At 53.4% G+C, this 57671-nt stretch carries 43 protein-coding genes and 1 pseudogene (1 of these 44 running past the window's edge); 17 read left to right on the top strand and 27 right to left on the bottom strand.

Annotation, left to right across the window (positions count from 1 at the left end):
• From silS to QMN93_RS20685, 3 genes are all read left to right on the top strand, one after another.
• Window positions 1–108 carry the 3' portion of a copper/silver sensor histidine kinase SilS gene (silS, locus tag QMN93_RS20695; RefSeq protein WP_000555738.1) on the top strand. The gene continues 1368 nt to the left of window position 1, outside the view, so only the last 108 of its 1476 coding nucleotides appear in the window; its start codon lies off the left edge, out of view; its stop codon occupies window positions 106–108.
• A gap of 249 nt (window positions 109–357) precedes the next feature.
• The gene (silE, locus tag QMN93_RS20690) at window positions 358–789 is read left to right on the top strand and encodes a silver-binding protein SilE (RefSeq protein ID WP_000790483.1); all 432 of its coding nucleotides are present in this window, start codon (window positions 358–360) and stop codon (window positions 787–789) included.
• Window positions 790–932: 143 nt separating this feature from the next.
• Window positions 933–1283 carry a DUF305 domain-containing protein gene (locus QMN93_RS20685; RefSeq protein ID WP_000694954.1) on the top strand — a complete coding sequence of 117 codons (351 nt, stop codon included), beginning with the start codon at window positions 933–935 and terminating at the stop codon, window positions 1281–1283.
• A 166-nt stretch (window positions 1284–1449) separates the two neighbouring features.
• On the opposite strand, the gene QMN93_RS20680 is transcribed toward QMN93_RS20685, so the two are convergent.
• From QMN93_RS20680 to QMN93_RS20645, 8 genes and pseudogenes are all read right to left on the bottom strand, one after another.
• Window positions 1450–3276, bottom strand: coding sequence for an AAA family ATPase (locus QMN93_RS20680; RefSeq protein WP_193140169.1), 1827 nt, complete (start codon window positions 3274–3276; stop codon window positions 1450–1452).
• A 562-nt stretch (window positions 3277–3838) separates the two neighbouring features.
• Window positions 3839–4138, bottom strand: a complete 300-nt coding sequence (locus tag QMN93_RS20675) for a helix-turn-helix domain-containing protein (protein ID WP_001097217.1) — start codon at window positions 4136–4138, stop codon at window positions 3839–3841.
• A gap of 362 nt (window positions 4139–4500) precedes the next feature.
• Window positions 4501–5426 (bottom strand): annotated as a pseudogene (locus QMN93_RS20670) (hypothetical protein).
• Between the two features lie 11 nt (window positions 5427–5437).
• The gene (locus QMN93_RS20665; protein ID WP_193140173.1) at window positions 5438–6994 is read right to left on the bottom strand and encodes a TnsD family Tn7-like transposition protein; all 1557 of its coding nucleotides are present in this window, start codon (window positions 6992–6994) and stop codon (window positions 5438–5440) included.
• A gap of 41 nt (window positions 6995–7035) precedes the next feature.
• Window positions 7036–8484 carry an ATP-binding protein gene (locus QMN93_RS20660; RefSeq protein ID WP_001049182.1) on the bottom strand — a complete coding sequence of 483 codons (1449 nt, stop codon included), beginning with the start codon at window positions 8482–8484 and terminating at the stop codon, window positions 7036–7038.
• A complete protein-coding gene (locus QMN93_RS20655) occupies window positions 8484–10607 on the bottom strand; it encodes a transposase (RefSeq protein ID WP_000351431.1) in 2124 nt (707 codons plus the stop codon). Before QMN93_RS20655 ends, QMN93_RS20660 begins: the two co-directional genes overlap by 1 nt.
• The gene (locus QMN93_RS20650) at window positions 10594–11436 is read right to left on the bottom strand and encodes a TnsA endonuclease N-terminal domain-containing protein (RefSeq protein ID WP_020833813.1); all 843 of its coding nucleotides are present in this window, start codon (window positions 11434–11436) and stop codon (window positions 10594–10596) included. Before QMN93_RS20650 ends, QMN93_RS20655 begins: the two co-directional genes overlap by 14 nt.
• 142 nt (window positions 11437–11578) lie before the next feature.
• Entirely contained in the window at window positions 11579–12781 is a 1203-nt protein-coding gene (locus tag QMN93_RS20645) for an NAD(P)/FAD-dependent oxidoreductase (RefSeq protein ID WP_064673677.1), read from the bottom strand.
• Window positions 12782–13009: 228 nt separating this feature from the next.
• Between QMN93_RS20645 and pitA the strand changes: the two genes are divergently transcribed.
• Both pitA and QMN93_RS20635 read left to right on the top strand, forming a co-directional pair.
• Window positions 13010–14509, top strand: a complete 1500-nt coding sequence (gene pitA / locus QMN93_RS20640; protein WP_023309552.1) for an inorganic phosphate transporter PitA — start codon at window positions 13010–13012, stop codon at window positions 14507–14509.
• A 186-nt stretch (window positions 14510–14695) separates the two neighbouring features.
• Window positions 14696–15103: a hypothetical protein gene (locus QMN93_RS20635; RefSeq protein ID WP_167818752.1), complete on the top strand. Its 408-nt coding sequence runs from the start codon at window positions 14696–14698 to the stop codon at window positions 15101–15103.
• Window positions 15104–15146: 43 nt separating this feature from the next.
• Here QMN93_RS20635 and uspB read toward each other — a convergent pair whose 3' ends face one another.
• A complete protein-coding gene (gene uspB / locus QMN93_RS20630) occupies window positions 15147–15482 on the bottom strand; it encodes a universal stress protein UspB (RefSeq protein WP_003861224.1) in 336 nt (111 codons plus the stop codon).
• Between the two features lie 282 nt (window positions 15483–15764).
• Between uspB and uspA the strand changes: the two genes are divergently transcribed.
• Complete coding sequence (uspA, locus tag QMN93_RS20625; RefSeq protein WP_003861223.1) at window positions 15765–16202, top strand: universal stress protein UspA; 438 nt, start codon at window positions 15765–15767, stop codon at window positions 16200–16202.
• Window positions 16203–16298: 96 nt separating this feature from the next.
• Here the strand turns inward: uspA and rsmJ are convergent, their stop codons facing one another.
• Window positions 16299–17051 (bottom strand): 16S rRNA (guanine(1516)-N(2))-methyltransferase RsmJ, encoded by a 753-nt coding sequence (rsmJ, locus tag QMN93_RS20620; RefSeq protein WP_033146861.1) that lies wholly within the window; start codon window positions 17049–17051, stop codon window positions 16299–16301.
• Window positions 17052–17058: 7 nt separating this feature from the next.
• Complete coding sequence (gene prlC, locus QMN93_RS20615) at window positions 17059–19101, bottom strand: oligopeptidase A (protein WP_064673676.1); 2043 nt, start codon at window positions 19099–19101, stop codon at window positions 17059–17061.
• Between the two features lie 214 nt (window positions 19102–19315).
• Here prlC and QMN93_RS20610 point away from each other — a divergent pair, with 214 nt between their 5' ends.
• The 3 genes from QMN93_RS20610 (at window position 19316) to QMN93_RS20600 (ending at window position 23414) form a co-directional block, all read left to right on the top strand.
• Window positions 19316–20158, top strand: coding sequence for a 23S rRNA (adenine(2030)-N(6))-methyltransferase RlmJ (locus tag QMN93_RS20610; RefSeq protein ID WP_032640380.1), 843 nt, complete (start codon window positions 19316–19318; stop codon window positions 20156–20158).
• Between the two features lie 71 nt (window positions 20159–20229).
• Complete coding sequence (gorA, locus tag QMN93_RS20605) at window positions 20230–21582, top strand: glutathione-disulfide reductase (protein ID WP_033146863.1); 1353 nt, start codon at window positions 20230–20232, stop codon at window positions 21580–21582.
• Between the two features lie 182 nt (window positions 21583–21764).
• Entirely contained in the window at window positions 21765–23414 is a 1650-nt protein-coding gene (locus tag QMN93_RS20600) for an alpha,alpha-trehalase (protein WP_045355923.1), read from the top strand.
• A 127-nt stretch (window positions 23415–23541) separates the two neighbouring features.
• On the opposite strand, the gene QMN93_RS20595 is transcribed toward QMN93_RS20600, so the two are convergent.
• Complete coding sequence (locus QMN93_RS20595) at window positions 23542–25131, bottom strand: STY4199 family HEPN domain-containing protein (RefSeq protein ID WP_032662140.1); 1590 nt, start codon at window positions 25129–25131, stop codon at window positions 23542–23544.
• A 148-nt stretch (window positions 25132–25279) separates the two neighbouring features.
• Between QMN93_RS20595 and QMN93_RS20590 the strand changes: the two genes are divergently transcribed.
• Entirely contained in the window at window positions 25280–25819 is a 540-nt protein-coding gene (locus QMN93_RS20590) for a GNAT family N-acetyltransferase (protein WP_069303398.1), read from the top strand.
• A gap of 267 nt (window positions 25820–26086) precedes the next feature.
• On the opposite strand, the gene QMN93_RS20585 is transcribed toward QMN93_RS20590, so the two are convergent.
• Window positions 26087–26845: an SDR family NAD(P)-dependent oxidoreductase gene (locus QMN93_RS20585; protein ID WP_069303399.1), complete on the bottom strand. Its 759-nt coding sequence runs from the start codon at window positions 26843–26845 to the stop codon at window positions 26087–26089.
• Between the two features lie 119 nt (window positions 26846–26964).
• Between QMN93_RS20585 and QMN93_RS20580 the strand changes: the two genes are divergently transcribed.
• The 3 genes from QMN93_RS20580 (at window position 26965) to QMN93_RS20570 (ending at window position 30525) form a co-directional block, all read left to right on the top strand.
• Window positions 26965–27864 (top strand): LysR family transcriptional regulator, encoded by a 900-nt coding sequence (locus tag QMN93_RS20580; RefSeq protein ID WP_033146867.1) that lies wholly within the window; start codon window positions 26965–26967, stop codon window positions 27862–27864.
• A 52-nt stretch (window positions 27865–27916) separates the two neighbouring features.
• Window positions 27917–28942 carry an inner membrane protein YhjD gene (gene yhjD, locus QMN93_RS20575; RefSeq protein ID WP_038417846.1) on the top strand — a complete coding sequence of 342 codons (1026 nt, stop codon included), beginning with the start codon at window positions 27917–27919 and terminating at the stop codon, window positions 28940–28942.
• A 260-nt stretch (window positions 28943–29202) separates the two neighbouring features.
• Window positions 29203–30525: an MFS transporter gene (locus QMN93_RS20570; RefSeq protein ID WP_023309582.1), complete on the top strand. Its 1323-nt coding sequence runs from the start codon at window positions 29203–29205 to the stop codon at window positions 30523–30525.
• A gap of 60 nt (window positions 30526–30585) precedes the next feature.
• On the opposite strand, the gene QMN93_RS20565 is transcribed toward QMN93_RS20570, so the two are convergent.
• Window positions 30586–32628 (bottom strand): AsmA family protein, encoded by a 2043-nt coding sequence (locus QMN93_RS20565; protein WP_193140175.1) that lies wholly within the window; start codon window positions 32626–32628, stop codon window positions 30586–30588.
• Between the two features lie 65 nt (window positions 32629–32693).
• On the bottom strand, window positions 32694–33467 hold the full coding sequence (pdeH, locus tag QMN93_RS20560) for a cyclic-guanylate-specific phosphodiesterase (protein WP_023309584.1): 774 nt from the start codon (window positions 33465–33467) through the stop codon (window positions 32694–32696).
• A 229-nt stretch (window positions 33468–33696) separates the two neighbouring features.
• Here pdeH and QMN93_RS20555 point away from each other — a divergent pair, with 229 nt between their 5' ends.
• On the top strand, window positions 33697–34626 hold the full coding sequence (locus QMN93_RS20555) for a sugar kinase (RefSeq protein ID WP_069303402.1): 930 nt from the start codon (window positions 33697–33699) through the stop codon (window positions 34624–34626).
• 345 nt (window positions 34627–34971) lie between these two features.
• On the opposite strand, the gene QMN93_RS20550 is transcribed toward QMN93_RS20555, so the two are convergent.
• The 9 genes from QMN93_RS20550 to bcsR form a co-directional block, all read right to left on the bottom strand.
• Window positions 34972–36465, bottom strand: a complete 1494-nt coding sequence (locus QMN93_RS20550) for a pitrilysin family protein (RefSeq protein WP_033146870.1) — start codon at window positions 36463–36465, stop codon at window positions 34972–34974.
• A 227-nt stretch (window positions 36466–36692) separates the two neighbouring features.
• Entirely contained in the window at window positions 36693–37979 is a 1287-nt protein-coding gene (locus QMN93_RS20545; RefSeq protein ID WP_023309587.1) for a dicarboxylate/amino acid:cation symporter, read from the bottom strand.
• A 159-nt stretch (window positions 37980–38138) separates the two neighbouring features.
• Window positions 38139–40145: a biofilm formation regulator HmsP gene (hmsP, locus tag QMN93_RS20540; protein WP_064673669.1), complete on the bottom strand. Its 2007-nt coding sequence runs from the start codon at window positions 40143–40145 to the stop codon at window positions 38139–38141.
• Between the two features lie 119 nt (window positions 40146–40264).
• Window positions 40265–43747, bottom strand: coding sequence for a cellulose synthase complex outer membrane protein BcsC (gene bcsC / locus QMN93_RS20535; protein ID WP_039263029.1), 3483 nt, complete (start codon window positions 43745–43747; stop codon window positions 40265–40267).
• Entirely contained in the window at window positions 43729–44835 is a 1107-nt protein-coding gene (gene bcsZ, locus QMN93_RS20530) for a cellulose synthase complex periplasmic endoglucanase BcsZ (RefSeq protein WP_064673668.1), read from the bottom strand. Before bcsZ ends, bcsC begins: the two co-directional genes overlap by 19 nt.
• Window positions 44836–44841: 6 nt before the next feature.
• Window positions 44842–47262 carry a cellulose biosynthesis cyclic di-GMP-binding regulatory protein BcsB gene (bcsB, locus tag QMN93_RS20525; protein WP_064673667.1) on the bottom strand — a complete coding sequence of 807 codons (2421 nt, stop codon included), beginning with the start codon at window positions 47260–47262 and terminating at the stop codon, window positions 44842–44844.
• Window positions 47263–47272: 10 nt separating this feature from the next.
• Window positions 47273–49888: a UDP-forming cellulose synthase catalytic subunit gene (bcsA, locus tag QMN93_RS20520; protein WP_193140177.1), complete on the bottom strand. Its 2616-nt coding sequence runs from the start codon at window positions 49886–49888 to the stop codon at window positions 47273–47275.
• Window positions 49885–50637 carry a cellulose biosynthesis protein BcsQ gene (gene bcsQ / locus QMN93_RS20515; RefSeq protein WP_023333774.1) on the bottom strand — a complete coding sequence of 251 codons (753 nt, stop codon included), beginning with the start codon at window positions 50635–50637 and terminating at the stop codon, window positions 49885–49887. Before bcsQ ends, bcsA begins: the two co-directional genes overlap by 4 nt.
• Before the next feature lie 11 nt (window positions 50638–50648).
• Complete coding sequence (gene bcsR, locus QMN93_RS20510) at window positions 50649–50837, bottom strand: cellulose biosynthesis protein BcsR (RefSeq protein WP_008503237.1); 189 nt, start codon at window positions 50835–50837, stop codon at window positions 50649–50651.
• A 175-nt stretch (window positions 50838–51012) separates the two neighbouring features.
• Here bcsR and bcsE point away from each other — a divergent pair, with 175 nt between their 5' ends.
• From bcsE to bcsG, 3 genes are read left to right on the top strand one after another with little or no spacing between them, the layout of a single operon-like run.
• Window positions 51013–52575 (top strand): cellulose biosynthesis c-di-GMP-binding protein BcsE, encoded by a 1563-nt coding sequence (gene bcsE, locus QMN93_RS20505; protein WP_182382800.1) that lies wholly within the window; start codon window positions 51013–51015, stop codon window positions 52573–52575.
• Entirely contained in the window at window positions 52569–52766 is a 198-nt protein-coding gene (gene bcsF, locus QMN93_RS20500; RefSeq protein ID WP_024908822.1) for a cellulose biosynthesis protein BcsF, read from the top strand. The genes bcsE and bcsF overlap by 7 nt, the downstream gene beginning before the upstream one ends.
• Window positions 52759–54438 (top strand): cellulose biosynthesis protein BcsG, encoded by a 1680-nt coding sequence (bcsG, locus tag QMN93_RS20495; RefSeq protein WP_323619957.1) that lies wholly within the window; start codon window positions 52759–52761, stop codon window positions 54436–54438. Before bcsF ends, bcsG begins: the two co-directional genes overlap by 8 nt.
• 48 nt (window positions 54439–54486) lie before the next feature.
• Here the strand turns inward: bcsG and QMN93_RS20490 are convergent, their stop codons facing one another.
• From QMN93_RS20490 to murB, 3 genes are read right to left on the bottom strand one after another with little or no spacing between them, the layout of a single operon-like run.
• Window positions 54487–55479, bottom strand: a complete 993-nt coding sequence (locus QMN93_RS20490; protein WP_193140179.1) for a glycosyl hydrolase family 8 — start codon at window positions 55477–55479, stop codon at window positions 54487–54489.
• Window positions 55480–55495: 16 nt separating this feature from the next.
• Window positions 55496–56458, bottom strand: a complete 963-nt coding sequence (birA, locus tag QMN93_RS20485; protein ID WP_033146880.1) for a bifunctional biotin--[acetyl-CoA-carboxylase] ligase/biotin operon repressor BirA — start codon at window positions 56456–56458, stop codon at window positions 55496–55498.
• Entirely contained in the window at window positions 56455–57483 is a 1029-nt protein-coding gene (gene murB / locus QMN93_RS20480) for a UDP-N-acetylmuramate dehydrogenase (RefSeq protein ID WP_193140181.1), read from the bottom strand. Before murB ends, birA begins: the two co-directional genes overlap by 4 nt.
• Window positions 57484–57671: the final 188 nt, after the last annotated feature.

Genomic DNA, 57671 nt, shown 5'->3' with positions numbered 1-57671 from the left:
GTGGAAGCACATCACGGAAGAGTGCATGTGGAATCGGATATACGCTCGACACGTTTTATTTTATCCGTACCCAGACTGGAGAAAATGATTCCGGATCCCCAACACTGAGAATAAAGATTTAAATGACAAAGATGTCATTAGCCTGTCATGCAGCAAACAGAAGCCATTTGATATAATTAGTGCAACTTATCAGGAAGGCTGGATTGCTTCATCAATACCCGGCGTCAGAGTACGCCAGGAATGAATATCCAGCCATCTCCCGGAGAAATAATAACTGCCGAACCTGTTTAAGTTATGAAACTGAAAACACCGGTTGTACTTCCCCGGACATCACTAATTCAGAAATGGAGAGTTATCATGAAAAATATCGTATTAGCATCTTTGCTGGGCTTTGGTTTAATTTCATCGGCCTGGGCCACTGAAACCGTGAATATCCATGATCGCGTCAACAATGCACAGGCTCCTGCTCACCAGATGCAGTCTGCTGCGGCTCCTGTCGGGATCCAGGGGACTGCTCCTCGTATGACCGGTATGGACCAGCATGAACAGGCCATTATTGCTCATGAAACCATGACGAACGGCTCGGCGGATGCGCACCAGAAAATGGTGGAAAGTCATCAGAAGATGATGGGAAATAACACGGTATCCACGACCGTCCCGTCAACGTCTTACGCGGCGATGAATGAGCATGAAAGAGCAGCGGTTGCCCATGAATTCATGAATAACGGGCAATCCGGCCCACATCAGGCCATGGCCGAAGCGCACCGCCGCATGATCAATGCAGGCTGAATGCGACGGTAGTATCCGTGCTGTTACCTTTTCCCTGATAGATTTTCCTGAAACAACGTTGCTACATTTTTGCCCCCCGTCAGGGGGCTTTTTTGTCTGACTCAGCTACACTTAACCGGTACCTGTCTGAAAGGAATTATTATATGAAAATCAAAAACACCCTTTTTGTAATATTAATGTTATCCCTGCCAGCCATTTCTGCTGAACATTCGGAAATGAAAATGTCAGATATGCACTCATCGGCATCATCACAGGAATATATGGCTGGCATGAAAAATATGCATGAAAAAATGATGGCCGCCGTTAATGAATCCAATCCCGATAAGGCCTTTGCAAAAGGTATGATCGCACACCATGAAGGGGCAATCGCAATGGCTGAGACCGAGCTCAAATACGGAAAAGATCCCGAAATGAGAAAGCTTGCGCAGGACATCATTAAAGCTCAGAAAGGTGAAATCGAGCAGATGAATAAATGGCTTGGCAGTCAAAAATAAAGATTGCAAAAAAGCCATAATAAGCGTAATTTTAATTCACTCCCGGGCACGGGAGCCTGTTAAACGTTAAATAATTAAAACCCGATTAATTTCGGGTTTTTTATATACTATACTCCGGTCCTTTGCTGTGGACCGGAATATATGCAGCTGCGATAATTTTTACACATTATCTCGTCATGGCAACAATATCGCTCAGGATCTCAACCAGCTCAATCCTTTCCTGCATTCCGTCATGATAGGTTGATCTTGAGATGATTCTTTCCGCTGTCATCCGGGGCCAGAATTTATCAAGCACATTATCGGGTTTCATTCCCACCGCCCGGCCAATTATTTTTTTAGCATCACAGGTGTCCGTAAACGTGACGGCTACACCGGTCATTTCTTCAATCAGATCCGGGCAGAGATAGTTCTCTATTTCACGTTTGCGCGTGGCGAAGAATACCTTACCGGCATCCTCCACTTCTTTTTTACGTTTCTGAATGGACAGAACCTGTGCAGGGTCTCCCCCAATATCGGAGTCCAGAAATACGCACCAGGGAAGCCCCAGATCGTTGGCCAGATTCAATGTCACCCAGTGTTTGACGCTGCCACACCCTCCTATGAGGACTGGCACTATTTTCACGTCCTCCAGAGAGGCTGGCAACATACCTGACTGTTTTAATGAACTGGCCGCATGCCTCAGGAAAGTGACATCCGACTTTCCCTCTACCAGAACTATCCCCTGCGCCCTTTCCATACCGGTCTCTGGCAGCACCCCCAGGCTTTCAGTGGCTTCCTTCAGCACAGCGTCATCCGGCATTTTTACTACGGGTTCACCCGCCTCATTTCGGGTGACATAACGTACGCCTTCGACAGGGATCAATCCGGCCAGCGCCGGGACATGGGTGGTGACGATAATCTGACGGTGCGGCTGGCCTGCCAGTGCCAGTAACGCTTTCATCAGCATCATCTGATAGTTCGGATGCTGTGACGTTTCAGGCTCCTCTATGGCATAAATCACATTTCTGGGCGTCCCCGCGACATGCTTCTCGGCCTCAGCCCGGAAAAAATTCAACAGGATAAGCCTCCTTATCCCGCTGCCGCGCTTATTGATGGGGATGCCATTTTCCCCGTCCAGGGTGAAACTGAAGGTCCACTTGGGTTTCTCCTTAAATCGTGGAGTCAGTTCACTGGCGAGTTCGGGGGCCATTTCACGTAATTTATCCAGCGTTCTCTGTGCGACATCCAGTACGCTGTCCTGGATCTCATTTTCCAGCGCTGTAATTTTGTCCTGCAGCGCAGCCTGAGCGTCTTTTACGGCCTGCTGTAAGGGGTTTTTAGCTTCTGAATCCCCGTCGCTGCTTTCCCTGTCGGCTTTGAAAATCGCATACGTGGGCAGCAAATCGAGGATCTTACCCCATAATGATTTTGTGTCGGTTCCAAACTCTTTATCGACATCCAGCAACATTTCAGAACAGGTATAGGGAGCGGCGGCTTCCCTGATGGCCTGACGCCATAACGATGCAGTGCGTTTATCCGCCACATTTTTTTCAGCTTCTTTTCCCACCGCCCTGAGCTCGGAAATTTTCATTGCCAGTAAGTTTCTCAGGGGCTCCTCTTCGGGATGGATGCAGCGGATGCAGGTCTGCTCCGGTTTTCCTGAGGTCGTTGCTTTAAACGTTTTGACGATTTCAAAATTGCCGTCTTCATTCAGCAGATGTTCTGAGGCGAGCGTGGTCTGCACCCTGTCGTCGATTATGATAAAATCGGGCAGGTCATCAAATTCACAGGCTATTTCAAAACGGCCGTCCCCTTCTCTTAGGCTGAAACAGTTCATGTCATTCTTGTCAGCCTTCATTCCTTCTGTTTCAAAAAAAATAGCCAGCGCTTCCAGAATCGTTGACTTCCCAAAGTCATTACGACCGACAATACCCGTCATGCTTTCATCAATAATGATTTCAGTAGAGTTTCTGTAGCCTCTGAAGTTTTTCAGTTTTAATTTTCTGAGCCGCATATGAAGTCCTGTGTGTAAGACAGCGTTTTGCTGCAACCTGAATACAAAATATATTTTCAAATGCCTGCCAACATGCAGGGATAACCGTTATTCAGAATATCTTAACGACATTTCTGGATTATGATCTGGTCGCGCTTTCTGAACTTTACTGCTCCTCAAAACACCGGAAGCCAACTTGTGGTTCGATACATGGCTAAGTTAAAACTCCAGAATGATGGGTAATAATTTCAATGCTCATTATATTTTTTGGAACTGACTCATGGCTTTTATGACTTAAATGATAATAATACACATTCTTTGATATTAATTATGTCGTACGGACATTGATAAATTTAAAGGTAGATAGATTTTCATTTACGGATTGTTTCCTAAATTCATCGATAATGTGATCGACATAAAATTTTCATTTAAGAGTGAAGAGATAATTTATGGTTGTCCGAAACAGCTCAAACTGGTGTATTTAACATAACAGAAGAAACGAAAGGCTTCATAGCAACCTGATACTTCAGGCCGCTAAGGGGTTAATATTGCTGCAGACAATTAGACCGGGAAGCGCATGGCGTCACCATTTCTCCCGCCTGGCTGGAAGTGAAGAATCATTGTGCAAAGCTCCGTATTCGGGCTTTGCATCTGACAATGGTTCCCTGGATGAAAGTACGATCTCCACTCCAAGGACGCTGAACACTCTAAACAAACGCTCAAAACCCACACTTGCAGGGTTGGCCTCCAGTCGGGCATAAGTTTGCTGTGTTACACCCAAACGTTCAGAAACATCTCTTTGCGTCAGTCCATTGGCTTTGCGAAAGCCGATTAAAACAGGACGCAACTGATTCAAGGTCTTCAAAGCGTATTGAGTGTTCATAAGTGATCTTCCGTATCGACGGGTTAACAAGCACAACGAATGGATTTACAGCAGATAAGCTGTAATACTCATTAACAGACTATAGGCTGTAATACGCCTCTTGCCAAGATTCGGCATCTTTCAAAAACAAGGCCGTGTTGAGTAAGCAGTACTGGTATCTAGCACCCCTGACCACTTTGCTTGAGAGTGACCCAGTGACATTTATCGTGATCGTAGGTCTTTTAGACGTTGTTGCTAACCGGCATCATACTCAGGTGGTAACCCCCAGGGATACTCGGGAAGTGATAATTTATTCCCGCCCTAATCAAAATATATAACCCTATCTTATTAGCTTTCTTAGTAGTTTATAAATGAAGTAAAAATTAGCGAAGAAGCTTTACATTAAAAAGTGAGCAAAAATTTTTACCATTGAACCGGCAAAATTTGCAATCTGCGGCTTTTAGCCTGAGAAAATCCACATTAACAGAATAATCATCAAGTCCAACAGAGGCATAACTTACGTCCTCGAATAAATCGGTAATAAATGAGTTGAAATTACAAAAATTAACCTCACTCAATATCCTGAACACCGCAGAAATATAACTACTATGCATTATCCTGACTTCAATAACCTTTAATAAACTAGAATGCGATTTACTTTTAAAGAGGTCAAAGAGAAAGTAAACCAGCTCATTTTTATTGTCAGAAATCCATTTTAAAATTTTATCCCTGGCACTGGCAATAAATACACTGGAGTTTTGAAAGGATTTGAAATGTCAACCACAAGGGAACAATAACCATGAGGATTTATTCCACTTATAATTAAGTCACTAAGTCCTTTCACTGCATCCAAATAGTTGTCAAAACAAACCTCATATAAACAGGTACTATGAGCTGCACATTTAGATTCAAACAACCATCTATGACGAAGATAACCAATGCCTTTAGAGTGTATATCTTCAATAATACATTTATGGCAGTAACGAATCTTTGAGATGTTTACCAATGGATATGAATTAGTTATGTGTAAATTATTTCGACAGGCATCTTCAACAGCGTTGAAATACCCGTAAACACCAGAAGATAACGACACTATATTGGAAGTTAGTATATAACCATTTCTTGTGGCAAGAATGTCATATATATCCTGCAAACTATGCAATTTGTACATATCAATCAGTTCGAGCCGAGGAAAGGCATCGTACCTTAGTTCACCATGCTTAGATATTATGTTCCTGCAATTGGATAAGTTATACATTATCTGTGAACGCAGAAGAAAACTGTGCCACAATTCATTTTCGTAAACCATATCACTCCCTCTTATTTAATTAGATTCTTTTTCCTGAGAAGTGTCATTGTCATTGGTAGTTTATCTCTGTATTTCAAAAGCCAGTTATGCCCCCCCAGTAAAGCATCCAGGCTTGTAAGTGACATCGGGTATTGCCCCTGAGATAAAACAACATTTATTAATGATGATGAGATTATATCTCTCTCGCTCCAGTCTACTCTTTTATTTCTATAACATCGTACTGCTTTAGGAAGACAGGAATTAAGCCAGCCATTTTCATGTTTATTTAGCCAAAAGAAACTAGCATAACAACTTTCCTTGACTAACTTTCGCGTTACAGAAATGGATTGATTATGTATAAATCTTAATATTTTCTGCTTATGACGCCGTCTTAAAGAATCTTTTTTACATTTTTTACGCCATGAGCATAAACCGTAACAAGATGAAATTACAGAGGATACAGTTCCTTCCGATAATGAGTTTTTCTCAGCTATGGATGCCAGACTAAACCCCCTTACAGCCATAGACTTGATAAGCAATTCAGTGAATATATTAATTTTTGTGTTTCGCTTAAACGCCCTCAGGTATTTTTTATAAATAAGTGTTTTAATGTAACATCTGCTGCGATTAAATTCTCTCCCAAGGCTGCTAACACTAGTATTATTTTCAGCCATATGAAAGCTGTATTCCTTATGACTTTTAAAGATTTCTTTCTTTTTATTAGGACGACTTCCTGCATACGTTGGCCAGCAAGTATTTAACAAACAATAACAAAGCAAAAGGTGCTTTGTGGGATGCTGACAACATTTATCTTTGAGTATAGGCTCCCAGTAGTGATAATCAGTAAGGGATGTCGGTAGAAGCTCCGATGAACCCTCCCCAAATAACTGGCACTTAGCATAAACATGTGCGTAAAATACATTTTTCTTCAGATTCCCGTCCAATGATAATAAATTTAACTTTTTAAGTACATCCATGTAATTTGGGTGACAAATTTCTTTTCTTCTGATTATATTTATGGACTCATAACAAAATTTAGCAAAATCGAAGTCTGTCTCATTGCTGAGTTGTTCTGTATACGAAACAGGAGGCATCAGTCCAATACGTATGTGCGGTGCAGAAGGGACATTGATGCTTTCAAGCACTACCTGGTGCCGATGGCAGGTTGTAACCCCATGAAGTTGATGCGCCAGATGCCAATAAGTAACACCATAATGAAAAGTATCTTCACGAGCGCAAACCGGGCAAAACTTCAATAGTGTCCGCTGTCCTAGTGAAAAATTACTAAGGCGGCACAATCGATTAAGCCTGGCAGGGGTCGTGTTGAAATCCATAATTTCATTACGACTGATTGGTAGTGCCCAGGCAAACAGAGGGAGTAAAGTCTGTTCATGCCAGAGCTGGTCTGCACTTTCGGATGTATGAAGAGAAATAGCCTTTAATCCTGAATTGAGAATTGGATGGACGCTCATATCAGGTTTGTGGAAAATGATCGTTAACAGAGAAGATGGGGACATACCGTACACGGTAGCTGTCCGACAAAACCGACTGAACAAGGATTCATCAGGTAAAACAGACAACATTCTCATTTACCCCACCTCTCTTTGACCGTTACGAACTGATGACCTCATTACAATTTATTAAGTGGATCTGTATTTATAAGCCCGCAACGCTGAAGAGCATCGTAGGTATTTTTCTTTTCAGCTGTTCTGGTGATAACAAGATCATGGTCAAGAGACAGTATTTTCTCGTCGAAATTGCGCATAACCTCGTCTATTTTTCTTACGAATTCCTTGTGCTGTGGCCTGTCTATATCTCCAGGGATCAAAGCTTTTAAGGGCTTCTCTGACATGAACTTAGCCGAAGCATCACTTTCATTAGATGCAGAGAGCCATTTGGCTTCCTCGTCTTCAGTCGCTGCCCCCGGGAGTAAAGTATCCTTATATTCCTCCGTATGGCTTACGAGTACCGGTACAGAGGCCGACAAGACTGCACCAGTTATGATTTCATTACCGCTACCGATAACCTTTAATTGTGCCCCCCGATAAATCATCTGAGCCAATCCAATGTTGCCTTTAGATAAAATGAATAATTTTTCGTTTAACTCATCATTTAATGGTGTTTCAACATTTGTCCATTGTAATGGCCATAAATAATGAATAAACGATTGCCAGTCTTGTGAGTCGTATCTGACATTTGAAATTTTCATATAACCACCAGACTCTGCCCGCCTGGCAATTCTCATTTTCTTTGTCAGAGTCTCGTCAAAAGGATGATTTCCACAAAAAACCATAGATACCCCCATCGAATCTACAATTTCATGTAAAAAATCAATCAACTTACTCTCACCTCCAGTTCTTGAAAATTTTAGCCTCTGCATTTCATCAATAACAAGGATACCTAAAAATGATGATTTTATTCTTTGCGCAATCTGGCGAGCCAGAGCACCATTTCTAATCTCTGGTGTAGTTCGTTCAATACCAATTGCATCATCTAATTTTTGTAAAATCTCTTCACAAAGGTCTCTCACACTTGAGTTGTATGGACAATTAATCTTTACCCATACGATTTGCTTACTGAAGCCGGGAAAAACTCCTTTATAGCTGCTGTGTTCTATAATCTGAGGGAAATGATCCATGACTTGCTCGATCATGGTAGTTTTTCCAGAACCACTCATTCCAACTATCGTAATGGTTTCAGCCTGGGATTTAAAATATCCACTTTCGGGTTCAATATCAGGACGCTCAGTCCCATAGTAATGAAGATATTGAATAGTTCCGCTTTTTAAAGGATTACGGGCTGCATAGCTTTCCCTAAGTGCCCGTAAAATCATTTTATAAGCCTGGATAAGATTGGTTTGAGGGCAACGGAATTTCTTTATACGTTCGACATACTGCTCTCTAACATTCGCCGGGGCAGTCCAGCGGATTTTTTCGTCAATTTCGGGAAAATAACTCATTTCCAGAAGTACTTCATCTTCCGTAAGCGCTTCAGGAAGTGCTTCAATTAAGGGGTTGCCACGATACTCAGGTAACTCCTGTTCTTTATATATCGCTGAAACGCTCCGTATAAGGTTCATTATTCTGCGTCCTCAGTCTTCTTCTTACCTTTTAACCATCTTTGTTTCTCCTCCCGGCCAGGCAAAAGCAGAACCTTACTGGATGACGGAAGTAGGGGTTCAGGTCTTCCATTAGCAACATCAGTTCGCCCTAATGAATCAAGTTCATTTTTCCTGTTCTTTTTAATATCTTTACCATGTACCCGTCGAGATTCGTATATTTCATTTAATCTTTCGTTACCTTTCTTGTTAAAATCATCTTTATTATTGATATTGCTGAGTGAATCCAGAGTAAATAAATTAATTTCTTTTTGAGTATCTACCCAATCAGCCATTACATCTGTATCAAGATGAGCTTTACCTTTAAATATATCTCTTTTCTTAAGCAGGTAATGCTTTTTGAAAATGCTATTTTTGTCAAATCTTACATATATATAATCTACGCAATTGTCATCTATTCTTGCTTCACAAGTGGTTCTTCCAAATACTCTGGCACCTGATGCAATGTCTGGATCACATTCATAAAAAAGATTATTGTACTGAATCCCACCGGCGGTAATGTTAGCGTTCACAGGGATCAACAATCGTGCGATCACTTCGTCGGCCCCAACGGCTCTTGCGCTGAATCTCCCGTGCTTTAAGCTTATCATCCAACTATTTTTTGGTGATATTACGAGATCATTTTCAATCAGTAAGGGATTGATATAAGCCAGTTCTTCATATGTTCTCTGATTATGTGCAAGTATCTCCCGAATCAGTAAAGACGTGACCTCCTGAATCGTTAAACAAGCCCTGGATTGCGGTGTTGGCTCTCCTTTAACAATCTTACCCCTTCGTGTTGTTCCAATAAGCCTATGAATAACTTCATCATTTAGAATACCGAAACAGCGTTCAACAATGCTTTTTCTGTCGCCTCTACCGACTGGCGCAAACTCAAGTTTTGTCAGGGGGGTCATCTTTTCCTGAGGTTTAAGACCAATCATCTCCCCGTTGTCACACATCAATGTTAATGGAATATGAGAACAAGGCCAATCATCATTAGTAATAGAGATTCCAAATAATCTACAATATTCTTTTTTTGGCATAAAGCAATTTGCTAACGCTTGTCGGGCAGCTCGCCATGAAGCATGGTATAAAGAAACATGAAGGCCAACAATCATTCTTGTTGCGCGATCCACCACTGTATAAATAGTTGGGCGCCCAATGACTTTTCGTCTGTTTAAACTCGAAATAAGATGTACATCAGCGACAGTTGAGTCTATTTCGAAAACATCACCCGGTAAAACAGTTGTATTAGCCGCACTACCTAAAAGCGCCCGCATTTTGAGGTCTATTTCTTTTTTCGTGTTCTTCTTCTTTATCGAGAAATCTTTAGTGAAGAGTTTTTTATTCCAGTATGAAAATTGTTTTAAAGAAGGAACATATGGAGCTCTATTTTCTAAGTTCGCTGTTTTAATTTCATCCCTAAAATACAAATCAATATGTCTCTCTAATGTTTTCTTTATCGTATCTCCGTTAACTTTATAATGATACATAATGAGAGATTTTCTAATATTATTTATATCTCTTTCATTAAGAATGAAAACACGTGAACGTTCATTAGGTAATGCTCTGTTTTTCTTGGAATTCCCAAGTTTAATTTCATGTTTGATTCTACTTTTCCCAGCGGCACCACAGTTCGAGAATGCGGGTAGTAATGCATAAACATCCTGCCCATGTCGCCAGTACAACGCCAGAAGCGTTCTGATAGTATATTGTGATATTTTTTTATTTCTGGAGTAGTCCATTAAAAGGTGAGACTTTTTATGTAATGCATAGTCGAACAGAAACATTCTGTCATCTACAAGATCTTTAATGATATTGTAATTTTCATCTCGCCTTCCCCTGTCTTCATCTGTTATTTCTTTCTCATCTACTAACATATATGAAGGGTATATATAATCTTTACAAGTTATGCTATTTGATTCAATATAATATTTAAACAATGAAAATGAGAAAGGAATTGGCTTACCCGTTCTTTCTGATTTTATTTTAAACAAAATTAACAAATCAACCTTTTTGTCAAAATCCAAAACACGATAAAGCCCCTCTGCAAGCAAATCAGTGCCTTGAGAGAGCCAGACTGAATTTCTAATAATATCCATTTGCGTTCAGTCCTATATAGTGGCCATTGGATATTATCTTTATCAGACCGGTTTCGAGTATTGGATATGATAAATCAATTTTTATCATTTTTAATCCAATCATTGCCTGCAATAACATCATCGCTTCTTGTGCATCTACCCCAATGATTGATGAAATCATTGCACGTAGTCCCACTATGGGATAAACATCTGGTTTAAGCTTCCATAGGATTTTATCAAGAGGATATTTATCATAAAATACAGAACCATCTCTTAATACAGAAGTAACCCAACAAATATTTTTACCGACGACGTTATTGAGTTCCGAGCCAACATAAATTTGAAACTCAACATCAATCAACTGCCAAAACATCCTCTCTATTTCAAGTTTTTGGGCTTCGCGTTCAGGTATGCTCTCGTTTTGTTTTACTGCTACAGCTTTGTATCGAAGTCCGCCTTCAGGAGTTCTCAAGGTCAGTAAAAAATCGGTTGTCATAACATTCAGAACTTCGACAGGTACTCCTCTTACTCCCCTCACCATAGGATGTTGAAAATGTAGATGATTTGCTATTTGTTGGGTAAGCCGGAGAGGAAAGAGTGGGAATTGTTCCCGGATATCAATCACCGAGTCATTAAACTCAGCCAGATAGAAAAAGTTACTTTCGACAGAAGAAAGGAGATGATGGTTTCGAAACGTCTTAAGGCCAAAGACTATCGAACGGTTTCCACGGGATTTAACGTCCTGAGCTCTAAGCCAGGGCTGATAACTTTGGCCATAGCCCACTCCTATGCCGTCACCTAGCGCATTTTCATAATCCAAATAGGATTTGAGACGCCTACCCCTACCCATGATCGTACCCAAAAAACGACATTGATACGTACCTATATGTGCATTTTATAGTCTCCAACCCTATAACCACACATTCAGTAAGTATACAACATTAGCGTCGTTTTTTGAGAATGGTTACAACTTTAGTGCTTTGTGTACAACTTTATTGTCTTCGGACATCTGCCAGCGCCTGAGCGCACGCCCAGGCACTTGCCCATGCCCACTGGAAGTTGTACCCGCCGAGCCAGCCGGTCACATCCATCACTTCGCCAATAAAATAGAGCCCCGGCACGTTGCGCGCTTCCATGGTGCGGGACGAGAGCTCATTCGTATCGACGCCACCCAGCGTGACCTCTGCGGTGCGGTAGCCTTCGGTGCCGTTTGGCTGCACGCGCCAGTTTGTCAGGGTCTCGACCAGCGTTTCCTGCTCGCGGCTGTTAAGCTGCTTGAGCGACACGTCCGGGATCTGCCCCAGCGCCTGCAAACATTCCACCAGACGTTTTGGCAGCTGCATTGCCAGGGTGTTTTTCAGGCTTTGATTCGGGTGCGCGGTACGCTGCTCGTTAAGGAACGCGTCGAGATCGCAATCGGGAAGCAGGTTAACCGTGACAAACTCCCCCGGCTGCCAGTAGCTGGAGATTTGCAGTACCGCCGGGCCGGAGAGGCCGCGATGGGTAAAGAGCAGATTTTCGCGGAACACCGTCCCGTCTTCGGCGGTAATGACGGAGGGAACGGACACGCCAGACAGCGTCTGAAGCTGTTCCAGAAGCGGTTTATGCAGCGTAAATGGCACCAGCCCGGCGCGCGTAGGCAAGACTTTCAGGCCAAACTGTTCGGCAATCTTATAGCCGAACGGGGAGGCGCCCAGCCCCGGCATAGACAGGCCACCGCTGGCGATCACCAGGCTATCTGCATTGACGGTTTCACCGTTCAGCTGCAGCGTATAGCCCTGGTCGTCGCGCGCGACCTCCAGCACTTCCGTGCGCAGGCGCATGACGACGCCGCCCTTCTCGCACTCGGCCACCAGCATATCGACAATCTGCTGCGCGGAGTCGTCGCAGAACAGCTGCCCCAGCGTCTTTTCATGCCACGCGATACCGTGCTTACCCACAAGGTCGATAAAATCCCATTGGGTGTAGCGCGCCAGCGCAGATTTACAAAAATGACGGTTTTGGCTCAAATAGGCCGCGGGTTCAACATACAGATTAGTAAAGTTGCAGCGCCCGCCGCCGGACATCAGGATCTTACGGCCGGGCTTTTTACCGTTATCCAGCAGCAGCACGCGACGACCCGCCTGTCCGGCCATTGCCGCACAAAACATACCCGCCGCACCGGCGCCAATTACCACGGCATCAAACCTTTCCACGTCAAAACCCTCTTTGTTAACTGCCGCGGATTGTAAAGTTTCCTCTGTGGTCACACCAGCGTAAAAAGATATTACAAAGCCATTTCATTGAAATTTAAAGAATATCCTTTCTAGTGCTTTTCTCAAATCAGGTGGTATGTCAAAAAAAGTCTATATTTCACTTTGCCCGCCGCGCATTTGTCCTGGATAATGCGCCGCGTTCATGTCCTCAAAATGGCGTAACGTCCTATGCTACATTTGTTTGCCGGCCTGGATTTACATACCGGGCTTTTATTATTGCTTGCTCTGGTTTTTGTACTGTTTTACGAAGCGATCAACGGCTTCCACGACACTGCAAACGCAGTAGCGACGGTTATCTACACTCGCGCAATGCGATCGCAGCTTGCGGTTGTTATGGCGGCGGTATTTAACTTTTTTGGTGTTCTCCTGGGCGGGCTGAGCGTTGCGTATGCCATCGTGCATATGCTGCCAACGGATCTGCTGCTTAACGTTAGTTCTGGCCATGGCCTCGCTATGGTGTTCTCAATGCTGCTTGCTGCAATTATCTGGAACCTCGGTACCTGGTATTTTGGCCTGCCTGCATCCAGTTCTCACACCCTCATCGGCGCGATTATCGGTATCGGGTTAACCAACGCCCTGATGACCGGGACATCGGTTGTTGATGCGCTGAACCTGCCTAAAGTATTGGGCATTTTCGGCTCCCTGATCATCTCCCCTATCGTGGGTCTGGTAGTCGCGGGGGGATTGATTTTCATCCTGCGTCGCTACTGGAGTAACACGAAAAAACGTGCGCGTATCCACCTGACGCCAGCAGAGCGTGAGAAGAAAGACGGCAAGAAAAAGCCGCCGTTCTGGACGCGTATCGCCCTGATCATTTCTGCTATCGGCGTGGCCTTCTCTCACGGCGCGAACGACGGGCAGAAAGGCATTGGTCTGGTGATGCTGGTTCTGATCGGCGTCGCACCGGCAGGCTTCGTGGTGAACATGAACGCCTCGGGTTATGAAATCACCCGTACCCGCGATGCGGTCAACAACGTTGAAACCTATTTCCAGCAGCATCCTGACCTGCTGAAAAAAGCGACCGGCGTTGATCAATTGATCCCTTCTCCGGAAGCCGGTGCAACCACCGCGCCTGGCGAGTTCCACTGCCATCCGGCAAACGCGATTAACGCGCTGGAACGTGCGAAAGGCATGCTGGGCGATATCGAAAGCTACGACAAACTGGCTGTAGAACAGCGTGGTCAGCTTCGTCGTATCATGCTCTGTATCTCTGATGTGACCGATAAAGTCGCGAAGCTGCCAGAGGTGAATGGTGACGACAAACGTCTGCTGAAGAAACTGAAAAGCGATATGCTCAACACCATTGAGTACGCGCCAATCTGGATCATCATGGCCGTCGCGCTGGCGCTTGGTATCGGTACGATGATTGGCTGGCGTCGTGTGGCGACCACCATCGGCGAGAAGATCGGTAAGAAAGGCATGACCTATGCGCAGGGTATGTCCGCGCAGATGACGGCGGCAGTGTCTATCGGTCTGGCGAGCTACACCGGTATGCCGGTATCCACCACCCACGTACTCTCTTCGTCCGTGGCAGGTACCATGATTGTTGACGGTGGCGGTCTGCAGCGCAAAACCGTGACCAACATTCTGATGGCCTGGGTGTTCACCCTTCCGGCGTCCATCCTGCTGTCTGGCGGTTTGTACTGGATTTCGCTGAAGCTGATTTAATCGGTTGAAGGCGACAAATAAGCGGGTCAGGAAACTGACCCGCTTTTTTTATGGCTGTTGTTTTTACTCAACCCAGTGCTGTAATCAGGACAATCTGAACACTATCTGTTCAGATTTTTACTGCACAAATAACTATTATCCTCGCGAATGTTCTCAGTCCAAACAACACCCATGACGGAATAGACTATGCCATTCAAAACGGCTACTAAATGGATTCACTCCCTTGTGACGCTTTCGCTTCTGACTCTGGTCATTGGGTTTTTCTGGTTAAACCACCAGCCTAATCCGCGAAATAACGATGAACTACAGCGCGTTTATAAATTATCCGATAGCGTCTGGCTCTATATGACCGTGAACAATCAGGGCGGTGCAACCGTGCCCACAATCTACCGTTACTATCTCTCAGGGGAGATAGCAGGGAAAGATATCGACATTATCCATCAGTTGGCCATGAAGAATCCCGTCATTGAAGGTACAGGTACGATTACCGCGGCCAGCCTTGATACAAACGGAGAAGTCAAAATCACCTATAGCGGGAAAGTTATTTCGATTGAGAGCAATATCTCCGATCTCCGGTTCTCAGTTAAGCCGTGAGCCAGAGGAAAGAAGGCGGGGCTGACCCCGCCTGTTGTGGCGCTCAGTGCCAAATCATCAATGCAATCATACTGACTACGACCAGCCCGCACAGGGCGCTGGTCAAAATGAACTGACGACGCAGGCGCTCGCAGCGACGAATAAACTCTTCATCGTGATGATCGCGGTAGCGCTGGTAGTAGATGTACCCCACCAGACGCATCTGCTTGCTGGGCTGTCCATGCGAGGTGAAGAACCCTCCACCGTCCACATACTGATAAAGCAACGGATCGCAACCACGAAGTACCACTAACAGCGCACGTAACGATGAGAAGTAGCGCGCCATATTCACTATGCAAACCACGCATAACGCCCAAAACAATGCGACGGTGCTAATCATACATCCTCCCCGGCGTCCGCCCACGAAGCAAGGCTCCTGAGCTACCGCACCCCAATGCCCTGACAGACAGTTCAGTGAAAGAATGACCAAAATCGATCCGGTTCGCGTTTTAATATCCGAACGGCTCATTTAACAGTGTAGGAGATCCGTTAATTTTTTTGCCACAAGGTTAATCGTTATCAACACCAAAGCTTGAAAAATATGTTTAACTGGGCCGTAATGAAAGTATCAGACGACGGCATTCTCACTTAGTCATCGATAACTTAAGGAAGGAGTAACACTATGGCTTACAAACACATTCTCATCGCGGTTGACCTCTCTCCGGAGAGCAAAGTGCTGGTTGATAAAGCGGTATCCATGGCACGTCCCTACAACGCGAAAGTTTCGCTGATTCACGTTGACGTGAATTACTCCGACCTCTACACCGGTCTGATCGACGTGAATCTTGGCGATATGCAGAAACGCATCTCCGAAGAGACTCACCATGCCCTGAGCGAACTCTCCACCAACGCGGGCTATCCGATTACCGAAACCCTGAGCGGCAGCGGCGACCTGGGCCAGGTGCTGGTTGATGCGATCAAGAAATACGATATGGACCTGGTGGTTTGCGGTCACCATCAGGACTTCTGGAGCAAGCTGATGTCTTCAGCGCGCCAGCTGATTAACACCGTTCACGTGGATATGCTGATTGTTCCACTGCGTGACGAAGAAGACGAGTAAGTGCGTTAAACTCCCCTCACCCTAACCCTCTCCCAAAGGGAGAGGGGATAGATCGAGGACACAGGCCGGGTAAGGCGAAGCCGCCACCCGGCTTTTTTATTCCGGCGTACCCGGATAAATATCAAACCGGTGCCCTTTGGTGGTCACCGCGTTAGTGGTCGCAACGTCCGCCAGCGGCGGCGCATAGTCCGGGCGCTTTACCACCACCCGCTTCGTGGCAAGCTGACGAGCCGGCTCCAGCAGGCCATCGGCATCCAAATCCGGTCCCACCAGCGACTGAAACACCCGCATCTCTTTCTTCACCAGCGCGCTTTTCTGCTTATGCGGGAACATAGGGTCGAGATAGACCACCTGCGGGCGCGGGGTGATGTCCGTTAATGCCGTCAGGCTGGAGGCGTGGATCAGCTGCAAACGATCCTGCAGCCAGGGGCCGATTTCCGGGTCCGCGTAGCCTCGCGCCAGCCCGTCGTCGAGCAGCGCAGCGACGACCGGATTACGCTCCAGCATCCGCACGCGGCAGCCGACGGACGCCAGCACAAACGCATCGCGCCCCAGCCCCGCCGTGGCATCGACCACGTCCGGAAGGTAGCTCCCTTTAATGCCGACCGCTTTGGCCACCGCTTCGCCGCGACCGCCGCCGAACTTGCGCCGGTGCGCCATCGCGCCGCCGACAAAATCGACGAAAATCCCGCCGAGCTTCGGTTCGTCGCGCTTGCGTAATTCGAGATGTTCCGGCGTCATCACCAGCGCCATCAGGTTTTCTTCATCGTGCTCCAGCCCCCAGCGGGCCGCCAGAACAGATAAGGCGCCGTCTCCGGCGCCTGTTTCATCTACTAAGCAGATCTTCACGTAACAATCAGCCTTTGATCCCGTAATGCTCAAGCATCGCATCCAGCTGCGGCTCGCGGCCGCGGAAGCGTTTGAACAGCACCATTGGCTCTTCAGAACCGCCGCGGGTCAGGATGTTATCGAGGAACGACTGGCCGGTTTCGCGGTTGAAGATCCCCTCCTCTTCGAAGCGGGAGAAGGCATCTGCCGCCAGCACGTCGGCCCACAGGTAGCTGTAGTAGCCCGCCGCGTAGCCGCCGGCGAAGATATGGCTGAAGGCGTGCGGGAAGCGGCCCCAGGTTGGCCCTGGAATAACGGCAACCTGCTTTTTAATCTCGGCCAGGGTCTCAAGGATTTTCGCGCCCTGCTCCGGGCTAAACTCGGCGTGCAGGCGGAAATCGAACAGGCCGAACTCCAGCTGGCGCAGAATGAACATCGCCGCCTGGTAGTTTTTCGCCGCCAGCATTTTATCCAGCAGCTCCTTCGGCAGCGGTTCGCCGGTCTCATAGTGACCGGAGATAAACGCCAGCGCGTCCGGCTCCCAGCACCAGTTTTCCATAAACTGGCTTGGCAGCTCGACCGCATCCCACGGCACGCCGCTGATACCGGCTACGCCTGCGGTTTCGATGCGGGTCAGCATGTGGTGCAGACCGTGACCGAACTCGTGGAAAAGGGTGATCACTTCGTCGTGGGTGAACAGCGCCGGTTTGCCGCTTACCGGACGGTTGAAGTTACAGGTCAGATAGGCGACCGGTTTTTGCAGGGAACCGTCGGCTTTACGCATCTGGCCCACGCAGTCGTCCATCCACGCCCCGCCGCGCTTGTTCTCACGCGCGTAGAGATCGAGGTAGAAGCTGCCGCGCAGCTCGTTTTTCTCGTCATACAGCTCGAAGAAGCGCACGTCCGGGTGCCAGACGTCGATATCGGTACGCTCTTTGGCGGTGATGCCATAGATGCGCTTTACCACTTCGAACAGGCCGTTAACGGCTTTGTTTTCCGGGAAGTACGGGCGCAGCTGCTCGTCGCTGATGCTGTAGAGGTGCTGCTTCTGTTTTTCGCTGTAGTACGCGATATCCCACGGCTGCAGCTCGTCCACGCCGAACTCGGCTTTCGCGAAGGCGCGCAGCTGGGCCAGCTCTTTCTCACCCTGCGGACGGGCGCGTTTCGCCAGATCGGTCAGGAAGTCGAGCACCTGCTGCGGGTTCTCCGCCATTTTGGTGGCGAGGGATTTATCGGCGTAGTTTTCGAAGCCCAGCAGCTGCGCCAGCTCGTGACGCAGGGCGAGGATTTCCGCCATTACCGGGCTGTTGTCCCACTTACCGGCATTCGGCCCCTGATCGGAGGCGCGGGTGCTGTACGCGCGGTACATCTCTTCGCGCAGGGCCTGGTTGTCGCAGTAGGTCATCACCGGCAGATAGCTCGGGATATCCAGCGTCAACAGGAAGCCTTCCTGCTCTTTCGCTTCAGCCTGGGCTTTTGCCGCCGCCAGCGCGCTTTCCGGCATACCGGCCAGTTCCGCTTCGTCGGTAATCAGCTTCGTCCAACCCATGGTGGCGTCGAGCACGTTGTTGCTGTACTGGTTACCCAGCTCGGACAGGCGCGCGGCGATTTCACCGTAGCGGGTTTGTTTCTCTTTTGGCAGGCCAATCCCGGACAGCTCAAAATCACGCAGGGCGTTATCGACCGATTTTTTCTGCGCCGTGTTCAGTTCGGCATAGTGGTCGCCGTCGCGCAGGTCGCGGTAGGCTTTGTACAGCCCTTCGTGCTGCCCGACCCAGGTGCTGTACTCAGAGAGCAGCGGCAGGGTCTGTTCGTAGGCTTCGCGCAGTTCCGGGCTGTTTTTTACCGAGTTCAGGTGGCTCACCGGGGAGAAGATACGCCCCAGCACGTCGTCCACTTCGGCCAGCGGCTGACACAGATTTTCCCAGGTGTACGGCGCGCCCTGCGCTACCACGCTTTCTACCGCCGCGCGGCAGTTGTCCAGCGATTGCGTAACGGCTGGAACCACATGCTCAGGGAGGATTTTAGAAAACGGCGGCAACGAAAAAGGCGTCAGTAATGGATTGGTCATAAACGCTGTCCTGTTGAAATAGGTGAATGAAGCGCGCATCCGGCGCTGTGCATATGGGATCTAGAATGGGGTTAAGTGTAGAGGATTTCAATGCCGGACGTTGCGCTTTCGCGGCGGTGGAAACTTTTCTGTATACTGTGGCGATACGCTCTATTTTTGCCCGATGGCGTTACGCTTATCGGGCCTACGTTTACTACCTGGAACACATTCATCCATGCTCAGTTATCGCCACAGCTTCCACGCAGGCAACCACGCCGACGTCCTTAAACACACCGTTCAGAGCCTGATCATCGAATCGCTCAAAGAGAAAGAGAAGCCGTTTCTCTATCTGGACACGCACGCGGGCGCGGGCCGTTATCAGCTGAGCGGCGAGCATGCCGAGCGTACCGGTGAATATCTGGAAGGGATTGCCCGCATCTGGCAGCAGGACGACCTGCCTGCCGAGCTGGAGCCTTACATCGGCGTGGTGAATCACTTCAACCGCAACGGCCAGCTGCGCTACTACCCTGGCTCACCGCTGATTGCACGCCAGCTGCTGCGCGAGCAGGACAGCCTCCAGCTGACCGAACTGCATCCGAGCGACTTCCCGCTGCTGCGTTCTGAATTCCAGAAAGACAGCCGCGCCCGCGTGGAAAAAGCCGACGGTTACCAGCAGCTGAAGGCCAAACTGCCGCCGGTTTCCCGTCGCGGCCTGGTGCTGATCGACCCGCCGTACGAAATCAAAACCGACTATCAGGCTGTGGTAACCGGCATCCACGAAGGTTACAAACGCTTTGCTACCGGCACCTATGCCCTGTGGTACCCGGTGGTGCTGCGCGCGCAGATCAAACGCATGATCAAAGACCTGGAAGCGACCGGCATCCGCAAGATCCTGCAGATCGAGCTGGCGGTACGCCCTGACAGCGATCAGCGCGGCATGACCGCCTCCGGCATGATTGTGATCAACCCGCCGTGGAAGCTCGAAGCGCAGATGAACAACGTGCTGCCGTGGCTGCATAAAACGCTGGTGCCCGCCGGTACAGGCCACGCCACCGTCAGTTGGATCGTGCCGGAGTAATCGCAGTCATCGGTGGAAACTATTGATTTCAGGTATACAATCGCGGCAATTCACGATTAAGGACAAAAGCAATGACTAAGCATTATGACTACATCGCAATCGGCGGCGGCAGCGGCGGCATCGCCTCCATCAACCGTGCGGCCATGTACGGCCAGAAGTGCGCGCTGATTGAAGCCAAAGCGCTGGGCGGCACCTGCGTGAACGTGGGTTGTGTACCGAAGAAAGTGATGTGGCATGCGGCGCAGATCCGTGAAGCTATCCATATGTATGGCCCGGACTACGGCTTTGACACCACCATCAACCGCTTCGACTGGGACAAACTGATCGCCAGCCGTACCGCCTACATCGACCGTATTCACACCTCGTACGACAACGTGCTGGGTAAAAATAACGTCGATGTTATCCACGGTTTCGCCCGCTTTGTGGACGCGAAAACGATCGAAGTGAACGGCGAGACGATCACCGCCGATCACATCCTGATCGCCACCGGCGGTCGTCCAAGCCACCCGAACATCCCGGGCGTGGAATACGGCATTGATTCCGACGGTTTCTTCGAGCTGCCTGCCCTGCCAAAACGCGTTGCCGTTGTTGGCGCGGGATACATTGCGGTGGAACTGGCTGGCGTGATTAATGGCCTGGGCGCGGAAGCGCACCTGTTCGTACGTAAACACGCGCCGCTGCGCAGCTTTGACCCGCTGATTGTCGATACGCTGGTTGAAGTGATGAACACCGAAGGCCCGACCCTGCACACCAACGCCGTGCCAAAAGCGGTGGTGAAAAACGCGGATGGTAGCCTGACGCTTGAGCTGGAAGATGGCCGCAGCCAGACCGTCGATTGCCTGATCTGGGCGATTGGCCGTGAACCTGCGAACGATAACTTCAACCTGGGCGTGACGGGCGTGAAAACCGACGAAAAAGGCTATATCGTCGTCGATAAATTCCAGAACACCAGCGTACCAGGCATTTATGCGGTCGGCGATAACACCGGCGCGGTTGAGCTGACGCCTGTCGCCGTTGCGGCGGGTCGTCGTCTCTCCGAGCGCCTGTTCAACAACAAGCCGGACGAGCATCTGGACTACAGCAACATCCCGACCGTGGTCTTCAGCCACCCGCCAATCGGCACCGTCGGCTTAACCGAGCCGCAGGCGCGCGAACAGTATGGCGACGACCAGGTCAAAGTGTATAAATCGGCGTTTACCGCCATGTACACCGCCGTCACCTCACACCGTCAGCCGTGCCGCATGAAGCTGGTCTGCGTAGGTCCGGAAGAGAAGATTGTCGGCATCCACGGCATCGGTTTCGGCATGGACGAGATCCTGCAGGGCTTCGCCGTGGCGCTGAAGATGGGCGCAACCAAGAAAGACTTCGACAACACCGTGGCAATCCACCCGACGGCCGCGGAAGAGTTTGTGACCATGCGTTAATCCTGATGCCCCTCTCCGGAGGGGCATTTTTTTTAACATTCATAAATCGTTGCAAAACGAATGCTCCGAAAATAGTGATCTACCGCACATATCCCTCCCCACCTACCGAAGCGAATGTCTACGCTTATAAGACGCCCGGATAAACCTGTCTTTTGAACACACAACCGGAGGTCCCTATCACCATGTTCAACCAGAAACTACAGGCTACCGAGAACATCGAGTTCGAGATTGCAGAAGAGCTGCGCTACGAGACCGATCCCTGCGAGTTGAAACTGGATGAAATGATTGAGGCGGAGCCGGAACCCGAAATGATCGAGGGGCTACCCGCCTCCGATGCGTTGACGCCCGCAGACCGCTATCTTGAACTGTTCGAGCATGTGCAGTCGACGCGGCTGTTTGCGGACAGTAAAACCTTCCCCGACTGCGCGCCGAAGATGGATCCGCTGGATATCCTGATCCGCTACCGCAAGGTCAGACGCCACCGGGATTTCGACCTGCGCCAGTTTGTGGAGAACCACTTCTGGATGCCAGAAACGTACGGCACAGAATATGTCTCCGACCCGGGACTCTCCCTGAAAGAGCATATTGATAACCTGTGGCCGGTGCTGACGCGCGAGCCGCAGGATCATATTCCCTGGTCTTCCCTGCTGGCCCTGCCGCAGGCCTATATCGTCCCCGGCGGGCGATTCAGCGAGACCTACTACTGGGATTCCTATTTCTCCATGCTGGGGCTGGCGGAGAGCGGCCGTAACGATCTGCTCAAATGTATGGCGGACAACTTCGCCTGGCTGATTGAACGCTACGGCCATATCCCCAACGGCAACCGCACCTATTACCTCAGCCGCTCACAGCCGCCGGTCTTTGCCCTGATGGTAGAGCTGTTCGAGGAGGACGGCGTGCGCGGTGCGAAACGCTATCTGGATCACCTCAAAATGGAATACGCCTTCTGGATGGACGGCGCGGAGTCGCTGCTGCTTAACCAGGCTTACCGCAGCGCCGTGCGTATGCCGGACGGTTCACTGCTCAACCGCTACTGGGACGACCGTGATACCCCGCGCGACGAATCGTGGATTGAGGACGTGGAAACCGCGCGCCACTCGGGTCGTCCGCCCAATGAGGTTTACCGCGATCTGCGCGCGGGGGCGGCGTCCGGCTGGGATTATTCGTCCCGCTGGCTGCGCGATCCGTCGCGGCTCGCCAGCATCCGCACGACGCAGTTTATTCCCATCGATCTGAACGCCTTCCTGTTCAAGCTGGAAAGCGCTATCGCCAACATCTCGGCGTCGAAAGGGGATAAAGAGACGGCAGAGGCGTTCCGCCAGAAAGCCAACGATCGCCGCGCGGCGGTGAACCGCTATCTGTGGGACGAGGAGAGCGGCTGCTACCGAGATTACGACTGGCGACGCGAAGAGCTGGCGCTGTTTTCTGCCGCCAGCATTGTGCCGCTGTACGTTGGAATGGCGACGCACGAGCAGGCAGAACGTTTGTCGGATGCGGTCAAATCGCGGCTGCTGACCCCGGGCGGAATTCTGGCGACCGAATACGAAACCGGCGAGCAGTGGGATAAACCCAACGGCTGGGCGCCGCTGCAGTGGATGGCGATTCAGGGGTTCAAGCAGTACGGCAACGACTCGCTGGGCGATGAGATCGCCTGGAGCTGGCTGCATACGGTGAACCATTTTTATAAGACGCATCACAAGCTGATTGAGAAGTACCACATCGCCAGCAGCACGCCGCGCGAAGGTGGCGGGGGTGAGTATCCGCTGCAGGACGGTTTTGGCTGGACGAACGGCGTGGTGCGGCGGCTGATTGGGTTGTATGGGGAGCCTTAAGCGGGGTGCGGTCTGGTGCCCTCACCCCTCACCCTAACCCTCTCCCCAGAGGGGAGAGGGGACTGCACGGTGCGCTCTTCATCTCCCTCGCCCCTATGGGGAGAGGGCTGGGGTGAGGGGAAAAATTTTAGCGAATCACTTCATAAATGGCAGTCTGAATGGACTGCCATTTTTTCGTGGTGGCATCCGGCTGCGACTGCGCGCGGCGTGTGGCCATGTCGAGATCGTGCTGCTGGCGTTTCACCACGGCAGGTACGGTGCAGAACGCTTTGAGATACTCTTTACGAACCGAGGTCAGAGACTCGCCGTTCGACATGGCGTGGCTGAGCGTGTTGATGAAGCGACGACACGGCTTCTCTTCCACCATGTTCTGGCGGTAGCGTAGCATCAGCTCCAGCACATCGTCATAGCCTGCCGACATCGCCTCTTCGGTCCAGGACAGCTTCCAGTCCATACCGCCCTGCAAAAATAGCAGGGTCACTCGGGTATCGTTGCGGTTAATGGCCGAGCGGAAATTATTCTCGTCCCAGGTGACCCCCATGCGCGTGAGCGTTTCGCGCGAGGAAGGCGTCTCGCGCATTTCCTGCGGAGGGGCCGCTTCAGCCGCGCTGGCGGTTGCAGGCTGCGGTTTGCTGCTGGTCACCAGCCAGAAGCCACCCGCCACGATAGCAATCACCATGACGCCAACCGCCCCCCATAGCGCACCGGAAATGAGCTGCTCGCGTTGTTCTGGCGTACGCGGCGCGCGCTGGGTCGGCTTTTCAATGGTGTCACGGACTTCAAACAGATCCCCACCGGTGACCCGATCCATTTTCTGCGCCTTTTCCCAGAAGGTATGCAATTCGCTGGCATCTACCGCCATGAATCCGGCCGGATTGACGCGCGTTCTCCCCTCTTCAAACGCGCGCTGAACGGGCCGCGCGATCTGCGCGTAGTAGTTATCCAGCAGCTGAATTTGCGCCGAGCTTAACGTTTTCTGAACGGTGATGCTGTTGCGGATTTGCCGGATGTCATCGAGGAAGGTTTGCAGCGTTTTGCGCGGTTCAACCAGCAGCGTCAGCATGGACGGGTCGCTGAACAGCGAAGCGTAATAGCGGCTGAACTCTTTTTTATCCACCAGCATCTGCGCCAGTTCACTGAACATCATGCCGCTGAGGACATCGTTGATCTCGCCAAGCTTCAGCCAGCGCCGCACGCGGTCAGCGTTAAACAGGGTCTTAAGATGGTTGTTCAGCCGCACCTGATCGGGCCAGGCCTGCTGGATGAGTCCTTTAATCATCAGCTCAATCGCGCGTACCTGCTTGTGCGCCTGCTGCTGCTGGAGTTCGCTTCCCGGTGCCAGGTCGGTGCTGTAGGTCAACAGCGGCTGCTGCAGGCGAAGATGTTCCAGCGCGGTCACAAACCGCATCGCCGCAATAAGCTGGTTTTCACTCACATCCTGTCCGCTTTCATACTGCGGAACGCGCTGCTGCAGCAGGCGCAGCTGGAGCGTAAATTCCGACATCTCGGCATCATTGAGGTTGAGTTTTTTCGCAACGGCTCCCCAGCCGCCCAGAGCTAATCGCGCGCTGTCGAGTTGTTCCAGAAACCAGCGTGGATCTTTTCCCTCAGAAGCATGTACATTCAGAAGGAGTAAAATTTCCACCGACGCATGGCGAATGACCGCCAGACAGTGTTCAAACTGTTCGCGAATATGATGTGATGTGCTGAGAGTCATTGTTTTCCTTAAGCGACAACGAAGACATCCGGAATGGGCACGAAACGCCCTTTATTCTTTTTATTTATACGCGGTTAACCATACCTGACTTTCTGTTGAAATAAAGTGACAACCCTAAAATGATTTAAAATGTTTCAGGAGAATCTGAATGCCGGTTTTAATTACCTCTCGCCTGACCTGTTCGCCCCTGCAGGAGCAAGACTGGCCCTTTTTTCTGGCGCTACAGCAGCACCCGGACGTGATGCGCTTTGTGGCGGAAGGCCGCCCCGTCGCGGCGATCCGCGAGGCGTTTGATTCGCGCCTGACCCCATGGGCACCGGGCAGCGCGCACTGGCTTTGTCTCGTCGTACGTGACACCGCCTCACAGGCCCCGCTGGGCGTTACCGGGTATATTCATCGGGAGGAAGACTGCGCCGAAGTGGGCTTCCTTTTCGCACCCGAGGCGCAGGGGAAAGGTTACGGCTTTGAATCCCTGAAAGCGCTTTGCGATTACGCTTTTGATCAGGGCGGTATACGGCGACTCACCGCCACCGTCACCGCGGGAAATGTTGCGTCAAGACGCCTGCTGGAAAAAGCCCGCTTTCGTCTGGAAGGTGAATTACGCGAGAGCTATTACCTTGCGGGGCGCTGGCAAAATGACTGGCTATTTGGTTTATTACAGCAGGAATACCTGAATAATAATTCCTGACCAACCGCTTTTTAGCAGATATTTCCCGGACGTCGTTTCCTCTTCAGTGTCGCTATTAAGAGGAAACGAATATCAAACGTCATTCGCTGAAAATATTTTCTGCCGCCATTGCGTTAATAAATAATCATCAGGGTCCTTCTCTTGAGAAATATCGTGATGAAAAGGGGTTATCGGCTATGGCTGCCTGCGTTCTTTATCACTGTCAGTATGCAGACACATCCATACTAAAGGTTTCATTAAGGGGTTCCTTCCCCTTAAGCCCGTGTATCACAGGAACATACCGCCTGATACTTCAATACGTTGCGCATTCATCCAGCCCAATTTATCGCTGAGCAGTGCCGCAATGGCATCGCCAATATCGTCCGGCAGCCCCACCCGGCCCAGCGCCGTCTGCGAGGCCAGAAGCTGATTCAGCTCCGCGTTGTCGCGCACGCGTCCGCCGCCAAAGTCGGTTTCAATCGCGCCCGGCGCAATGATATTGACGGAAATTCCGCGCGCGCCCAGCTCTTTCGCCTGATAACGCGTCAGCACTTCCATCGCTCCCTTCATGGCCGCGTAGGTCCCAGAGCCCGGCTGGGTAAAACGGGCCAGCCCGCTGGAGACGTTGAGGATACGTCCCCCGTCGTTAAGCAGCGGCAGCAGGCGCTGGGTCAGGAAGAAAGGTCCTTTGAAATGAATGTTCAGCGCTTCATCAAACTGGGCTTCCGTCGTGTCAGCATAGGGCGCATATAAACCCGTTCCGGCATTGTTCAATAAATAGTCAAAGGTTTCGCGCTGCCAGACGGTCTTAAGGGTTTCCTGAAGCTGTCGGGCAAAATGCTCAAAACCCGTGATATCCCCGACGTTGAGCTGTAATGCCGCTGCGTTGACGCCTTTTTCCTGAATTTCATGCACAACATCCAGCGCTTCCTGCTGGCTACGGTTGTATGTCAGGACAATTCCCGTTCCGTCTGCCGCCAGCTTTAACGCAGCGTTTTTACCCAGACCACGGCTACCACCCGTCACTAATGCGATACGTTCACTCATCATAAACCTCGTTTTGGCTGTTAAGGAGATTGAGAAAGAGCTTATTAGGTGATAGAAAATCAATAAAGATGGGTTAAAACGCTTCACTGTTTCACCAGAAACAACAATGAGCTTCCTCTATGGATAAAATTCACGCAATGCAGTTGTTCGTCCGCGTCGCGGAACTGGAGAGTTTTTCCCGCGCGGCCGAAACATTAACCCTGCCGAAAGGCAGCGTCTCGCGGCAAATTCAGGCCCTGGAAAACCGGCTTGGCACCCAGCTATTGCACCGCACCACGCGACGCGTCAGCCTGACGCAGGACGGCATGGTCTATTACGAACGGGCAAAAGATCTGCTGGCAAACCTTGATGAACTCGACGGTATGTTTCAGCACGATCCCTCCAGCATCAGCGGTCGGCTCCGCGTGGATATGCCCGTCGGAGTTGCTCGAAATTTAGTCATCCCCAAACTGCCTGCTTTTCTGCAGCACTATCCGGGCATTGAACTCGAGCTCAGCAGCAGCGATCGTCTGGTGGATGTGATCCGCGAAGGGTTTGATTGCGTGGTACGCGTCGGCACATTGAAGGATTCAGGGCTGATTGCCCGTCCGCTGGGCAAGCTGTCGGTGATTAACTGCGCCAGCCCGGATTATCTGGCGCGATTTGGCTACCCGGAAACGCTCGACGATTTAGGCTCGCACGCCGTGATCCACTACGCCGCAATGCTGGGAACCCGCCCGCAGGGCTTTGAGTTTTATAATGGCAGTACGACGCAGTGGATAAAAACGGGCGGGGTGTTAACCGTTAACAGCACGGAAACTTACCAGGCTGCCTGTCTCGCCGGGCTGGGCATTATTCAGGTTCCGCGGGTTGGGGTGCGCGATTTACTGCGCGCGAAGAAACTGATTGAGATCCTCCCGCAATACCGGGCCGAAGCGATGCCTGTCTCCCTGATTTACCCTCACCGTCGCAACCTCTCCCGCCGGGTCCATCTGTTCATGGAGTGGCTTACCGAACTCACAAAAGCTTACGTGGACTAGCCGCAAGCTATAATTCAAAAACACATCCAGCTCAACGAAAAGGAAAATGCGCGTGACGCCGGAAAACAACCCGCAACGACCCACCCAACATTTAGAGTATGAGCCCGTCAAAAAGATGGAAACCGGGCCCGAAGAGGCCAAAACGCCAGGCACCGCCAGCAAAGCGCTGGGGACCGTCACCGGCATCGCCGCGAGAATTCAGCAGTTTCCCATGGTTGCGCATCTGATACGCGCGACCGAGCGCTTTAATGACCGCATGGGGAACCAGTTTGGTGCCGCCATCACCTATTTTTCCTTCCTGTCGATGATCCCGATCCTGATGGTGTCGTTTGCAGCGGCCGGTTTTGTGCTCGCGTCGCACCCGACGCTGCTGCAGGATATCTTCAGTAAGATCCTGAATAACGTCAGTGACCCGACTCTTGCCAGCACGCTCAAGAGCACCATCAATACCGCCGTTCAGCAGCGTACCACCGTCGGCATCGTCGGTTTGCTGATTGCCCTTTACTCCGGCGTTAACTGGATGGGCAACCTGCGCGAGGCCATTCGCGCCCAGTCGCGCGACGTCTGGGAGCGTAAGCCGCAGGACCAGGAGAAAATCTGGGTGAAGTATCTCCGCGATTTTGTTTCGCTGATTGGCCTGCTCGTCGCGCTGATCGTGACGCTTTCCATTACCTCCGTGGCGGGCTCGGCGCAGCAGATGATCATCTCCGCGCTGTATCTTGATTACATCGAATGGCTCAAGCCCGCCTGGCGCGGCATTGGGCTGGCCATTTCCATCTTCGCCAACTACCTGCTGTTCTTCTGGATCTTCTGGCGCTTGCCCCGCCATCGTCCGCGCAAGAAGGCGCTGATCCGCGGCACGTTGATTGCGGCGATCGGCTTTGAGGTGATCAAAATCGTGATGACCTATACGCTGCCGTCGCTGGTGAAATCCCCTTCCGGCGCGGCGTTTGGCTCGGTGCTGGGACTGATGGCCTTCTTCTACTTTTTCGCGCGCCTGACCCTGTTCTGCGCGGCATGGATTGCCACCGCCGAGTACAAAGGCGACACGCGAATGCCCGGTAAAACGCACCGCTAGCCCCGCTCTCGGGCTGAAATTTCAGCCCGATTCATCATTTCAGCATATAAATCCAGTCCGTAACTTTTATTTAACCAAAAACCAGTTTAATTGACTGATATTTAAAATCTGTGAAGCATTTCATAGACGTGTTTTCGCTGGCCTGAAAATTATCCGCTTTTTGTTGCTTTTATCACCAGCGCGCGGCTTTGTTACAGATTGAAATGTCGCTTTTGCTGTGCGTAATATGGCCTTTCGTTCGACAAAAATAAGAAAATATTATGCAAGCAACAGCCACCACACTCGACTCAGGAACGGAAAACGTTCCGGTAAACTCGCGCAATAAAGTTGTCGTCGCCTCGCTGATTGGCACCGCCATTGAGTTCTTCGACTTTTATATTTATGCCACCGCCGCGGTCATCGTCTTCCCGCATATTTTCTTCCCGCAGGGCGATCCTACGGCGGCCACGCTGCAGTCTCTGGCGACCTTTGCCATCGCGTTTGTTGCGCGTCCGATTGGCTCTGCGCTGTTTGGACACTTTGGCGATCGCATTGGCCGAAAAGTCACCCTGGTGGCCTCGCTGCTGACGATGGGCATCTCCACCGTAGCCATCGGCCTGCTGCCGACCTATGAAACCATCGGCATTCTGGCGCCGGTCCTGCTGGCGCTGGCGCGTTTTGGTCAGGGTCTGGGGCTGGGCGGTGAATGGGGCGGCGCGGCGCTGCTGGCCACCGAGAACGCTCCGGCGCGCAAGCGCGCGCTGTACGGTTCATTCCCGCAGCTGGGCGCGCCAATTGGCTTCTTCTTTGCCAACGGGACGTTTCTGCTGCTCTCCTGGCTGCTGACGGATGAACAGTTCATGAGCTGGGGCTGGCGTCTCCCGTTTATCTTCTCAGCCGTGCTGGTGCTGATTGGCCTGTATGTGCGCGTTTCGCTGCATGAGACCCCAGTTTTTGCGAAAGTGGCCGCGGCGAACAAGCAGGTGAAAGTGCCGCTGGGTACGCTGCTGACCAAACACGTCCGCGTGACCGTGCTGGGCACGTTTATCATGCTGGCAACCTATACGCTGTTCTACATCATGACCGTCTACTCCATGACGTTCAGTACCGCCGCCGCGCCGGTTGGCCTGGGCCTGCCGCGTAACGAAGTGCTGTGGATGCTGATGATGGCGGTGATCGGGTTTGGCGTGATGGTACCGATTGCGGGCCTGCTGGCGGATAAATTTGGTCGTCGTGCGAGCATGATTACGATCACCACGCTGATTATTCTGTTCGCGCTATTCGTCTTCCCGCCGCTGCTGGGTTCAGGTAGCCCGGCGCTGGTGATGGCCTATCTGCTGATTGGCCTGAGCCTGATGGGGCTGACCTTCGGCCCGATGGGCGCGCTGCTGCCTGAGCTGTTCCCGACGGAAGTGCGTTATACCGGCGCGTCGTTCTCCTACAACGTTGCCTCTATTCTGGGCGCGTCCGTTGCGCCGTATATCGCCACCTGGCTGCAGGCGAACTATGGTCTGTTCTATGTGGGCGTCTATCTGGCGGCCATGGCGGCGCTGACGCTGATTGCGCTGCTGCTGACTCACGAGACGAAGCACCAGGCTCTGTAATTCACTGCGGCCTGATGCCCTCATCCCGGCCCTCTCCCACAGGGAGAGGGAGGAAGGGAGCTACTTCTTCATCTGCGACAAAATAGTCCGGCACTGATTCGCCTCGCCTTCTGACGGCGAAATCAACGCCAGCAGCGCTGCGGCCGGGGTGACCAGCGTCGCCAGGGCCGCAGCCACCGCACCGCGCGCAATCAGCGGTCCGGGCTTCACGCCCGCCTGCGGGTTTTTGAAGGTTCCGCGCACGTAAAGCGGCGAGCGCAGGGTGATGATGCGGATCCCCTTACTTTCCGGGTCAATCGTCAAATCAAGCTGCTCCGAGGCCATGCTAGCGGTCCCGGTCACGTTAATCACCGCGTTTTCCGTGTCGAAGGCAAATATCTGCGGACGCGCCACGCCGTTAACCAGATCCAGATTGGCCGCCGCGCAGTTCACCCGCACCTCGTCATCACCGAAGATTTGCCCGATGACGTAGTTACCGACGTTCAGCCCCAGGATCTCCATCAGGTTTCGGCTCACCAGCCCGTCGTTCATCAGCAGCTTCAGGTTACCATTGCCGCTGCCCAGCAGCGCCGCCACCGAGTTCCCCACACCGCGAATGTCGGCATCACCGTTCATTTCACCGAGGGTTTTCTGCATCAGCTCTACGTTCGGCATAAGCTCTTTCAGCTTCAATCGACGCGCCTGGATCTCCGCCCGTCCCTGCATCGGCTTCTTATCGCCTTCCAGATGAATGTTCGAGGAAATTGTCCCGCCCGCCATGCCGAACTTCAGCGGCTGCAGGCGCAGGTCGGCATTTTTGAGGAGAATATGGGTCGAAAGATTGCTGATCGGCAGCGTACTGCCATGTTCAATTTTTCCGCCTTTGAAGCGCACATCCGCATCCATCACGTTCCATTTGTCTGTTTCGAAACGATCGTATGGCAGCACTTTGCCCGCAGGCTGAACATCCTTTTTGACCTCTTTCGACCTGGTACCTTTACCCGAGTCCACGCCAATCAGCGGACCAAGATCGGCCAGACGCAGCTGACGGGACTCAACATCCCCTTCCAATTTCGGGCGCGGTTTTCCGGTGGTGTAGGTCAGCGCGCCGTGGATGTCGCTGTCGCCGATGCGGCCGTTGAAGTCCCGGTAGTCAAAAACGGACGATTTTTCGGTATCGATTTTGGCAACCAGATGCCCGTCCGTTTCAAACGGCGGGGTATCCGGCAGCAGCACGCCGGTCAGTTCATACAGTTCGCCCAGCGAATCGCCGGCAAATTTAAGCTGAAGATCGACGCCCCCCATATTCATCGGGTCGTTGACCGTGCCAACGAACGCCACGCGGGTGTTACCGGAACGGAAGTCCGCCTGCACCGGGAACGGCGTGCCTTCGCTCCGCAGCGCCAGCATGCCGCCAATTTTCCCTTTACCGCTGAGGGGCCGATCGTTGTAGCGTCCTTTTGCCGTCAGGCCGAAGACATAGTCGCCCACGCTTGCCGCGTCGCCTTTTGCTTTCGTGCCCGTGACCTCGCTAAACGGCAGCGGTTTGCCCAGCGGATCGACGAGGATCTCCACATCCGCCTTGCTGACCTTATCGTCGATGGCGATCCGTCCGCGATCGAAAAGAATATTGTCGAGACGGAATGACCAGGAAGAAGGCCGGGCATTCGGATCTTTTTCGCTGTCGCTGGCAAGGTTAAACGTCCAGTTGTTGTTTTTTTCTGAAAGTCGGATCAGACGCGCATCGGGCTGCTGAAGTTTGATCCACGGCAGATAAACCGTTTTGGTGAGGAGCGCCAGCGGAGCCAGCGTGGCTTCAACGCGCGGCAGGTGGATCATGGTGACGTCCGGGATATCCGGCGGGTTGCCGAGAATGATGTCGTCGGCATGGACGTGAGGCCAGGGGATCCAGCTGCGCCAGCCGGGCTCCTCTTTCTGACGCTCCCATACCACCCCTAAATCGCCGCGTATGGCGAAGGGGCGGTTCAGTTCGGTTGAGACTTTCTGGTTGATGGTCGGCTTGAGACGGTTCCAGTCAAACGTCGCAATAATGATGGCGACGACCACGATCAACAACAAGAAAATCCCTGCTGTCCAGGAGATTACCCTGGTTGTTCTCGTCATTTTTATCCCCTTTCCTGATGACCTGTCCTGTAAAACTATAGTCCAGACAAAGGGAAGCGGGCTTATCAGAGGGTCGTTATAACGCTATCGAGGCGATCCATGGGTACCGGGCGGGAGAGATAATAGCCTTGCGCCGCCGCTGCGGGAGAGTTTTGCACATCACGCCACTCTTCCAGTGTTTCTACACCTTCAACAATCACGCCCTGGCAATAGCGGTTCATCAGCTGTAATAACAGCGTAAACAGATTCCGCCCTTCCGGGGTCTGACGCAGCATAATGAACAGGTCGCGGGCCACTTTGATGTAGTCGTAGCGCACCTCACTCAGGGCGGAGAAGTTCGCCATGCCGGTGCCAAAGTCATCCAGCCACAGCGGGCCGTATTCGCATATCGACGCAAACGAGGAGTCCTGCGGCAGACGGACATGCTCCACCAGCTCAAAGCGCATCCACGGCAGGGTGGCGATCAGCTCCTGCAATTTTGCGTTCTGACGCAGCGCCAGCAGGGTTGGACCATCGACGTTCACCGAGGCGAGGATATCGTGCTGTTCGAAAAAAGGTTGCTTCGTCGCCAGCATACGAAGCTGCTCTTCCAGCACGTCCAGACGCTGGCGAACGGCAACTTCGGCAAAATAGCGATCCGGCGCGATGCGCTGAGTAGGGTTTGAGGGATGCGTAACGACGGTCAAAATTTCAATTGCCATCAGTCGACCATCTGTTCGGTAGATCGGCTGATAGGTGTACGCACGCTCACATTGCAGCCAGTAGCGATGCTCCTGCAAGTTCTCAATACTTGCCTCAGGCGTAGTGCTCAGCCGCTGGATAACCTGCTCTGACTTCATTTCAGATGTCCTGTTGTTGGGATAGCCTTTCTGGACTCGTCACAGGATTATCGGCGCGACAATTGAGAACTTTATGTTCAATTCACCGGGAAAATGAAATTAAGATGACAGAAATGCGCGGGAACACGCGCTGGCTCAAATAAAATAATGGAACGTTGTTTTAATATAGTTGACCGGTTAATTCACTCAGCGCACACTGCTGATAATTCTTCTGTTCAGGTTCACGACTATGTCCAAAAAAATTGCCGTGATTGGCGAATGCATGATTGAGCTGTCACAAAAAGGCGCGGAAGTCAGCCGCGGATTTGGTGGCGATACGTTAAACACGTCCGTTTATATTGCCCGTCAGGTCGCGCCTGAGGCGCTCACCGTGAACTACGTGACCGCCCTGGGTACGGACAGCTTCAGCCAGCAAATGCTGGAGGCCTGGCAGAGTGAACATGTCGAAACGTCGCTGATTCAGCGTATGGAGAACCGCCTCCCGGGGCTTTATTACATCGAAACCGACAGCACCGGCGAACGCACGTTTTATTACTGGCGTAACGAAGCCGCGGCCAAATTCTGGCTGGAGAGCGACGCGGCCGCGGCCATCTGCGAAGAGCTGGCGACCTTTGACTACCTCTATCTGAGCGGGATTAGCCTGGCGATCCTGAGCCCTACCAGCCGTGAAAAGCTGCTCTCGCTGCTGCGCGAATGCCGTGCAAACGGCGGCAAGGTTATTTTCGATAACAACTACCGCCCGCGCCTGTGGGCCAGCCGCGAAGAGACGCAGCAGGTCTATCAGCAGATGCTGCAGTGCACCGATCTCGCCTTCCTCACGCTCGACGATGAAGACGCCCTGTGGGGTGAGAAACCGGTAGAGGACGTGATTGCACGCACGCAGGCGGCAGGCGTGAGCGAAGTGGTGATTAAGCGCGGGGCGGATTCATGCCTGGTAGCGGTGGCGGGCGAAGCGCTGGTTGACGTTCCGGCGGTAAAGCTTGCTAGAGAGAAAGTGATTGATACCACGGCGGCCGGTGATTCATTCAGCGCGGGCTATCTGGCGGTACGTCTGACGGGTGGAACGCCGGAAGCGGCGGCACAGCGTGGTCACCTGACGGCCAGCACGGTGATTCAGTATCGCGGGGCGATTATTCCGCGTGAGGCGATGCCTGTTTAAGGAGGGTGCGGGCTGATGCCCTCACCCTAACCCTCTCCCACAGGCCTGAGGGTTCCCCACAAAATAATGCCAGCACGGACTACCCCCTCTCCCTTGAGGGAGAGGGCTGGGGTGAGGGGGAACATACGGCTCTGGTGGTCATTCCGTTCACTTTATGTTCCTTGCTACTCTGTAACAACATGACTTGTGAACGTGCCAGGGTGGCTCAGGGCATCGCTGTAAGTCATTCATTTACCTGAAGCAACATTCATCGCTTCAGGTAAAAAATTACTGGGGATTACTCTCCCCCACAGGGAGAGTGGACGATGAACACCCCCTCCCTGTGGGAGAGGGAATGTTTAAGCATTACTGCCCCTGCGGAATATCCGTCGCGTCCGGATGTAAATCATCAGCCGTGGCGGCCTGCGCTGGCTGCGGCGCGGTAGCCATAATGGAATCCCAGGTCTTCTGAAGTTCCTTCATGTCATATTCCGGCTCGCCCTTCGGTTGCAGGAGGATCAACGCCATCTCCTGCGACAGCTGCTGACGGAGGTCCTGATTGAGCATCTCGACGGTCAGACCGTTCAGGAAGTCCTGACGCAGTTTCTGATACTGTTCCGGCGCAATGTCCACCACCTGATTCTGCAGGGAGCGAATACGCTGGCTGATCAGAATGTCGGTATCGGCGCGAGCGTAGGTCGCAAACAGCTTCTGCAGCTCAAGTTTTTTCTGCGCCACGAGAGCGTTGAATTCCTCTTCGGAAAGCCCCTCTTTACGCACTTTTGCCAGCTCTTTTGCGACCACGCCCAGATTAGCATTCAGCTTATCGCCCGGCGATTCAACGTTGATGGCACACTGCGCACGCTGGAACAGCACGCGGCAGTCAAAACCAAGACCGATATTCTTCACGTTGTTCTTGCTCAGCGTCTGCTGAACGTGCCAGAACAGCGCTTCACGCGCCAGATCGGCACGCCAGTAGCGCAACATCGCCGCGGACTCGCGGATGGGCTGCCAGGCGTTATCCCACATGACGGAGAGGCGATCCTGACGCACGGCGTCCGTCATAATGCTGACAGGCTCTGCACGCAGCGGAGAGAGCGTCGGGACAGGGGCTGGCGTTTCACGCTTGCCTTTCAAATCACCAAACGCTTTGTTGATCTGCTCCACCACCGCGCGGCTGTCCACGTTACCCACCACGATCAGCGTCATCGCATCCGGGGTATACCACTTCTGGTAGAACGATTTTACCTGTTCGGCGTCCACCGGCTGTTTCAGCGGTTCGGCCGGATCGTGTCCCAGTAACGTTGAGCCCTTCAGGCGGTAACGCCACCAGCCCTCTTTGGTATCCCCGGGCCAGGTCGCCACCATGTCGCTGTTGCTCAGCGCATAGTTGACGGTGTCCGGCGTAATCGCCAGATTGCCAGAGGCATCGGAGAGATACGTAAGCGCTTCTTTAAGCAGGTCGTTACGGTTATTTGGCAGGCTCAGGTTAAACATGGTGTAGTCATACGAGACCACAGCCGGAGGGAGCGGGCGTTTCGGATCGATGGCCTGCTGCCAAAGCGAACGCACCTGAACCGCTTGCAGGCTGCCGCTCTGCGTGAGCGCCAGCCGTGGAATAAAATGGCTAAAACCGGTTTGCTGAGTGCTTTCCGCGAGGGAACCGGTATTAATGGACAGACGGATTTCTACACGGTCACTGGGACGTTGCGGAGTGGCTAAAACCTGCCACTGAAAACCGTTCGCTAATGTCCCTTGTTGCCAGGCCGGGTCTGGCTGGAGCGCATCTGCCTGCACATAACTGGCTGCTGCCATCATCAGCAAACCGCCGGTTAAGAGTCGAATTTTTGTGCCCTGCATGTGAACCCCTGATCAACATTCCTGGTTAAAAAAGAGTGTTTCGCGACGCGCTTCACTCTTAAAGATGACGATGAAAACACGTCGATTAGACCGCGCGTTCGGCAAAACGTCACGGTCAGAAGTGAAATATACCCAAAAAAAATCTTGTCGAATTATGACAGGTACGAACAGTTATTATGCGCAGGAGCCCGCATCCCGACAAGGGAATACGGGCATTTGTGACAAGATTAAGAGGTTAAGCCAGGATTTTTGCTGTCAGTTGAACGGTTATTGAGAGTATCGTCGAGCTTTTTGTGATCTAGCTCTTTCACCCATTTCGCCACCACCACCGTCGCCACGCCGTTACCCACCAGGTTGGTTAACGCACGCGCCTCTGACATGAAGCGGTCGATACCGAGAATCAACGCCAGACCCGCCACCGGCAGGTGACCCACAGCGGAAATAGTAGCAGCCAGCACGATAAAGCCACTGCCCGTCACGCCTGCCGCGCCTTTAGAGGAGAGCAGGAGCACCACCAGCAGGGTAATCTGATGGAAAATATCCATATGGCTGTTGGTCGCCTGAGCGATAAACACGGCCGCCATCGTCAGGTATATCGAGGTGCCGTCCAGGTTGAAGGAGTAGCCCGTCGGGATCACCAGCCCGACCACCGATTTACGGCACCCCAGCTTTTCCATCTTGTCGAGCATACGCGGCAGCGCCGATTCTGAAGAGGAAGTCCCCAGAACGATCAGCAGCTCTTCGCGGATGTAGCGGATAAATTTGAAGATGTTGAAACCCGTCGCGCGGGCGATGGAGCCCAGCACCACGACCACGAAAAGGATACAGGTGATATAGAAGCAGATAATCAGCTGACCCAGCTGCACCAGCGTACCGACGCCATATTTACCGATGGTGAAGGCCATCGCGCCGAAAGCACCGATCGGCGCCAGACGCATGATCATATTGATGATGCCGAAAATCACCTGGGAGAAGCTTTCGATCACATTAAAGATAAGCTGGCCTTTGCTGCCCAGACGGTGCAGAGCAAAGCCAAACATCACGGCAAACAGCAGAACCTGCAGGATGTTTCCGCTGGCGAACGCGCCAATGACGCTGCCCGGAATCACGTCCAGCAGGAAGGCCACCACACCCTGATCCTTCGCCTGCTCGGCATATACCGCGACCGCTTTGGCATCCAGCGTTGACGGGTCTACGTTCATCCCCGCGCCCGGCTGCACCACGTTGACGATGATCAGACCGATAATCAGCGCAAGGGTACTGACCACTTCAAAATAGAGAAGCGCCACTGCACCGGTACGGCCGACCGCCTTCATGCTTTCCATGCCAGCGATGCCCGTTACTACCGTACAGAAGATCACCGGCGCGATGACCATTTTGATGAGCTTAACGAACGCGTCGCCAAGCGGTTTCATTTGCGCGCCCAGCTCAGGGTAATAGTGACCCAGCAGAATACCGATGGCGATGGCTGTCAGGACCTGGAAATAAAGACTTTTGAAGAGTGAGGTTTTCATAAGGTGTCCTTGGGAAGAAAAACCACAGGCTTTGTAAGGTTATGGTTAACCTGCGGCTTTAAAATAACACCCACATAACAGGACAGAAATAAACTCAGTTCAAATTTGAAACACAAATGTTAAGAACTTTGAGCTGGCTCGCACAAGCCAGCAACAAAATTACACTTTTGCGTTATTGTCAGCACCAGAAAGGTATCGTTCTTCAAAGACATCCGAAGGAACAGCAGGGGCAAAAAGGAAGCCTTGTCCGCTCTCCACGCCCGCCTCTGCCAGCCATGCGCGTTGCGCTTCGGTTTCAATCCCCTCGGCAATAAGATGCAGGTTGAGGCTGCGCGCCATCTGGATAATCGCCTGCACCATGCTGCTGTCGCCCGGCAGACCGTCGACAAACGCTTTGTCAATTTTGAGCACGTCCACCGGAAGGGTTTTCATGTGCTGAAGCTGACGCAGCCCGGCGTACCCCATGCCGAAATCGTCCAGCGCAATGCGAATGCCGGCATTACGCAGCGGTTTCAGGATCGCGACCGCCTGATTAGGGTCGTCTATGCGACGGCTCTCCGTCACTTCCAGAGTTAACGTATCAGGCTTGATTCGGTAACGATGGATCAGCTCCAGCATCTCTGAAACCATGGTCGGGTGCATAAGCTGCAGGGCAGACAAATTGACCGACAGCGGCAGCGTCACGCCGCGCTCCTGCCAGGCGGCAAGCTGACGGCAGGACTCCTCCAGCACCCAGTAGCCGACGGTAACCATCAGGCCACAGGACTCAATGCGCTCAATCAGCCCTTCCGGCAGCTCCCATGAACCATCCGGCTGCTGCACGCGCAGCAGTGCCTCGGCGCTTTTCACTTCTCCCGTCAGCAAATTCACCTGCGGCTGTAGCCAGAGGGCAAACTGGCGGTTATCCAGCGCGGTCAGGATGTCGCTCTCTTCCGTCAGGCGCTGCTGCGCCTTTTCCATCTCTTCCGGCGCGAAGAACTGGATCTGATTTTTCCCTTTGCGCCGGGCGGTGAACGCCGCCGAGAACGCGCGATGATAAAGCTGCTCTGCCGTTAAATCGCCATAGTACATCGCAATACCGATACTGGCGCTTGGACGAAGCTGGATACCCTGAATGGGCAACCGCTCATTAATGACAGTGAGTACTTGCTGACCTAAAGTGATCGCATGCCAGGGCTCTTTTACGCCGTTGGCAATCACCACAAGGTCGTAACCGCTGACCTGGGTCAGCACCATGCGCGGGGCAAGGACAGACTTCACTTTTTCCACCAGGGTCAGCAGCAGCATTTCGCGCTGGCTCTCCCTGAGCACGCCAGCCGTGTCCTGCAGGGTTTCACAGGCGATAACCATCAGCGCCGTGGTTTGCTGACGGGCAACGGTCTGCTCCAGCATCGCCATCAGGAAGGCTTTATTGGGAAGCTCCGACACCGGGAAGCGCGTGGCGCTGCTGTTTAACTCATCCTGCTGGCGCTGAATGCGCTGCTGGTTGAGGTTGTAGCTGCGCACCAGCATGCCTATCTCATCGTCATGATGCAGACGCGGCAGCTCAAGCTGATGCCCCATCTGATCCTGCGGCGCAAGCGTATTCAGCTCGCGGGCGATACGGCGCAGCGGATGAACAATCAGCCGGTTAATGCACCAGGTGAGCGCCACGCTGAGAATAAGCGTCATAAGTAAGCAAGTGGTCACTAACGTAACCACCCAGCTCATGACGAATTTATACATGCGGTAGGAATCCGCCTGTAATACCAGGTAGGCCAGCGGCTGCGGATTGGCAGGGCGTTCAAGCGAATAAACGGGCAGCGAAATCTGCACCGGCAGTTCAAACAGGCGCATCACCATCATTGGGACGGGACGCTCCGGGATAAAGCTCATCCGCAGCGCCTGAAACTGGTTGGGCAAGACCACATCGGCGCGGCTAACGACGCCGGCAGGCTGAATGCGTTTTAAAATGGTTTCCGCTTCGGGAATATCCCCTTTCAGGATAGCGGCAGAGAGCGGGCCGCGCACCGAGCGCGCGATACTTTCTAACTGCGAAGCCGTGTTATAGCGATTCTGCTGTACGGAATGAAACAGCAAAATTACGCAGAAGAGCAGTACAAACAGCACGGTGACGGCAGAAACCATCGCCATCTGTTTGATTGTTAAGGAACGGCTGACACGCAAAATGACTCTCCACAAAACTCGAAGCGCAGGGCGCGCCAGGGTGTAAACCTGGCGCGCCTGAGTATACCCGATTGCCGCGCTATTAAGAGAGACTTACAAATGGATTAAGGATAATCCGATTACCAGTCCGCGTAAGGGATGAGCGGCTGCGGCGGTAAGTCCATATCGCCCTGCCAGCCTGCAGCAGAGTAACGCACATAGATCAGCGCATGGCTTGGGGTATAGTCTTTCGCTTCCTGAATATCCACGCCCATGCCCACAAACCAGTTGGACGTTACGCGGCGTTCGATAATGGCCCGCGCGGTATAACCCGTGCCAGAGGAACTGCTGCCGGTTTCCATCACGCCCCGGTCGGTATAGCGGTCTGGCTCATCGGTCGGGATCAGATTCTGGATCGGGTAGCGCAGTTCGTCTTTGGTTTTCGAGTGAGACCAGGACACCGAGCCGCCCAGCTCCCAGGACCAGTTCTCCGTGCGTTTACGCCAGGTCACCGGCAGTGCGAAGGAGACATACTCCTGCGGGCTGTAGTAGCCGCCCTGACCCAGGGTATAACCGCTCAGGTCTTTGTCGTAGTGCCAGAGCATATTGGAGACGCCGACCGTCAGGCGCTCGTTGTTTTTATTAATGAGCTTGTAGTAGTAACCCGTCATCCAGCGGACGCGCCAGTTATCTTCCACATTTTTACCCGTCAGCGTTTCCGCGTTCAGGCTTGACCAGACGCCGTTCGCTTCCCCTTTGTCATAGCTCATGCTTACGCCGCCACCGGTGGCACGTACGCCGCCCCAGGTGGTGCCGGTGTTGGTATCTTTTTGCCCGGCGAACGCCAGCAGAGAGCTGGAGATGGGGCGGCGATGGGCGTTAACGGTATAGCCGATGGGGCCCAGATCGCTGCTGTAGCTGATGCCGCCCACCACGTCGACGACGTCAAAGCCCATTGGCGTGGTGCCAATATCCATCGCCCAGGTTTTATTCTGCCAGCCGACGGCGACGCTTGCGCCATTGTCGGACTGATGGGTGTTGCCGCTACACGGCGTTTCGTAGCAGGTCCCCCATTTTGGATCGTAGGTCCCGTTATTGTTATCAAATGAACCGGCGTCCATGTTGACCAGATCGCTTCTGAAGAACATGCGCCCGTCAGACAGCGGAGCATCCACCTGCAGCATGGTAGTGTGCGCTTTCAGGTCAGAATAGCCGCCCGTGCCGCTGGAGCCCCAGTAGTCGTGCTGCAGCGTGACGTTAACATCCTGCTGACGGTACAAGTCACCAGCATCGCTGCGCACGCCGCGCTTCAGCCAGTCGTCTTTTTCATCGTTACGCGTCAGACGGGTGAAACTGTCGTTGTCGGCCGGACGCGTCGTGGTGATACCCGTAGACACCATCGCGTCTTTATAGGTTTCCAGCGCCTGCTGAGGCTGACCGTTTTGCGCCTGGAAACGCGCGGCATCACGTAACACCAGCGCGTTTTCCATGGAGCCGGGCTGCGATTTAGCCTGCGGAATGATTTTGTTGAAGGTCTGTTCTGCGGCAGCGGAATCGCCCAGACCTGCCTGCGCCATCGCGATCCGGCGCTGCATGTTGAGCGACAGCGGCTGGCCGTTTTGCGCGGCGGGCAGTTTCGCCAGCTCTGCGCGCGCGGCATCTTTGTCGCCCTGCGCGCTATAAATCTCGGTCAGGCCGAGGATCGCGTCTTCGTTCTGCGGTTCACGCTGCAGAACGGCGTTATACGTCGTTTTTGCCGACGCCAGATCGCCACGCTGCTGCGCCCAGTCCGCCAGCGTCAGGTCGATGCGGGTGGAGGTCGGCTGCTGACGCAGAAGGTTTTCCGCCTCCTGCTCTTTGCCGCTATCGCGCAGACGGTTGGCGGTTTCCAGCACCTGGTTGCTTTGCAGGCGGTCGGCAAGCTCCTGAATATTGCCGTTCCACTGGCTGCGCGGCAGCGTGTCCAGATGCGCCAGCGCGGCGCGGTCCTGATCGTTACCGGAAAGATAGAGCCCGCTGGCGTACACCTGATCCGGATCGGTCGGTTTCTGGCTGGCAAGCTGACGCATCAGGGTATCCGCCTGGCTGCGCTGACCCGCGCTGTAGAGATCGCGCGAGAGACGATAGGTTATCCAAACGTCGCCGGGAGAGAGCGCCAGACGACGGCGCTGAATCTCTGCCGCCTGGGCGTATTTTCCCTGATTTTCCAGCTGTTCTGCCTGAGCGGAGAGCTGCTCGTTGGTCAGACTGCGTTCAATATCATCAATGCTCCGGCGCTGGCTGGCGGAGAGAGACTGGATAAACTGCGAGGCCTTCTCCGGGGACTGCGCGCGGTAAATATTAGCCAGGCCGCGGACCGCATTGCTGTTGCCGCTGTCCATACGCAGCGCCTGGCGATAGTAACGTTCCGCCGCGTCATTATCTTTACGCGCCGCGGCGGCATCGCCCAACCCCAGCACGGCATAACTGTCGGTATTGTCGATACTGCGCGCCTGCTGATAGTAACGCTCCGCCTGCGCAGGGTTATTCGCCTTCAGGGCCGCATCGCCCTGCTGGATCAGCAGCCAGTAGCGGTTGACCTTCAGCAGACTGTCCCATTTACCCCGGTTATCGCTCTGGGGATCGAGGGCAATCGCCTTTTCAAACTGCGCCACCGCGCGGGCGCGGTCGCCTTTCTGGGAATAGGCCTGGCCAAGGGCACCCACCGCTTCACTGTCGGCATGGTTGGCGCTGACGGCTTTTTGCAGCTCAGCCACCGCCTTACTTCCCTGCCCGGCATCCACCGCCGCCAGCCCTTCCGCTTTCGCGCGGAACGCCGGGTCAGCGAGCTGTTTTTGCTGTTCTTCGAGCTGGGCACGCGCCGCCGCGACGCTATCGCCGTCACTGAATACGCTCAGGTATTTTTGCAGCGCGCTGACGCTGGCGCTGCTGGCAGGCTGGCCTTTGATTTGGTCATACCACATATCAGACGCCTGGCTGCGCCCGTTGGTCGATTTAGCCATCTCCTGCAATACCGCAAAGCCTTCATCACGGCGTCCGCTCTGGAACAAAAGCTGGGACAGCGTCGCCTGCAGCTGCGTATTTCCGGGGCTGCTGGTATTGATTTTCTTGAGCTGGTTAATGGCCGCATTCCGGCGAGCAGGATCTTTGGCGACCACATTCCAGTATTCCGTCGCCACGTCGCCGCCCGGCGGGTTGCCGTCAAACAGCTTGTCATAGGCTGCAATCGCCTCCTGCGTGTGTCCCGTGGTGGCGAGCAAACGCGCCTGCTGGAGCTGCTGGCGGCCATCCGGCGTGGACAGCAGCATCGTGTTGCGTGATGACTGGTATGCACTCGAGCCCGGCGCGATCCCTTTCAGACGATCCAGCTCTTTTTGCGCACCGGCGTTATCGCCCTGGCGCAGCAGGTAGCGAAAGCGTGCGGCAATGACGTCAGGGTTGTTCGGGTCAATCAGCTCAAGACGGTAAAGCGACTGACGAACCAAATCCTCACGCTGTGTCGATTCGCCCAGCCGAACCTGTTCCAGCAGCTGTTTCTGCTGCGGAGAGTTAGCGGCTTCAGCCATCGGCATCAGTGCCAGGCCAAGCGATAAAGTGAGTAGATTTACTGTGAACTTGCGCATTCCTGGCCCCAATCCGGTATTAATTCACCTTTTGCGGTGAAGCGAAAACGATGCTGATCCCATCCTTGCCCAAAGAGAGTCAGCACGTAGCTGTAATAGGCATTGTTATCGGGAAAATGGTCCGCAACGCGCTGGCGCTGAACCGCCTGGGCATCACGTTGTTGTAAAAACGGTAGCATGGCGGCAGAGAACCCGACCGGGCCATTCCCGGTGCGTTTACCCGTCGCCACATCCACTTTCTCCGGCGGCACACCCCGTTTCATTGTCTTTGCCGCCATCGGCTGGAAGCGCGTCAGCAGCCGGGCTTTCTGAGGATCTTTATCACTCATCATTCCCACCCAGAGATAAACGCGGATGGCGTCGTAGCCGCCCACCAGCGATTTATCCTGCTGTAACCGCCAGCCTTTGTTTTTCTGATACTGAACCCAGTCCGGCGAAAACCCTTTCGGCGCGCTCTCCAGCAGCAGACGCTGATTGGTTTCACGAAGCTGGGTCCACGGGGGACCAAAGCGCGTGAAATAACTCGCTAACTGCGGAGGAAGATAGCTGGGGTTAAAACGCCAGACGTTTTCATCGGCAAAACCGACTTTACCGGGAAGCAGCATTGCGCCGAGCCCCGGCACTTTCACCACTTCCTCACTGACAATGTGTTTCAGCAGCGCCTTACCCGTGCGGGTATAGTCCGGATGTTTCCACAACCGGCCCGCTTCGAGCAGAGACCAGGCGATCCAGACATCGGCGTCAGAGGCGGAGTTGGTATCAATCACCGCCCACGTCTCTTTATCTTTCTGGCCCCATAGCCAGGCGGGCAGATGGTCGTTGAGATTGCCGCTGGCAAGATTATCGCGCGTCCAGGTCAGCAGCTGGTCAAACGCGCTGCGATCGTTCGCCGCAAGGGCAAAGAACAAGGCGTAGCTTTGCCCTTCAGAGGTCGTAATTTTGCGCGTGTCGCTGGGATCAACGACACGCCCGCCCTCACTGATGTAATCCTTTTTAAACTGCTCCCAGGCAGGCCAGGTACAGGCGGCGCGAAGAGGAAGCGCCGCCAGCATCAACGCTGCTAATGCACACCAGCGAAAGGCTTTCATCACATCTTACTCATCCGGGTTCAGGCGACGACGGCTGATGATACGCAGCAGACGCCACAGCACCCATGCCAGCAAGACCACGCTGACCGCCGCCAGGATGGCGAGCAGAACCGGATGGTTAGCCAGCGCATACCACAGGCGTTCGAACCACGGCAGATGGCCCACGTAGTACACGTCGCCCACGCGCAGGCTATTGACGCCGGACTCACGGATCACCGAAACGGATCCAAACATCGCGGCACGTTTACCGCTGTCGTTCATGGCCGTATTGAGCAGTTCATATCCGCGCGGGCTGTCCGCCAGGAGAGCCACCACGCTACGCTGTTCGTTGTAAGGTGACTGGAAGCCCACCACCGCGGCCATTGCCCCCTGAGACGTTACCGTCGTCTGCGCGCTGGCCTGACGGTCGTTCATATCCGGCATAATGCTCGGGAACTCGGTCTGACGCAGCGGCGTGTTAACCCAGGACTGGGCCGCTTTCACCAGCAGATCGATACGTTTGTCATCCTTCAGCTTATCCGGAATGGTACCGATCACCATGATGTCAGCATCTTTGTTCTGGATCTGGCTGCCATCGTCCGTCAACGTGACGTTAATCGCCGGTAATCCCGTCTGTCCTCCAACGGTCGCCATGGTATCCAGCAGGGTCGTAACCTGCCCTTCGCTTGGCGCTTTTGGCATCACAACGATGGACTCAGAGAGATCGGCCATGCGGCTGAACGGGAAGCCCGCGTTAGCAAAGGCGCGCAGATCCGGCATCGCCAGGAAGTGATAGTACTTCGAGAAGTCGATAGTCGACTCATCGCCAATCACGACGTGGTTCTGTACGGGCTGGAAGGTGATGCAGTTTTCCGCAGAACCGCCAGGCATTGGGTTCATGTACTGGAAGTCAAAGCGCAGCTGGTTTATCGCGCCCAGCTTCAGTGCCGGGATGGAGACATCCGTTTTACCGTCCAGCAGCCCCTGCAACACCGGCAGGCGAAGCATCAGGCGGTTAGTATCCTGCGTGCTTTGCAGGCTGAACGATTGCAGGAACTGGTTGTTCAGGCTGATATCCATGCGCGAGCTGTCTTTGGTCGCTGGCGCGGTATAACGGTAGTTCAGATTGATATCAATGCCGTTGGTACGCAGCAGATACAGATCCGGCGGCAGATTCAGTGACAGGCTAATCGGCGCTGGCTCAAGCCCCGTCGCCTGCAGCTGTTCTTCATAGGTTTTCAGTTCGCCAAATGTCACCGCACGGTCGGTACGCACCCAGTTTGGCGCATCATAAGGTTTACGCGCCAGCAGCGGTTTGACCTCATCCACTACAACGCTGTTGCCACGGAAAAGGACGTTGCCCTGGGCAATCGCTTTTGCTGCCTGCACCAGATCTTTATCATCACGGCCAAACACCACCAGCAGCTTCACGTACGGGTTTTCCGGGTGGCTTATCATCTCAACGGTCGGCGCTTTGACGTCCGGATGATCGCGCAGGAAGGCCGGGCGTTTCGAGTTGGTCGCAAACACAATCGCATTTCTGTCCGGCAGTTTGTCATACATCGCCGGGAAGCTCTGTCCACGCCAGCCGGCACGTGAACCAAACCAGGACGCCACAATGGTGGCCGCCAGCTGCTCGGTCACGTCCGGGGATGATGCAAACACCATCGGCAGCGTGAGCGGACGGTTATCACGCGGATCGAAGAACGGAACCGGGAATGCCGAGAGATCGTTTTTCAGCGCCAGCGACTGGTAGGTCATCTGCAGTGAGGAGTTACGCCCGACGTCCATCCACAGCGTGTTGCTGGCCGGGTTTTCGCAGACATCGCGGTAGTGGCCGACAAATTCCAGACGGATACGGTTAAAGTCGGTGATGAACAGCGGGTTGATCGGCACCTGCGCCTGGGTTTTCTTGCCCAGCTGCTCTTTGGTGACCGGCAGTACGTCCATCAGCTCATCATTCAGGTAGACCTTCAGCTGGGACTGCGTCGGCAGCAGAGACGGCGACGGCGTGTATTCCAGGTTCAGCACCGCATTAGAGACGACCTCATCGCTGCGCATGCCAAACTCAATGCCGCCGTTAGGGTTGATGCCGCGCAGCACCATACTGCCCGGAGGCGGTGCAATTTGCGCGAAGGTCAGCTTCACGTCCCGCGACGGCGCATTGTCCGCAACGACGGGCGCATTCGCCCCCCGGACGCCCGGCATCACCTGCCCGATGACCTGGCCGTCTGCCGGCAGGGTGTTCCCCTCCGTTGGCTGGTTCGGCATGATATTTTCTGTTTGACCAGGTGCCGCGGTGACAACCGGATCGGTTGCTTGCGCGACGACAGGTACCGTTGGCGCAGGCGTTGCCGCTGCGTTACCAGGAGCTGCGTTAGCCATTGTTGCGGGGAGAACATTCATCCCCATTGCCACTGCACATAACCAGGAAAGTTTTGTTTTCATCGCGTTATCATCATTGTTGAGCCATAACCGGGCCCGCCTGCTTCGCCTCATCCCGCTCAGGACGACGAGGAATGAACGACACGACCCAGGAAACCAGCGAAGTAAGTGACCGGAAAATTAATTTCACCGACGACGGGGCGAATTCTGCAAGGTGACGATAGCCACGGAACCCCAGCTTCAGAATATCCAGCAGGCTTTCCAGAGGTTTATCTTCCGGGAAGCTGTCCTGCCAGAGAGCCCACGTATCCGCGCGGGCAAACGTACACTGCACAAAATCGATATGTTGCTTTTTGGTCAACGGCATCAGCTGCAAACCGACTTCATTGCCCGCCACGCGCACAACCTGCGTCGGGAAGACATACTCCTGCTGGCCGCGCTTAAGCAGCAGGTTAACTTTCTGGCCTTCCAGCACCTTCGCCTGGCCGTTGATTTTGATCCCCAGACCACCGTCAGAGAAGTCGTGCACGGTACAGGAGAAGAGGTGGCCATCTTCACGGGCGATCGCCGCAGGCATGCAGATTTCAACGCGATGCGCGCGACGAACCTGTTTACTCTCCACCGACACCGCTACCGCGCCGCCGAGGATAATCAGGTTGTAGAAGACCCAGGCCATACTCACAAAGACGGTCAGGATTTCGTTTTCCGGGCCGTAGAAGTAACGCCAGATACCGGCGATGACGCCAACGATATTCAGCAATACCAGGAAGATATACGGACGGGAGATCACCCAGTCGACGTACTCTTCTTCCACCAGGCCGCCCTTGGCGGTGACGTTAAATTTCCCTTTGTGCGGGTTAATCAGCGCCACCATCGTCGGCGGTGCGATATACCAGGCCAGCACCGTTTCGTAGATTTCACTCCAGAAGGAATGGCGGTATTTACCCTGTATCTTCGAGTTCGTCAGGCTCGCGTGGATCATGTGCGGCAGAACAAACAGCGCAATCATCAGCGCCGGGGCGTAAATGATATAAGCGTGAAGGAGCAGGAACGCCAGCGGCGCGGTCAGGAAGATCAGCCGCGGGATACCGGATAAGAAGTGGAACATGGCGTTGACGTAGCAGAGACGTTGCGCCAGCTTGAGCCCTTTCCCAATCAGTGGGTTATCGAGACGGAAAATCTGCACCATGCCGCGCGCCCAGCGAATACGCTGACCAATGTGCGCCGACAGTGACTCCGTTGCCAGACCGGCGGCCTGCGGAATACGCATATACGCCGAGGTATAGCCACGACGGTGCAGGCGCAAAGAGGTATGCGCATCTTCAGTGACCGTTTCGACGGCGATACCGCCAATTTCATCCAGCGGCTTACGGCGGATAACCGCACAGGAGCCGCAGAAGAAGGTGGCATCCCACATGTCGTTTCCGTCCTGCACCAGGCCATAGAACAGCGTGCCTTCGTTCGGGGTTTTGCGGAAGCGGCCAAGGTTACGTTCAAACGGATCCGGCGAGAAGAAGTGGTGCGGCGTCTGCATCATCGCCAGCTCTTTCTCCTTCAGGAACCAGCCCATGGTCATCTGCAGGAACGAGCGCGTCGGCACGTGGTCGCAGTCAAAGATTGAGACAAACTCCCCTGTGGCATACTTCAACGCGTTGTTGATGTTCCCGGCTTTCGCATGCTCGTGAGTCGGACGGGCGATGTACTCGACGCCGACCTCCTCTGCGAACTGGCGGAACGCCGGACGGTTGCCGTCATCCAGGATCCAGACCTTGAGCTTGTCTTTCGGCCAGTCGATGCCCAGCGCGGCATAAATGGTGTTTTTCACCACGCTCAGATCTTCGTTGTAGGTCGGTACAAAGAGATCAACAGACGGCCACTGCGCGGTGTCTTTAGGCAGCGGAACCGGCTGGCGGTTGAGCGGCCAAATGACCTGGAAATAGCCCAGTACCAGCACGATCCAGGCGTAGGTTTCGGCAAACAACAGCACCAGGCCGCACACCAGGCTGACCGGGTCGTCCCAGTTCAGGGTTGAGGTATAACGCCACCAGATGTAGCGACAGGAGACGGTCAACGACAACACAATCAGCATCAGCGCCGAGAAGCGGCCCGGAATACGGCGGACCAGCAGCGCCACGCCCCACAGCAGGATCAGGAAGGTGAACTGCGCCAGAGGGTTGAAAGGCTGCGTAATACAGACCAGCGCCAGAATGAGCGAGAACACGACGATCACGCCGAGGATAAAACGCCGCAGGCCCGGGTGAAGATGCCCGAGCTCTTTATGGTTATCCAGATGGCTGGTCTTATCGCTTACGCTGTTGGGCAGTCTGTCCAGCCACTGGTGGTAGCGCTCACGTAACTGCTGAACCCGGGAGAAGCTGCGCCAGTGCGGCGTTATTTTCTCTGAGCGGGATGACGTGACCACCAGCCAGATGGCCTGAATGAGATAGCGCGCCGGATCCAAAGGACGCGGCCGGTTGGGATTAATATGCGGATATAGCTCACTGTGCCGGGCACGTATGCGCTGCCAGCGCGGGTGTTCGAGTGGAATAAACATCCAGGCCAGAATCATCCAGAAGCAGCCGAGCGCGGCGCTAAATGCCGAAGCACCGTGCCGGCGGAAATGCCGGTAATGTTCGCTCAAACGCGAACTGACCGGTGGGATGAGTAACCAGCTGGCGAGACGACTCATACAGAACTCCCTGCATGCTCCGCCCTGTTGGCGAAGTTCAGCAGACACCAGTTAGCCAGCGTCAGGATCTCTTCTGCCGCCAGTGAATCGCTGCGGTATTCGCCGAGCGGTTGCTTAGACGCTAGGCATTCCGCCATCCCCTCATCACGATGGATGACAATGGGAAGCAGACGGCGCTGGCTTTGCAGCCAGACCTGATACAGATCGTCCTGGATCTGGCTGCCAATGCGCAAATCGTTAATCAGAAGATGAGCGTTCTGAGGCAGCCCCTGCTGATGCAGGCGGATATGGCAGTTCGCATCGACGTTGACGATGGAAAGTATATGATCGCACTGGGCGATAAGCTGTCGAGTGAGCGTGCCGGCGCCGTGCGGCAGATCCAGCAGGATCCACTTGTAGTGCCCCTTTTCTTTCAGGGTTTGCAGCGCCAGCGTGAATTGCGAAAACAGGCGCTGATACGCGGCTTCATTCTCGCGTTCCGTGGTGGTCAGTTGCCCAAACGGCAGCAGATCAAGCTGGGAGGTATAGCGCATCCCCGCATCCTGCCAGTCTTTATCATCAAGCAGCGCGCGGGCCCAGCCCTCTTCACGAGAAAAGTCGACGTTAAACGACATACGCAACAAATTATCGGCGCAGGCGTCAATAACCAGCACCGATTCACCTAAAAGCTGTAATGACCACGCCAGCGCCGCGGTAACTGATGTGGTACCCACACCGCCACGGACACCCTGTAATCCGAGTATGGCCATCAATGGCTCCCTTATTGTTGATGGGCGAATTCAGCTAATAACGGCCAGCGTTTAATAGCCGCGGCCAACTGTTCCCGCTGGGAAATATCGGTGTAATCTATTTCAGGTAAAGAAAAGGCCTGCGTCAGCGCCAGAAAATCGTTTTGGAATGTGTAACCCAGAGTCGAGTCGACTGGGGTTCCAGGTTCGTTATTATCCATTCTTTTTCCATCCCTTTAAGGAAAATCGCACGCTAAAGAAGTTGCGGGGCTTCCTGCCCTGACAAATTTCATTTACATGCTAAATCTGATGTTCTTTAATTTCAATGTTAGGTTTATTTCTACGCTTTCGCTAGTAAACTGAGATACAGATAAATTAGACGAAAAGAGGGACACCGTGGACTCCATATTTTCTATTGGCATCCAGTCATTATGGGACGAATTGAGCCACATGCCAGTCGGAGGAGTCTGGTGGATTAATACGGACCGTAATGAAGATGCTATCAGTCTGGTAAACCAGACAATTGCTGCTCAGGATAAGGATTCCCGCGTGGCCGTCATTAGCATGGGCGAAGATCCGAAGAAAATTATTACGCTTGAAAGTGGTCGCGGCCCCCAGACGGTGCGATTATTTTCCATGACATCGGAAGCCGATAGTCTATACTTTTTGTCCCGCGACGTTCAGTGCTCTATTGATCCGGATCACTATTTTGTGATTCTGAAATGCGCAAATAACGTCCTGCAAAATATGCCCGCTGAAAAACTACTGCCCTGGCTGGAAAAAATCAATAAATGGGCAAAATTTCAAAATTGCACGCTATTGATAGTCAATCCCGGCAGTAATAATGACAAGCTGTTCTCACTTTTAATGGGCGAATATCGCTCCCTGTTCGGTCTGGCAAGCGTTCGTGACCAGGCAGGCAGCTATCTCTACGATATTGCATTCTGGTGTAATGAAAAAGGCGTGAGCGCCAGGCAACAGCTTACGCTGAAACATATTGAGGGCGAGTGGCACCTGGCGCAGCAGGAAGAAACCGTGGTGCAGCCGCGTAGTGATGAAAAACGCATCCTGAGCCATATCGCGGTTTTAGAGGGGGCACCCGCCCTGTCGGAAAACTGGACGCTGTTTGAATCTAACGAAGCCCTTTTCCATGAAGCCCGCACAACCCAGGCGGCAACCCTTATTTTCTCGCTGATGCAGAATAACCAGATTGAGACGCTGGCACGACAAATCCACACCTTACGCCGCCAGCGCGGCAGTGCGTTGAAAATCATCGTGCGCGAAAATAATACCAGCCTGCGCGCCACCGATGAGCGCCTGCTTCTCGGCTGCGGCGCCAATATGGTTATTCCATGGAATGCGCCGTTGTCACGCTGCCTGACGCTTATCGAAAGCGTTCAGGGCCAGCAGTTTAGCCGCCACGTACCGGAAGATATTTCCACGCTGCTCTCCATGACGCAGCCGATGAAGCTGCGTGGGTACCAAAAATGGGATACCTTCTGCGACGCCGTCGGCAACATGATGAACAACACGCTTCTTCCTGCTGACGGAAAAGGGGTCATGGTTGCCCTGCGTCCTGTACCGGGTATTCGCGTTGAACAGGCTCTCACCTTATGTCGCCCGAACCGTACAGGGGACATCATGACCATTGGCGACAATCGCCTGGTGCTGTTTTTGTCCTTCTGCCGGGTAAACGATCTCGATACGGCGCTTAACCACATCTTCCCTCTGCCTACAGGGGATATTTTCTCGAACCGTATGATTTGGTTCGAAGATAATACGATTAGCGCGGAGCTGGTGCAGATGCGTGCGCTCCAGCCTGAACAATGGGTTAAGCCGCTCGCTATCAAGAGCGATGCCAAACCGATCCTCAATGCCAGGCATGATGGACACGTCTGGCGTCGGGTTCCGGAACCCCTTCGCTTATTAACAGACAACGCGGAGAACGCATCATCATGAACATCAGCGATATCATTCAACTGGTTATATTCTGTGCGCTGATCTTTTTCCCGCTTGGCTACTATGCGCGCCATTCCATCCGCCGTATCCGTGATACGGCCAGAGTGCTGTTTATTAAACCTCGCTATGTAAAACCAGCCGGAACACTGACACGGGCATCACACGTCAAGGCAGACCGAAAACATGACTAATTCTACCTATACCGCTTCGTCACCCTCGCCGCTCTGGCAATACTGGCGCGGCCTTTCCGGCTGGAACTTCTACTTTCTGGTGAAGTTTGGCCTGCTGTGGGCAGGCTATCTGAATTTCCATCCCCTTCTCAACCTCGTGTTTATGGCCTTCCTGCTGATGCCGCTGCCGAATATCAGGCTACATCGCTTGCGCCACTGGGTCGCTATACCTGTCGGCTTTGCGCTGTTCTGGCATGATACCTGGCTACCGGGGCCGGACAGCATTATGAGCCAGGGGTCGCAGGTGGCGGGCTTTAGCGCCAGCTATGTCCTCGATCTGACCGAGCGCTTTATTAACTGGCAGATGATTGGCGCGGTATTTGTGCTGCTGGTTGCCTGGCTGTTCCTGTCACAGTGGATCCGCGTCACGGTGTTTGTCGTCGCGATTATGATCTGGCTTAACGTGCTGACGCTGGCTGGGCCGAACTTTTCGCTGTGGCCTGCCGGTCAACCGACCACCACGGTGACCACCACAGGGGGAAGCGCGGCGGCAACCGTCACAACGGCAGGCGATACGCCTGTGGTGGGTGATATCCCAACCCAGACCGCACCGCCTACTTCTACAAACCTGAACGCTTGGCTCTCCAGTTTCTATACCGCGGAAGACAAGCGACAGACTAAATTCCCGGATGCGCTGCCGGCGGATGCTCAGCCGTTTGAACTGCTGGTGATCAACATCTGCTCTCTCTCCTGGGCCGACGTGGACGCCGCCGGTTTGATGTCTCATCCGCTGTGGTCACACTTCGATATTCAGTTTAAAGATTTCAACTCTGCCACCTCGTACAGCGGCCCGGCGGCGATCCGCCTGCTGCGTGCAAGCTGTGGTCAGACATCGCATAAAAACCTGTATCAACCCGCCGGCAACCAGTGTTATCTGTTCGATAACCTCGCAAAACTGGGCTTTACGCAACACCTGATGCTGGGGCATAACGGCCAGTTCGGTAACTTCCTGAAAGAGGTGCGCGAACAGGGTGGTATGCAGGCACCGCTGATGGATCAAACCGGTCTTCCCGTCTCTCTGCTGGGCTTCGACGGTTCGCCCGTTTATGACGATACTGCCGTCCTGCAGCGCTGGCTTCAGACCATCGAAAAAGACAGCAATCCACGCAGCGCGACGTTCTTTAACACCCTGCCGCTACACGACGGTAACCATTTCCCGGGCGTGAGCAAAACGGCTGATTATAAAGTGCGTGCGCAGAAGTTCTTTGACGAGCTGGACGCGTTCTTCACGGAGCTGGAAAAATCAGGCCGTAAAGTGATGGTGGTTGTGGTACCTGAGAACGGTGGTGCGCTGAAAGGTGACAGAATGCAGGTGTCGGGTCTGCGTGATATCCCAAGCCCGTCCATCACCAACGTGCCTGCCGGCATTAAATTCTTTGGTATGAAGGCACCGCATCAGGGCGCACCGATTGAGATTACACAGCCAACCAGCTATCTGGCGATCTCAGAGCTGGTTGCCCGCGCCGTTGACGGGAAGCTGTTTGTGGAGGATAGCGTGAACTGGGATCAGCTCACCAGCAACCTGCCGCAAACCGCAGAGGTCTCAGAAAACGCTAACGCGGTCGTCATTCAGTATCAGAACAAACCGTACGTTCGCCTGAACGGCGGGGATTGGGTACCGTATCCGCAGTAACAAGGTATGACTTCCCTCTCCCCATCGGGGAGAGGGATAATGTCGACATTATTGCTGGGCGATCCACACCAGCATTTTCAGACTTGCCGAATAGTAGTCGTCTTTAGAGGTGATTTCGGGTTCACCGGAAGACTGCCCCATCGTGAAATCACGTACAGCCAGCAGGCCGCCTTCCATCATGTAGGGCGCATATTCGTTGGTCGCGACGTTAACCCAGGCGGGCGTTTGTTCCCGGGGGAACTGACCGAACCAGGCCTTCCACGGCGTCAGCAGTGGGCTTTGCTTATCAGACCAGGCAACGTACAGCGGAACACGAATCGCGTCATAGCTCATTCGCGGCGGCCAGCCTTTGGCAGGAGCCAGCTTGCCACCTGATGCCAGTGAAACCCAATCAGTGGGCAGATTCGCTTTACCCGAGCCCATTTTCCCCAGCAGGCGTTTCCCGTCCTTAATCAAATCGCGCCAGACCGGCAAATGGCTGCATCTGGCGAAAGCTTGCCAGGCCGGAAACACGAAATAGGAAGGATTAAGGACGACTTCACCCTCAAGCTTAAACCCCTGGACGCCGGGCAGCATCACGCGGTAACCGGCATAGCGGATCACGCTGTGGTCAATCAGTGCTTTGGTAATTGCATCCGATGCGGCGCTGTAGCGCTTGTCATGCCAGCGGGCGTCGGCTTTCAGCAACGCCCAGGCAATCAGCACGTCGCCATCTGCAGCGTTGTTTTTGTCGGCGACCGGGTTGGACTCTGCGGGGTTATAGCGCCAGTAAAACAGACCATTTTCTTTGTTCTTTAGCCGACTGTCTGTCCATTGCCAGAGCTTATCGAACGTGGCTTTATCGTCGTTGGCCACCGCCATCAGCATGGCAAAACCCTGACCTTCCGTATGCGACACGCCGCCATTACCGGTATCAACAATACGGCCTTCCGGTTTGAAAAAGCGGGCCTTGTAACTCTCCCAGGCCCGATCCGCATGAGAGAGAGGCGAAAACAGCACACTCATCATGACGGCCAGCGTTGCGTAGACGGGTTTTCGCATAATTAACTCGATCCGGTTATTCGGCACTTCGCAGTGAAATCTCACCGCCCATCCAGGGTTTGATCACGCCATCCTGCTCAAGAAGCAGCGCGCCCTGTGCGTCAATACCGCGCGAAGTTCCGTAGATCTCTTTATCACCAATCAGCAATTTCACCGGGCGGTTGATGAAGTTATCCAGCTTTTCCCAACGAGACAGGAACGATGCCAGCCCTTCCTGCTCAAAAAGCGTGAGTGAACTGCGCAACTCTTTAATCATACGCACGGCAAGGGTGTTGCGATCGATGACGATCCCCGCCTCCTGGAGGTTAGTCCAGGCCTGATTCACCACATCATTTTGTACATTGCGCATTACCATGTTGAGGCCTGCGCCGATGACGATTTGCGCTGCATCGCCCGTTTTTCCCGTCAGTTCGACCAGAATGCCGGCAAGTTTACGATCGTTGAGGTAGAGGTCATTAGGCCATTTAACGCGTACTTTATCCGCCCCCAGATCGTGCAGCACTTCCGCCATGACGATGCCGATGACCAGACTCAGACCAATGGCAGCGGCCGGGCCCTGCTCGAGTCGCCAGTACATGGACAGATAGAGGTTAGCGCCAAATGGCGAAAACCATTTGCGACCGCGACGGCCGCGACCGGCCTGTTGATATTCAGCAACGCAGGCATCGCCGGATTTCAGCTCAGGCAGACGATCCAGAAGATACTGGTTCGTCGAATCAATCACCGGCAGCACCGCAACATTGCCGTGTCCGATCTGGCTGCGGATCGCTTCTTCATTCAGCAATTGAATCGGCTCCGGCAGGCTGTAGCCTTTTCCGGGAACCGTGAACACATCAACACCCCAGTCGCGAAGCGTCTGGATATGTTTATTGATAGCAGCACGGCTCATGCCAAGCTGCTCACCCAGCTGCTCGCCAGAATGAAACTCGCCGTCAGCAAGGATGCTAATCAGGGTTAAGGGAACGGTATTGTCCTTCACGCGATAGCCTCCACGGCATTAACTTCACCTGTGCAGCCAATGAAGCGAACTTCTGGCTCCAGCCAGACGTTAAATTTTTCGCCCACACGCTGACGAACATAATGAGCCAGCTGTACAACATCATCGCTGGTCGCATCGCGCTGATTAACCAGCACCAGAGCCTGCTGCTGGTGAACGGCAGCACCGCCTACTGAAGTGCCTTTTAGCTGGCATTGATCGATAAGCCATCCCGCGGCAAGCTTCACGCTGCCATCCGCCTGAGGGTAATGTGGCGCGGCTGGCCATCCTTCAAGAAAGACTTTTGCATTTTCGCTGCTGATAACCGGGTTTTTGAAGAAGCTTCCTGCGTTTCCGTTTACTTTTGGATCGGGAAGTTTGGTCATCCGCATATGGCAAACGGAATCAAAAACGTCGCGGGCGGTTACGGTAGCCGGATCGAGACGCGTTAAATCCCCGTAGGTCAACACGGGCTGCCAGTCCTTCGACAGACGCAGGCCCACGGCAACAATCACGTAGCGATCCTGATATTCATGTTTGAAGATACTGTCACGATAGCCAAACCGGCACTGTTCCGCCGTTAAACGCTTTGCCGTTCCGGTTGCCAGTTCGATGCAGTCGACATATTCACAGACATGTTTCAGTTCGATGCCGTAGGCACCGATGTTTTGAATAGGTGACGATCCGGCGCAGCCTGGAATAAGCGCAAGGTTTTCCAGGCCCGGCATCCCTTTTTCGAGGGTGAATTGCACCAGATGATGCCAGTTTTCTCCGGCCCCCACGTGCAGGTGCCAGCTGTCGGCACGCTCTTCCACATCAATTCCCATGATGCGGTTAACGATCACCGTTCCCGCAAAATCATCGAGAAACAGGACATTACTTCCTTCGCCCAGAATCAGTACGGGTTCGTTATTTTCAGTTGCGCTTTGCCATGCATCCAGCATTTGCTGTGCAGTATCGGCACGTACAATTTGTTTAGCATTGCGTTGAATGCCAAAGGTATTCCAGGGCTTAAGGGAGTGGTTCATAGACGCTATCCTGATGCAAAAACGCAGGTAGTTTACCGTATAAGCAGGGCGTTGGGGGATTAGTTTGTGCAGCGTATAAACGCAAAAAGGCCATCCTTTCGGATGGCCTCTCTACTTAATTGATGCCTGGCAGTTCCCTACTCTCACATGGGGAGACCCCACACTACCATCGGCGCTACGGCGTTTCA

Origin of the sequence: Enterobacter sp. R-1.6.2, from assembly GCF_035064085.1 — a bacterium.
GTDB classification, from domain to species: domain Bacteria; phylum Pseudomonadota; class Gammaproteobacteria; order Enterobacterales; family Enterobacteriaceae; genus Enterobacter; species Enterobacter asburiae_B.
Note: the sequence above shows the minus strand (reverse complement) of the source record. Positions and strands in the feature narration are given on the sequence as shown.

Bases quoted from the DNA above. Each gene is read 5' to 3' on its own strand.
- silE (WP_000790483.1), top strand. From the start codon at position 358: ATGAAAAATATCGTATTAGCATCTTTGCTGGGCTTTGGTTTAATTTCA.
- QMN93_RS20685 (WP_000694954.1), top strand. From the start codon at position 933: ATGAAAATCAAAAACACCCTTTTTGTAATATTAATGTTATCCCTGCCA.
- QMN93_RS20680 (WP_193140169.1), bottom strand. From the start codon at position 3,276: ATGCGGCTCAGAAAATTAAAACTGAAAAACTTCAGAGGCTACAGAAAC.
- QMN93_RS20675 (WP_001097217.1), bottom strand. From the start codon at position 4,138: ATGAACACTCAATACGCTTTGAAGACCTTGAATCAGTTGCGTCCTGTT.
- QMN93_RS20665 (WP_193140173.1), bottom strand. From the start codon at position 6,994: ATGAGAATGTTGTCTGTTTTACCTGATGAATCCTTGTTCAGTCGGTTT.
- QMN93_RS20660 (WP_001049182.1), bottom strand. From the start codon at position 8,484: ATGAACCTTATACGGAGCGTTTCAGCGATATATAAAGAACAGGAGTTA.
- QMN93_RS20655 (WP_000351431.1), bottom strand. From the start codon at position 10,607: ATGGATATTATTAGAAATTCAGTCTGGCTCTCTCAAGGCACTGATTTG.
- QMN93_RS20650 (WP_020833813.1), bottom strand. From the start codon at position 11,436: ATGGGTAGGGGTAGGCGTCTCAAATCCTATTTGGATTATGAAAATGCG.
- pitA (WP_023309552.1), top strand. From the start codon at position 13,010: ATGCTACATTTGTTTGCCGGCCTGGATTTACATACCGGGCTTTTATTA.
- QMN93_RS20635 (WP_167818752.1), top strand. From the start codon at position 14,696: ATGCCATTCAAAACGGCTACTAAATGGATTCACTCCCTTGTGACGCTT.
- uspB (WP_003861224.1), bottom strand. From the start codon at position 15,482: ATGATTAGCACCGTCGCATTGTTTTGGGCGTTATGCGTGGTTTGCATA.
- uspA (WP_003861223.1), top strand. From the start codon at position 15,765: ATGGCTTACAAACACATTCTCATCGCGGTTGACCTCTCTCCGGAGAGC.
- prlC (WP_064673676.1), bottom strand. From the start codon at position 19,101: ATGACCAATCCATTACTGACGCCTTTTTCGTTGCCGCCGTTTTCTAAA.
- QMN93_RS20610 (WP_032640380.1), top strand. From the start codon at position 19,316: ATGCTCAGTTATCGCCACAGCTTCCACGCAGGCAACCACGCCGACGTC.
- gorA (WP_033146863.1), top strand. From the start codon at position 20,230: ATGACTAAGCATTATGACTACATCGCAATCGGCGGCGGCAGCGGCGGC.
- QMN93_RS20600 (WP_045355923.1), top strand. From the start codon at position 21,765: ATGTTCAACCAGAAACTACAGGCTACCGAGAACATCGAGTTCGAGATT.
- QMN93_RS20595 (WP_032662140.1), bottom strand. From the start codon at position 25,131: ATGACTCTCAGCACATCACATCATATTCGCGAACAGTTTGAACACTGT.
- QMN93_RS20590 (WP_069303398.1), top strand. From the start codon at position 25,280: ATGCCGGTTTTAATTACCTCTCGCCTGACCTGTTCGCCCCTGCAGGAG.
- QMN93_RS20585 (WP_069303399.1), bottom strand. From the start codon at position 26,845: ATGAGTGAACGTATCGCATTAGTGACGGGTGGTAGCCGTGGTCTGGGT.
- QMN93_RS20580 (WP_033146867.1), top strand. From the start codon at position 26,965: ATGGATAAAATTCACGCAATGCAGTTGTTCGTCCGCGTCGCGGAACTG.
- QMN93_RS20570 (WP_023309582.1), top strand. From the start codon at position 29,203: ATGCAAGCAACAGCCACCACACTCGACTCAGGAACGGAAAACGTTCCG.
- QMN93_RS20565 (WP_193140175.1), bottom strand. From the start codon at position 32,628: ATGACGAGAACAACCAGGGTAATCTCCTGGACAGCAGGGATTTTCTTG.
- pdeH (WP_023309584.1), bottom strand. From the start codon at position 33,467: ATGAAGTCAGAGCAGGTTATCCAGCGGCTGAGCACTACGCCTGAGGCA.
- QMN93_RS20555 (WP_069303402.1), top strand. From the start codon at position 33,697: ATGTCCAAAAAAATTGCCGTGATTGGCGAATGCATGATTGAGCTGTCA.
- QMN93_RS20550 (WP_033146870.1), bottom strand. From the start codon at position 36,465: ATGCAGGGCACAAAAATTCGACTCTTAACCGGCGGTTTGCTGATGATG.
- QMN93_RS20545 (WP_023309587.1), bottom strand. From the start codon at position 37,979: ATGAAAACCTCACTCTTCAAAAGTCTTTATTTCCAGGTCCTGACAGCC.
- bcsC (WP_039263029.1), bottom strand. From the start codon at position 43,747: ATGCGCAAGTTCACAGTAAATCTACTCACTTTATCGCTTGGCCTGGCA.
- bcsZ (WP_064673668.1), bottom strand. From the start codon at position 44,835: ATGAAAGCCTTTCGCTGGTGTGCATTAGCAGCGTTGATGCTGGCGGCG.
- bcsB (WP_064673667.1), bottom strand. From the start codon at position 47,262: ATGAAAACAAAACTTTCCTGGTTATGTGCAGTGGCAATGGGGATGAAT.
- bcsA (WP_193140177.1), bottom strand. From the start codon at position 49,888: ATGAGTCGTCTCGCCAGCTGGTTACTCATCCCACCGGTCAGTTCGCGT.
- bcsQ (WP_023333774.1), bottom strand. From the start codon at position 50,637: ATGGCCATACTCGGATTACAGGGTGTCCGTGGCGGTGTGGGTACCACA.
- bcsR (WP_008503237.1), bottom strand. From the start codon at position 50,837: ATGGATAATAACGAACCTGGAACCCCAGTCGACTCGACTCTGGGTTAC.
- bcsG (WP_323619957.1), top strand. From the start codon at position 52,759: ATGACTAATTCTACCTATACCGCTTCGTCACCCTCGCCGCTCTGGCAA.
- QMN93_RS20490 (WP_193140179.1), bottom strand. From the start codon at position 55,479: ATGCGAAAACCCGTCTACGCAACGCTGGCCGTCATGATGAGTGTGCTG.
- murB (WP_193140181.1), bottom strand. From the start codon at position 57,483: ATGAACCACTCCCTTAAGCCCTGGAATACCTTTGGCATTCAACGCAAT.